Source organism: Bacillus sp. TH25, assembly GCF_016650935.1.
Taxonomy (GTDB): Bacteria; Bacillota; Bacilli; order Bacillales; family Bacillaceae_G; genus Bacillus_A; species Bacillus_A mycoides.
Genome location: NZ_JAEKEU010000002.1, coordinates 115,343 through 173,013 on the forward strand (window position 1 = coordinate 115,343; position 57,671 = coordinate 173,013).

60 protein-coding genes and 3 pseudogenes (2 of these 63 running past the window's edge) are annotated in these 57,671 nt (G+C 34.9%); 21 read left to right on the plus strand and 42 right to left on the minus strand.

Going from position 1 to position 57,671, the window contains the following annotated elements:
* A protein-coding gene (locus JFT89_RS00640) for an ABC-F family ATP-binding cassette domain-containing protein (RefSeq protein ID WP_201039348.1) crosses the window boundary here: on the minus strand, positions 1 to 88 show its 5' end (the start). It extends 1,808 nt beyond the left edge of the window; the window shows 88 of its 1,896 coding nt (coding positions 1-88); it begins with the start codon at positions 86 to 88; its stop codon lies beyond the left edge, outside the window.
* Positions 85 to 732: an HD domain-containing protein gene (locus JFT89_RS00645; RefSeq protein ID WP_002065130.1), complete on the minus strand. Its 648-nt coding sequence runs from the start codon at positions 730 to 732 to the stop codon at positions 85 to 87. Before JFT89_RS00645 ends, JFT89_RS00640 begins: the two co-directional genes overlap by 4 nt.
* A gap of 109 nt (positions 733 to 841) precedes the next feature.
* Here JFT89_RS00645 and JFT89_RS00650 point away from each other — a divergent pair, with 109 nt between their 5' ends.
* Positions 842 to 1,519 (plus strand): hypothetical protein, encoded by a 678-nt coding sequence (locus JFT89_RS00650; protein WP_002065129.1) that lies wholly within the window; start codon positions 842 to 844, stop codon positions 1,517 to 1,519.
* A 232-nt stretch (positions 1,520 to 1,751) separates the two neighbouring features.
* Here the strand turns inward: JFT89_RS00650 and JFT89_RS00655 are convergent, their stop codons facing one another.
* Positions 1,752 to 2,027 carry a stage V sporulation protein S gene (locus JFT89_RS00655; RefSeq protein ID WP_002035358.1) on the minus strand — a complete coding sequence of 92 codons (276 nt, stop codon included), beginning with the start codon at positions 2,025 to 2,027 and terminating at the stop codon, positions 1,752 to 1,754.
* A 531-nt stretch (positions 2,028 to 2,558) separates the two neighbouring features.
* Between JFT89_RS00655 and JFT89_RS00660 the strand changes: the two genes are divergently transcribed.
* Positions 2,559 to 3,143 carry a hypothetical protein gene (locus JFT89_RS00660; RefSeq protein WP_016094155.1) on the plus strand — a complete coding sequence of 195 codons (585 nt, stop codon included), beginning with the start codon at positions 2,559 to 2,561 and terminating at the stop codon, positions 3,141 to 3,143.
* 194 nt (positions 3,144 to 3,337) lie between these two features.
* On the opposite strand, the gene JFT89_RS00665 is transcribed toward JFT89_RS00660, so the two are convergent.
* The 3 genes from JFT89_RS00665 to exsG form a co-directional block, all read right to left on the minus strand.
* Positions 3,338 to 4,948: a lipase family alpha/beta hydrolase gene (locus JFT89_RS00665; protein ID WP_002065125.1), complete on the minus strand. Its 1,611-nt coding sequence runs from the start codon at positions 4,946 to 4,948 to the stop codon at positions 3,338 to 3,340.
* A 262-nt stretch (positions 4,949 to 5,210) separates the two neighbouring features.
* Positions 5,211 to 5,420 (minus strand): hypothetical protein, encoded by a 210-nt coding sequence (locus JFT89_RS00670; RefSeq protein ID WP_002085943.1) that lies wholly within the window; start codon positions 5,418 to 5,420, stop codon positions 5,211 to 5,213.
* 249 nt (positions 5,421 to 5,669) lie between these two features.
* Complete coding sequence (gene exsG, locus JFT89_RS00675; protein ID WP_000395676.1) at positions 5,670 to 5,822, minus strand: exosporium protein ExsG; 153 nt, start codon at positions 5,820 to 5,822, stop codon at positions 5,670 to 5,672.
* Between the two features lie 210 nt (positions 5,823 to 6,032).
* On the opposite strand from exsG, the gene JFT89_RS00680 reads away from it, so the two are divergent.
* From JFT89_RS00680 to JFT89_RS00710, 7 genes are all read left to right on the plus strand, one after another.
* Positions 6,033 to 6,947: an excalibur calcium-binding domain-containing protein gene (locus JFT89_RS00680; protein ID WP_201039349.1), complete on the plus strand. Its 915-nt coding sequence runs from the start codon at positions 6,033 to 6,035 to the stop codon at positions 6,945 to 6,947.
* A 202-nt stretch (positions 6,948 to 7,149) separates the two neighbouring features.
* Entirely contained in the window at positions 7,150 to 7,857 is a 708-nt protein-coding gene (gene ric / locus JFT89_RS00685) for an iron-sulfur cluster repair di-iron protein (RefSeq protein ID WP_002065122.1), read from the plus strand.
* Between the two features lie 244 nt (positions 7,858 to 8,101).
* Positions 8,102 to 10,507 carry an NADPH-nitrite reductase large subunit gene (gene nirB, locus JFT89_RS00690; RefSeq protein WP_201039350.1) on the plus strand — a complete coding sequence of 802 codons (2,406 nt, stop codon included), beginning with the start codon at positions 8,102 to 8,104 and terminating at the stop codon, positions 10,505 to 10,507.
* Positions 10,508 to 10,522: 15 nt separating this feature from the next.
* Positions 10,523 to 10,840 carry a nitrite reductase small subunit NirD gene (nirD, locus tag JFT89_RS00695; RefSeq protein WP_002065119.1) on the plus strand — a complete coding sequence of 106 codons (318 nt, stop codon included), beginning with the start codon at positions 10,523 to 10,525 and terminating at the stop codon, positions 10,838 to 10,840.
* Between the two features lie 58 nt (positions 10,841 to 10,898).
* A complete protein-coding gene (locus JFT89_RS00700; protein WP_201039351.1) occupies positions 10,899 to 12,323 on the plus strand; it encodes a uroporphyrin-III C-methyltransferase in 1,425 nt (474 codons plus the stop codon).
* The gene (locus tag JFT89_RS00705) at positions 12,320 to 13,042 is read left to right on the plus strand and encodes a sirohydrochlorin chelatase (RefSeq protein ID WP_201039352.1); all 723 of its coding nucleotides are present in this window, start codon (positions 12,320 to 12,322) and stop codon (positions 13,040 to 13,042) included. Before JFT89_RS00700 ends, JFT89_RS00705 begins: the two co-directional genes overlap by 4 nt.
* Positions 13,023 to 13,487: a precorrin-2 dehydrogenase gene (locus JFT89_RS00710; RefSeq protein ID WP_201039353.1), complete on the plus strand. Its 465-nt coding sequence runs from the start codon at positions 13,023 to 13,025 to the stop codon at positions 13,485 to 13,487. The genes JFT89_RS00705 and JFT89_RS00710 overlap by 20 nt, the downstream gene beginning before the upstream one ends.
* A 222-nt stretch (positions 13,488 to 13,709) precedes the next feature.
* Here the strand turns inward: JFT89_RS00710 and JFT89_RS00715 are convergent, their stop codons facing one another.
* The 7 genes from JFT89_RS00715 to moaA form a co-directional block, all read right to left on the minus strand.
* Positions 13,710 to 14,213, minus strand: coding sequence for a SpoIIAA family protein (locus JFT89_RS00715; RefSeq protein WP_374191824.1), 504 nt, complete (start codon positions 14,211 to 14,213; stop codon positions 13,710 to 13,712).
* Positions 14,214 to 14,268: 55 nt separating this feature from the next.
* Complete coding sequence (gene narK / locus JFT89_RS00720) at positions 14,269 to 15,438, minus strand: nitrate transporter NarK (protein WP_201039355.1); 1,170 nt, start codon at positions 15,436 to 15,438, stop codon at positions 14,269 to 14,271.
* Between the two features lie 80 nt (positions 15,439 to 15,518).
* Positions 15,519 to 15,752, minus strand: coding sequence for a molybdopterin converting factor subunit 1 (moaD, locus tag JFT89_RS00725; RefSeq protein WP_033706712.1), 234 nt, complete (start codon positions 15,750 to 15,752; stop codon positions 15,519 to 15,521).
* Complete coding sequence (locus JFT89_RS00730) at positions 15,749 to 16,219, minus strand: molybdenum cofactor biosynthesis protein MoaE (RefSeq protein WP_201039356.1); 471 nt, start codon at positions 16,217 to 16,219, stop codon at positions 15,749 to 15,751. Before JFT89_RS00730 ends, moaD begins: the two co-directional genes overlap by 4 nt.
* A 44-nt stretch (positions 16,220 to 16,263) precedes the next feature.
* The gene (locus JFT89_RS00735; RefSeq protein ID WP_201039357.1) at positions 16,264 to 17,553 is read right to left on the minus strand and encodes a molybdopterin molybdotransferase MoeA; all 1,290 of its coding nucleotides are present in this window, start codon (positions 17,551 to 17,553) and stop codon (positions 16,264 to 16,266) included.
* Positions 17,554 to 17,594: 41 nt separating this feature from the next.
* The gene (locus JFT89_RS00740) at positions 17,595 to 18,608 is read right to left on the minus strand and encodes a molybdopterin-synthase adenylyltransferase MoeB (RefSeq protein WP_002065106.1); all 1,014 of its coding nucleotides are present in this window, start codon (positions 18,606 to 18,608) and stop codon (positions 17,595 to 17,597) included.
* A gap of 17 nt (positions 18,609 to 18,625) precedes the next feature.
* Positions 18,626 to 19,639, minus strand: a complete 1,014-nt coding sequence (moaA, locus tag JFT89_RS00745; protein WP_016094168.1) for a GTP 3',8-cyclase MoaA — start codon at positions 19,637 to 19,639, stop codon at positions 18,626 to 18,628.
* Positions 19,640 to 19,917: 278 nt separating this feature from the next.
* On the opposite strand from moaA, the gene JFT89_RS00750 reads away from it, so the two are divergent.
* Entirely contained in the window at positions 19,918 to 20,610 is a 693-nt protein-coding gene (locus JFT89_RS00750) for a Crp/Fnr family transcriptional regulator (RefSeq protein ID WP_002065104.1), read from the plus strand.
* Between the two features lie 150 nt (positions 20,611 to 20,760).
* Here JFT89_RS00750 and narI read toward each other — a convergent pair whose 3' ends face one another.
* The 4 genes from narI to JFT89_RS00770 are packed head-to-tail and all read right to left on the minus strand — an operon-like array spanning position 20,761 to position 27,166.
* Positions 20,761 to 21,450 carry a respiratory nitrate reductase subunit gamma gene (narI, locus tag JFT89_RS00755; protein ID WP_002065103.1) on the minus strand — a complete coding sequence of 230 codons (690 nt, stop codon included), beginning with the start codon at positions 21,448 to 21,450 and terminating at the stop codon, positions 20,761 to 20,763.
* A 17-nt stretch (positions 21,451 to 21,467) separates the two neighbouring features.
* Complete coding sequence (gene narJ, locus JFT89_RS00760; RefSeq protein ID WP_002065102.1) at positions 21,468 to 21,998, minus strand: nitrate reductase molybdenum cofactor assembly chaperone; 531 nt, start codon at positions 21,996 to 21,998, stop codon at positions 21,468 to 21,470.
* Between the two features lie 19 nt (positions 21,999 to 22,017).
* Positions 22,018 to 23,493, minus strand: coding sequence for a nitrate reductase subunit beta (gene narH / locus JFT89_RS00765; RefSeq protein ID WP_016094169.1), 1,476 nt, complete (start codon positions 23,491 to 23,493; stop codon positions 22,018 to 22,020).
* On the minus strand, positions 23,483 to 27,166 hold the full coding sequence (locus JFT89_RS00770; protein ID WP_016094170.1) for a nitrate reductase subunit alpha: 3,684 nt from the start codon (positions 27,164 to 27,166) through the stop codon (positions 23,483 to 23,485). Before JFT89_RS00770 ends, narH begins: the two co-directional genes overlap by 11 nt.
* 711 nt (positions 27,167 to 27,877) lie before the next feature.
* Between JFT89_RS00770 and JFT89_RS00775 the strand changes: the two genes are divergently transcribed.
* The 3 genes and pseudogenes from JFT89_RS00775 (at position 27,878) to JFT89_RS00785 (ending at position 32,277) form a co-directional block, all read left to right on the plus strand.
* Positions 27,878 to 28,840: an AAA family ATPase gene (locus JFT89_RS00775; protein WP_016094172.1), complete on the plus strand. Its 963-nt coding sequence runs from the start codon at positions 27,878 to 27,880 to the stop codon at positions 28,838 to 28,840.
* On the plus strand, positions 28,840 to 30,054 hold the full coding sequence (locus JFT89_RS00780) for a DUF58 domain-containing protein (protein ID WP_201039358.1): 1,215 nt from the start codon (positions 28,840 to 28,842) through the stop codon (positions 30,052 to 30,054). The genes JFT89_RS00775 and JFT89_RS00780 overlap by 1 nt, the downstream gene beginning before the upstream one ends.
* Positions 30,051 to 32,277 (plus strand): annotated as a pseudogene (locus tag JFT89_RS00785) (transglutaminase TgpA family protein). Before JFT89_RS00780 ends, JFT89_RS00785 begins: the two are co-directional and overlap by 4 nt.
* Positions 32,278 to 32,373: 96 nt before the next feature.
* Here the strand turns inward: JFT89_RS00785 and bsaA are convergent.
* On the minus strand, positions 32,374 to 32,856 hold the full coding sequence (bsaA, locus tag JFT89_RS00790) for a glutathione peroxidase (RefSeq protein ID WP_002065095.1): 483 nt from the start codon (positions 32,854 to 32,856) through the stop codon (positions 32,374 to 32,376).
* A gap of 230 nt (positions 32,857 to 33,086) precedes the next feature.
* On the opposite strand from bsaA, the gene JFT89_RS00795 reads away from it, so the two are divergent.
* The 4 genes from JFT89_RS00795 (at position 33,087) to JFT89_RS00815 (ending at position 35,436) form a co-directional block, all read left to right on the plus strand.
* The gene (locus tag JFT89_RS00795; protein WP_002127081.1) at positions 33,087 to 33,296 is read left to right on the plus strand and encodes a DUF3925 family protein; all 210 of its coding nucleotides are present in this window, start codon (positions 33,087 to 33,089) and stop codon (positions 33,294 to 33,296) included.
* A gap of 95 nt (positions 33,297 to 33,391) precedes the next feature.
* On the plus strand, positions 33,392 to 34,363 hold the full coding sequence (locus tag JFT89_RS00800) for an MBL fold metallo-hydrolase (RefSeq protein WP_016094174.1): 972 nt from the start codon (positions 33,392 to 33,394) through the stop codon (positions 34,361 to 34,363).
* Between the two features lie 85 nt (positions 34,364 to 34,448).
* The gene (locus tag JFT89_RS00805; RefSeq protein ID WP_078181557.1) at positions 34,449 to 34,883 is read left to right on the plus strand and encodes a hypothetical protein; all 435 of its coding nucleotides are present in this window, start codon (positions 34,449 to 34,451) and stop codon (positions 34,881 to 34,883) included.
* 310 nt (positions 34,884 to 35,193) lie between these two features.
* A complete protein-coding gene (locus JFT89_RS00815; protein ID WP_002065089.1) occupies positions 35,194 to 35,436 on the plus strand; it encodes a hypothetical protein in 243 nt (80 codons plus the stop codon).
* Between the two features lie 54 nt (positions 35,437 to 35,490).
* Here JFT89_RS00815 and JFT89_RS00820 read toward each other — a convergent pair whose 3' ends face one another.
* A complete protein-coding gene (locus JFT89_RS00820; RefSeq protein WP_016094176.1) occupies positions 35,491 to 36,171 on the minus strand; it encodes a DUF3600 domain-containing protein in 681 nt (226 codons plus the stop codon).
* Positions 36,168 to 36,746: a sigma-70 family RNA polymerase sigma factor gene (locus tag JFT89_RS00825; protein WP_002065087.1), complete on the minus strand. Its 579-nt coding sequence runs from the start codon at positions 36,744 to 36,746 to the stop codon at positions 36,168 to 36,170. Before JFT89_RS00825 ends, JFT89_RS00820 begins: the two co-directional genes overlap by 4 nt.
* A gap of 207 nt (positions 36,747 to 36,953) precedes the next feature.
* Here JFT89_RS00825 and JFT89_RS00830 point away from each other — a divergent pair, with 207 nt between their 5' ends.
* Positions 36,954 to 37,940, plus strand: coding sequence for a quinone oxidoreductase family protein (locus tag JFT89_RS00830; RefSeq protein ID WP_201039359.1), 987 nt, complete (start codon positions 36,954 to 36,956; stop codon positions 37,938 to 37,940).
* A gap of 29 nt (positions 37,941 to 37,969) precedes the next feature.
* The gene (locus tag JFT89_RS00835) at positions 37,970 to 38,608 is read left to right on the plus strand and encodes a zinc dependent phospholipase C family protein (protein WP_016094178.1); all 639 of its coding nucleotides are present in this window, start codon (positions 37,970 to 37,972) and stop codon (positions 38,606 to 38,608) included.
* A 44-nt stretch (positions 38,609 to 38,652) separates the two neighbouring features.
* Here the strand turns inward: JFT89_RS00835 and JFT89_RS00840 are convergent, their stop codons facing one another.
* From JFT89_RS00840 to JFT89_RS00865, 6 genes are all read right to left on the minus strand, one after another.
* The gene (locus JFT89_RS00840; protein ID WP_002065084.1) at positions 38,653 to 39,036 is read right to left on the minus strand and encodes a VOC family protein; all 384 of its coding nucleotides are present in this window, start codon (positions 39,034 to 39,036) and stop codon (positions 38,653 to 38,655) included.
* A 70-nt stretch (positions 39,037 to 39,106) separates the two neighbouring features.
* The gene (locus JFT89_RS00845; protein ID WP_002065082.1) at positions 39,107 to 39,901 is read right to left on the minus strand and encodes a sugar phosphate isomerase/epimerase family protein; all 795 of its coding nucleotides are present in this window, start codon (positions 39,899 to 39,901) and stop codon (positions 39,107 to 39,109) included.
* Between the two features lie 195 nt (positions 39,902 to 40,096).
* On the minus strand, positions 40,097 to 41,266 hold the full coding sequence (locus tag JFT89_RS00850; RefSeq protein WP_002012513.1) for a DEAD/DEAH box helicase: 1,170 nt from the start codon (positions 41,264 to 41,266) through the stop codon (positions 40,097 to 40,099).
* Positions 41,267 to 41,285: 19 nt separating this feature from the next.
* Positions 41,286 to 41,813, minus strand: coding sequence for a hypothetical protein (locus tag JFT89_RS00855; RefSeq protein ID WP_002065080.1), 528 nt, complete (start codon positions 41,811 to 41,813; stop codon positions 41,286 to 41,288).
* Positions 41,814 to 41,903: 90 nt separating this feature from the next.
* Positions 41,904 to 43,592, minus strand: coding sequence for a formate--tetrahydrofolate ligase (locus JFT89_RS00860; protein WP_002031556.1), 1,689 nt, complete (start codon positions 43,590 to 43,592; stop codon positions 41,904 to 41,906).
* A gap of 93 nt (positions 43,593 to 43,685) precedes the next feature.
* Positions 43,686 to 44,366 (minus strand): class I SAM-dependent methyltransferase, encoded by a 681-nt coding sequence (locus JFT89_RS00865; protein WP_016094180.1) that lies wholly within the window; start codon positions 44,364 to 44,366, stop codon positions 43,686 to 43,688.
* Between the two features lie 359 nt (positions 44,367 to 44,725).
* On the opposite strand from JFT89_RS00865, the gene JFT89_RS00870 reads away from it, so the two are divergent.
* Positions 44,726 to 45,064 (plus strand): hypothetical protein, encoded by a 339-nt coding sequence (locus tag JFT89_RS00870; RefSeq protein WP_001253195.1) that lies wholly within the window; start codon positions 44,726 to 44,728, stop codon positions 45,062 to 45,064.
* 30 nt (positions 45,065 to 45,094) lie between these two features.
* On the opposite strand, the gene JFT89_RS00875 is transcribed toward JFT89_RS00870, so the two are convergent.
* From JFT89_RS00875 to ytfJ, 4 genes are all read right to left on the minus strand, one after another.
* The gene (locus tag JFT89_RS00875) at positions 45,095 to 45,307 is read right to left on the minus strand and encodes a hypothetical protein (RefSeq protein WP_002012518.1); all 213 of its coding nucleotides are present in this window, start codon (positions 45,305 to 45,307) and stop codon (positions 45,095 to 45,097) included.
* A gap of 69 nt (positions 45,308 to 45,376) precedes the next feature.
* Positions 45,377 to 45,697: a hypothetical protein gene (locus tag JFT89_RS00880; protein WP_033706707.1), complete on the minus strand. Its 321-nt coding sequence runs from the start codon at positions 45,695 to 45,697 to the stop codon at positions 45,377 to 45,379.
* A gap of 51 nt (positions 45,698 to 45,748) precedes the next feature.
* Positions 45,749 to 46,525: a hypothetical protein gene (locus JFT89_RS00885; RefSeq protein WP_002085994.1), complete on the minus strand. Its 777-nt coding sequence runs from the start codon at positions 46,523 to 46,525 to the stop codon at positions 45,749 to 45,751.
* Between the two features lie 160 nt (positions 46,526 to 46,685).
* A complete protein-coding gene (ytfJ, locus tag JFT89_RS00890; RefSeq protein WP_002012522.1) occupies positions 46,686 to 47,111 on the minus strand; it encodes a GerW family sporulation protein in 426 nt (141 codons plus the stop codon).
* 131 nt (positions 47,112 to 47,242) lie between these two features.
* Here ytfJ and JFT89_RS00895 point away from each other — a divergent pair, with 131 nt between their 5' ends.
* Positions 47,243 to 48,028 carry a GNAT family N-acetyltransferase gene (locus JFT89_RS00895; protein ID WP_201039360.1) on the plus strand — a complete coding sequence of 262 codons (786 nt, stop codon included), beginning with the start codon at positions 47,243 to 47,245 and terminating at the stop codon, positions 48,026 to 48,028.
* Between the two features lie 396 nt (positions 48,029 to 48,424).
* Here JFT89_RS00895 and JFT89_RS00900 read toward each other — a convergent pair whose 3' ends face one another.
* The 12 genes and pseudogenes from JFT89_RS00900 to JFT89_RS00955 form a co-directional block, all read right to left on the minus strand.
* On the minus strand, positions 48,425 to 49,201 hold the full coding sequence (locus JFT89_RS00900; protein WP_201039361.1) for a hypothetical protein: 777 nt from the start codon (positions 49,199 to 49,201) through the stop codon (positions 48,425 to 48,427).
* 180 nt (positions 49,202 to 49,381) lie between these two features.
* Positions 49,382 to 50,158, minus strand: a complete 777-nt coding sequence (locus tag JFT89_RS00905; protein WP_002202226.1) for a hypothetical protein — start codon at positions 50,156 to 50,158, stop codon at positions 49,382 to 49,384.
* A 62-nt stretch (positions 50,159 to 50,220) separates the two neighbouring features.
* Entirely contained in the window at positions 50,221 to 50,991 is a 771-nt protein-coding gene (locus JFT89_RS00910; protein ID WP_016104661.1) for a hypothetical protein, read from the minus strand.
* A gap of 62 nt (positions 50,992 to 51,053) precedes the next feature.
* Positions 51,054 to 51,824 carry a hypothetical protein gene (locus tag JFT89_RS00915; protein ID WP_000263485.1) on the minus strand — a complete coding sequence of 257 codons (771 nt, stop codon included), beginning with the start codon at positions 51,822 to 51,824 and terminating at the stop codon, positions 51,054 to 51,056.
* 62 nt (positions 51,825 to 51,886) lie between these two features.
* Positions 51,887 to 52,648, minus strand: a complete 762-nt coding sequence (locus tag JFT89_RS00920) for a hypothetical protein (RefSeq protein ID WP_016104660.1) — start codon at positions 52,646 to 52,648, stop codon at positions 51,887 to 51,889.
* A gap of 218 nt (positions 52,649 to 52,866) precedes the next feature.
* Positions 52,867 to 52,938 carry a DUF3952 domain-containing protein gene (locus JFT89_RS30560; RefSeq protein WP_117616460.1) on the minus strand — a complete coding sequence of 24 codons (72 nt, stop codon included), beginning with the start codon at positions 52,936 to 52,938 and terminating at the stop codon, positions 52,867 to 52,869.
* Between the two features lie 123 nt (positions 52,939 to 53,061).
* Positions 53,062 to 53,876: pseudogene (locus JFT89_RS00930) on the minus strand (DUF3952 domain-containing protein).
* A gap of 33 nt (positions 53,877 to 53,909) precedes the next feature.
* Positions 53,910 to 54,712: pseudogene (locus JFT89_RS00935) on the minus strand (DUF3952 domain-containing protein).
* A gap of 199 nt (positions 54,713 to 54,911) precedes the next feature.
* A complete protein-coding gene (locus JFT89_RS00940; RefSeq protein ID WP_201039362.1) occupies positions 54,912 to 55,706 on the minus strand; it encodes a hypothetical protein in 795 nt (264 codons plus the stop codon).
* 84 nt (positions 55,707 to 55,790) lie between these two features.
* Positions 55,791 to 56,069, minus strand: a complete 279-nt coding sequence (locus JFT89_RS00945; protein WP_201039363.1) for a hypothetical protein — start codon at positions 56,067 to 56,069, stop codon at positions 55,791 to 55,793.
* A gap of 94 nt (positions 56,070 to 56,163) precedes the next feature.
* Complete coding sequence (locus tag JFT89_RS00950) at positions 56,164 to 56,961, minus strand: hypothetical protein (RefSeq protein WP_070128269.1); 798 nt, start codon at positions 56,959 to 56,961, stop codon at positions 56,164 to 56,166.
* A gap of 62 nt (positions 56,962 to 57,023) precedes the next feature.
* Positions 57,024 to 57,671, minus strand: partial view of a polysaccharide biosynthesis protein gene (locus JFT89_RS00955; RefSeq protein ID WP_059037776.1) — the 3' portion only. 135 nt of this gene lie beyond the right edge of the window; 648 of the gene's 783 nt are visible here — the last part of the coding sequence; its start codon lies beyond the right edge, outside the window; the stop codon is at positions 57,024 to 57,026.

Sequence of the window (57,671 nt, forward strand, 5' to 3'; positions counted from 1 at the left end):
GTCCTTCTGTAATACTACATGATAATCCATCAAATAACGGTTTTTCTCCGTATGATTTCGATAAGTTCTCCACAGTTAACATTTTCATATTTGTGCATTCCACTCTTTCATAAATTGTTCAATAAACTGTTCCATATAACGATGACGAACTTCAGCCTCTTGTTTTGCTGCGTTCGTGTTCATTAAATCTTTTAGTTTTAAAAGCTTTTCATAAAAATGATTTAAAGATGGATCATTATTTTTTCTATATTCATCTTTCGTCATCACTTCTCGAGGAGGGATAGTTGGATCATACATTAATCTCCCTTTCGCTCCTCCGTATGCAAACGTTCGAGCTATTCCAATTGCACCAAGAGCATCTAAACGATCCGCATCTTGAACAATTCTCCCTTCAAGTGACTCAACTGTGCCACCATGACCGCCCTTATAAGACATATTGGCGATGATATGAAGAACATGCTTACTTTCCTCTTCTTCAACACGTAACTCTTCTAACCAATCAGAAACTTTTTTCATTCCTGCTTCTTCACTCTCATTTAACTTCTCATCTGCTACATCGTGAAGTAATGCTGCCATTTCAATTATAAAACGATTTCCCCCTTCTTGCTCGGATAAAGAAATCGCCAATTTATGTACGCGTTCAATATGATACCAATCATGCCCACTCGCATCTTTTTCTAAAATATGCTTTACGAAAGTTATTGTTTTTTGTATTTTTTCTTGTTTTATCATTTTATCTTCACCCAGTTACTTATTGTAACACGCCCGCATTTTTTCATCACATATTTTATTGTCCGCCCATACACTAGGTGGTAGGCATCATTATGAAGGAGGAATAAAAATGTTCTATAATAACCAACCGCCTTACCCACAACAACCTCTTTATCCTCAACATCAGGAACAAAGATATGCTGAACAATATGAGGAGCAAGAGACACAACATCAAGAGCCACAATACGAACAAAATCCATACGCAACACCGCAAAATCAAGAAACTGAATATCCTCAAAACCCTTATGACACACGTCCAAATTATGAATATCCTCAGAATCCATACGTAGCACAACCTAGCCAAGAACCTCAATTTCAAGGTACTCCATACGAGACGCAACCACAATATCAACAAAATCCATACCAACAACAAATGTATCAACCAAACTATGACGCACGTGTCTCACCACCTAAACCACCAACAATTGATCCGACGCAACCACAAATATTACCACCTGGGCCGACTTTAGATATTACACAACCACAAATTTTACCACCTGGACCTATTACAGAACCAACGCAACAACAAATCCAACAAGTTGTCGGTACACAGTTTTTACCTTTAAAGAAACCTGTACTTGATTTCGTAAAACCTTGGGTAGATTACGGATTGAATGAAGCGAAACATACATCACACAAACATGCTTTAACAGAAGTTGCTGCGATTATGTTCTTAGTTGGTAAAGGATTCAACCCAACGATTGCTCATTATATTGTAGAATCTTGGGAGAAGAATGAGCAGTTTTAGAATTGTTGATTTTAAAAAACATAAAAACCTCAAAAATGCCAAATCCCTTATGTCACAAAGGATTTGGCATTTTTAAGTTTCTAGAAAAAACCGCTAAATATAAAGAGGAATTAAAAGTCATAAATCCGGTACAATACTGTATCCACGCCCAAGGAACTGTCAAATGAAATAACGTGTCTAACTTTTTGGAGTCTATTGACCTTTTCAAATCCCCTTATATTAATGCTCACTATTAAGACCTTCTCCTTCTAGGACCTACAATTAATTTGATCGCTGTTCTTTCTTGATTATCGATAGTAACCTCTTGAAACGCTGGAACAAGAACCAAGTCAATGCCACTTGGAGCTACAAAACCTCTTGCAATCGCAATTGCTTTAATCGCTTGATTTAAAGAACCAGCTCCAATCACTTGGATTTCTACTTTGCCACTTGCTCTTAGTACGCCCGCTATTGCACCTGCCACTGAATTCGGACTTGATTTTGAGGATACCTTTAATATATTTTCCATGTAAGTTGCTCCCTCTATTATTTAATCTCTCTTTTCTTACTGTTTGAAATATAACTAACGTATCTTTAACTACTATTCGAAATAAATACAAACAATTCTGTATAATTACATTCATTCGATATTTTTTGCCTTCTTCCTGCACAACTACATAAATAAAAAGCGACGACTAAGTTAAAAACTTAATCATCGCTTTATCCATTTCTCTGTTTCACTAAAATGCTGTCCTTTAAATACTTCTCTTCTTTACTTTGGCGATATACTATCTTAAAGTTTAAATACTTCAACATTTTAAAACCTTGGATAGAGTTATCTGCTAAATATTCATCCTTTTTCTTCTCCAAAATTCATTACATAGAATATTCTAACTCCATTTTTTTGAAAACTATATCTCCTCATTAAAGCACTTTATATTATGCCAGCTTTTTATCCCAAATCTATTACCTTATATATGGACAAGTATACACGCCAATTGCTTTTCGATTGCATAAACTACTATGTGTTATACATTTATTAATAATAGGAGGTAATATATTGGGTTCATACTATCATTCTTCAAGTTCATATAAAAGATCTTCATGCCACTCTTCTTCTAGTTCATATAAAAAATGTTCGTGCCATCAATCTTCCAGTTCGTATAAAAAATGTTCATGCGACCATTCACATAAATCATCTAAGCCTGCTTACGGCACTTTTTGGCAAACTGAGTTTATAACTGTTCCTTTTGGCAGTTCTTTTCCGTTTAATCACGTTGGCCCTTTGGCAGGAGGAGTTTCCTTATTAAATCCGACTACTATACAATTTAGTAAAGCTGGTGATTATAGAATTTCTTTCATTTCAAGTATTAACACTACGTTAAATCCTGTATTTCCCCATATTCCAGTCATAACTATATTTTTAAATAATAATCCACTTGCTAATAGTCAAGGTGATTTCGCTTTTCAAATGAATACTTCATCAAATAACGAATGCCTTCAACTAGTCGGCGAAACTATTGTTACGGTGCCTGCTAATTCAACTCTTCAACTTAGAAATAATAGTGGTTTCAATCATCAAAGTATTGTAACTTGTGATAATGGTATAAATTCAGTTGAATTAACAGTTACAAAACTAAGTTAATACTATTCCCTCACATTCAGATACTAATTTAGTATCTTTTTTTATTGCATAACGTTTTTTTGATTCCTATCGTCCTCTTATACAACATAAACTCCCATTTCACTTTTCTATTCATCTAATAAACATGAAAAAGTGCCGAAATCCTTCTGCCACAAGAATTCGGCACTTTTTTTATTAAAACCGATCATTCTTTCCTACTTCTCCACATAAACCGATTTAACTATCGTACGATTATAAGGTTGTCCTTCCTTATTCATTCCTTTCATATCAATTGTAACGTTATATACACCTGGCTGTTCTATATTTTTCAAAGCACCTGTAAATGTAGTTGTATTAATGTTTTTCGATTCATTTGATTCAGAAACTAATTTTCCATCTTTATTAATTACTCGTACTGTTACTGAAAGATCGCCTTTCATTTCTGGAGCTACAGGTGATTTTTTGAGTTTATACTCTGCTTTATTTACTTTAACCTTTGCCGGCATTTGAAGGACGAACGGAGCATCTTTTTTGTAATCGGTCACGATTAAATATGCATCTTTCGGCTGCTTCGCCATCATTTTAACTTGCCATTCTCCTGCTTCCATTTTATCAAATTTAAATGTTCTTATAGTGGCTCCTTTAAAGAGAGATTCACCTTCACCAGTAGATACAGCACTATCTTTATTTGTATAAACTTTTCCTTTTGGAGATATTAGTTGTATTTCTACATCCGAAGAAGCTGTTAAAACAGAAACTACCCCTTCTGCCTTTTTATCAACTGCGACAGTTTGTCCTACCCACTCATTTTGTGACAACTCTCCTCCTAAAATAGCTTGATTAGAGGTTGTGTTTAATTGTTCTACCTTTTCCTCTGAACTATTACTTGGGGCTAATAAAACCGGTACTGGTACATTCGCTGTCCGTAAATATGGTTCAATTCGTGCGAAAACAGCTGAACCTTTTCGGATATTATCATGATCAAACCGTGAATCTGTAAATAAATGTGTTCCATATGGTAACTTAGCACTCCATTCGTTCACCAATCCATCATTAGAACCGTATGATGACAAATACAACCCGCCCATAGATAGTGCTGAAAAAACAGGTCCCCAGCTTGTCCCAGTAGCCGTATAGTAACGGTTTAATTTAGCTGCAGGATTATTATCTATTGTAGAACGAAACTTTGCCATTTCACCTATTTGCAATGAATATGTCCCATCATCTTTTTGACCTAATATAGAGGCAAGCCATCCTGCCCACCAACTATATGATAAATCCGCTAAATTGGATCCGTAATGCGGAGTGGCAAGCGTAATAACACTTCCAACAAATCGATTCGCTCCATATCCAACTAACGCAGCTTGTGTATCAATACCACCTTTACTGTGAGCTACAATATTTACTTTTTTGCCAAAATGATTATAAATCTCTTCAAGCTTTTGTGCTAACAATTTTCCATTGTCCCATTGGCTAGCTGATCCTTTCCCCGCGGCATCATATAATTGAATAAATACAGTTTGATAGCCTGCTTTCAAAGCATAATCGTACATATCATTCATCTCATGATATACTGTCTTTCCATACCAACTATCCGCATTACCATTTCTTCCTTGTACAAAGAGAATTGGTGGTTTATTCTCATCATAATTAGCAGGTTTCTGACCTAAAAACCATTCTCCAGGAGTAAATACTTCTTGATCTGGAAAGCCAGTCTTAAGCTCTGTTACAACCTCCGCGTGTACATTTGCACTAAAAACCATCGGACTCATAAAACAAAGTACAATAAATAATGCGATACTCCTTTTCATAATTCCCATTAACATCCCCCTTTTTCTCCTGAAAGAAAACGCTACCATTCCGCTGAACACCAATTGTTTTAAATTCCATTTAATCAATTACTTTTACGTTACAATATAATAAGAAATTAATAGCCGCATTCCTTTCTTATCAAACGTTATTCTCTCAACATTTCTTCATTCCTTTTTACAATAAGCGTTTTGAATATTTCTCAATAAAGCTTTCTCTTTACAAAAAAACTGCGTATAAAAGGTCTCTTTAATAACCTTTTATACGCAGCTTCTTTGTTTAAAACTCGATGATGTACTCATCATCATATTTATCGTATTGCAAACCCGCTCCTATTTTGAATTCTGTAACTTGATCTCTTAGAAATGGTGCATCTTCTATTTTACTAGTTGCAATTTCAATCCCATATTTTTTTGTTAAATGCGCTAATTCTATTAAAAACCATTCTCTTCGTAATACGACTGGAATATCATACGTTCGTCTTTTCATATATACTAGCACCTCTTCTATTTTCATTATTGAAAAGAATATCACTTCTACTTTCGATACACTTTTTAAAACTATCGTTCGTCATCAAAGGCCAATGAAACATTATAGTATATGCATGTCCGTTTTAAACGTGCTATGGCAAAAATAATATTAAAAAACTTAAAAAGCCTTATTTAGTTTACATAAAAAAATTATGTAATAGTAAAAGGGGAAGGCTTGTCCCTCATCCTTTTACTATCAAAAGCTAAATTAAGAACATCTTGGTACACCTAAAGCTAAGAATAAACCTGCTACTCCTGCTGTAATTGGCACTTTCAACGTAATAACATCATCTACTTTTGTTACTAAAAAGTAAGCATTCCCTTCTTGTAACACGCAATTCACTAATAATTGAAATTCCATTCAAATCTCCTCCTTTCAATCGATATACTATAATTTATGAAATCTCTTTCAAAATGTAATAGTAAATATATCTATTTTTCCTTATATACGAAATAAATGTTTATATATATCTATTAAAAATATTAATTTTCTAAATTAATATAAAACGTGTAATATCCAATAAATACCTATATAATCAATAGAGAAAATCTTACAAATGGAGGTATGAAAATGGCAGTTTTGAGTAATATTGGTGTAGTTTTATTTTTTATAGCTTTTATTCTTTTAATCTTATGTATCATTTCATTCTTTAAGAAAAATGGAAAAGCAAAACAATATGGTCGTCCTACTGTTATTCTTTTTATGATTTCAATTATATTAATAATGACCGGCTCAACAAAATCTGAACACCCAGTCGTAGAATTTTTTTCTACTTTAAGTTTCATTCTATTTATATTTTTCCTTGTTCTAGCAATCTTATCTGTAATTAAGAAAACCGGTGTAGCAAAAAAGCAATTTATAATTACAGCTGTTTTATTTGTCATTTTTGTTGCGCTATCAGGTATTTCAAGTCCTTCTTCTGAAAAAACGACAGCAACGAATAAACAAGTCGCTTCTAATAGTGAAGAGAAAAAAGATGACAAAAAGAAAAAGGAAGTAGAAAAGAAAGAAGCGGACGAAAAAACTCGTAAACAACAAGATGATGAAAAACGCCAAGCCGAAGAGCAAGCTCTTAAGCAAGAAGATGAAAAGCGTATAGCTGATGAACAAGCTCGTAAACAACAAGAAGAGCAAAAACGTCTAGCTGATGAACAGGCTCGTAAACAACAAGAAGAGCAAAAACGCCAGGCTGATGAACAGGCTCGTAAACAACAAGAAGAGCAAAAACGCCAGGCTGATGAACAGGCTCGCAAACAACAAGAAGAGCAAAAACGCCAGGCTGATGAACAAGCTCGCAAACAACAAGAGGATCAGCAAAAAGCACAGCAAGCTCAAACACAACCAGCTGCAAGTAACAATAGTAATGTAACTTACAAAAATTGTACTGAAGTTAAAAATGCTGGAAAAGCTCCATTATATAGAGATCAACCAGGTTATAGCTCTAAACTTGATCGTGATGGCGATGGAGTTGCATGTGAAAAATAGTAGTAAAAAAGAAGCTTCTAGTAAGCTTCTTTTTTATTATCAGAAACTATTGCGACGAATTACCCTCCCTCTCCCTTTTATAAAACTCATTTTATTATTCTCAAAAATGACACATAATAAGTGATTTAAATCACCACATTGATTTTAATTTATCGCTATTCTTGATTTAGATATTACATTTAAATTTTATGGAGGCATTCATATGAAACATACATTTACTGAAACTTCAATTATCGGTGAGATTGTAACACAATTCCCGAAAGCTAGTGATCTTTTTAAATCATATAGAATAGACTTTTGTTGTGGTGGTAGTAGACCACTTATTGATGCAATTAATGAAAGAAATTTATCAGTAACAGAGGTAATCACAGAGTTAAATACGCTTTATAATAATACGAAACTATTAAACGAATCTGAAATTGATTGGAAAAATGCTTCTTATCAAGAATTGATTGATTATGTTGTAAATAAGCATCATCGCTATTTAAATGAAGAATTGCCACAGTTAAGTCCATATGTGACGAAAGTATTACGCGTTCATGGGGCAAGTCAGCCTCATTTAGCTCAAATTCATAAACTATTTCATGAACTTAAGATTGAATTAGAACAACATTTAATTAAAGAAGAAACGGAAGATTTCCCATTAATTTTAGCATTTGAACAAAATCCGACTGATGAAAATTATGCAAAATTACGTATAGTAGTAGACAAATTAGAAAGTGAGCATGACCACGCTGGCAATATAATTAAAGAACTTCGTAAGGTTACAAATGACTTTACTCCACCAGAAGGAGCTTGCGGCACTTATCGCCTTGTTTACCAGCGCCTTGAAGCCATTGAATCTGATTTATTTGAGCATATTCATTTAGAAAATAATATTTTATTTCCGCGTGCAATTTCAAGAGCATAAATAAAGTGCAGGACATGAGTATAAATGCTCCTGTCCTGCTTTTTCATTGTGTAAAAAATATTTACACTTCCCCTCTACCCATATAACCATATTCCCTTTCGCTTCTCCCTTCACATAAATCCGAATTTTAACAATTTGTGAATCATTATAAAAATGTGATAAATATCACATCTCCCTCTTTTTAATTTTCTATAATGGAAATATAATTCTTTGTTCAACTTTTCACATAGAAAGGGAAATGAATATGAAAAAACGTTTAGTTATGATCGGGAATGGTATGGCTGGCATACGCTGTATGGAAGAAATATTAAAACACGATAGTGATTCATATGAGATTACTATTTTTGGAGATGAACCACATCCAAACTACAATCGCATTATGCTCTCTCATGTTCTACAAGGCAAAACAAATATGCAAGATATCATTATGAACGAATATAGTTGGTACGAAGAAAACGAAATAACTTTATATACAAACGAGAGAGTTCAAAGTATTAACCGCGAGGAAAAGGTCATTGTCACAGAAAAAAATCGTACTCTTACATACGACAAACTCATTATCGCAACAGGTTCTAGTGCTTTTATTTTACCAGTTGAAGGTTCCACCCTTCCTGGTGTAACAGGATTTCGAACAATTGAAGATACACAATTTATGATGGATACCGCTAAAGAAAAGAAAAAGGCTGTTGTCATTGGTGGTGGATTACTCGGTTTAGAAGCCGCAAGAGGTCTTATTGACTTAGGAATGGACGTACATGTTGTTCATTTAATGCCTAGCTTAATGGAGCAACAACTAGATACGAAAGCAGCTTCCCTATTGCGTGAAGATTTAGAAGCGCAAGGCATGAAGTTTCTAATGGAAAAGAAAACTGTAAAGATTCTTGGTACAGACCATGTTGAGGGCATTCAATTTGAAGATGGCGAAGTTGTAGATTGTAATTTAATCGTAATGGCTGTCGGAATACGTCCGAATACTCAAATAGCAAAAGATGCTAGTTTAATTCTAAATCGCGGCATTGTAGTTAACGACTATATGCAAACAAATGATGCATCCATTTATGCCGTTGGAGAATGTGCGGAACATGACGGTATCGCCTATGGCCTTGTTGCTCCTCTATATGAACAAGGTGCAATATTAGCAAAACATATAACGAATTTACAAACTGATGGATATACAGGCAGTATCGTCGGTACGCAATTAAAAGTTGCAGGTTGTGATTTATTCTCTGCTGGCCAAATTTATGAAGATGATCAAACGAAAGCAATTTCAATCTTTGATGAATGTAAACGTTCCTATAAAAAAGTATTAATTCGTGACAATAAAGTCGTCGGTATCGTTTTATATGGTGATACTGCTGATGGTACACGCCTCTTTAGCATGTTAAAGAAAGAAGAAGATATACAAGAATATACAGCCGCTTCCCTTCTTCACAAAGCTGGTGAAGAAAGTGAACTTGACGTTGCTACAATGAGTGCGGATGACACGATTTGTGGATGTAACGGTGTTACGAAAGGTACAATTGTTCATGCCATTTTAGAGCAAGAGTTAACTACTTTTGAAGAAGTTAAAGGATGCACAAAAGCCGCAGGGTCTTGTGGTAAATGTCGTCCGCTTGTGGAACAAGTTCTAGCTCATACACTCGGAGATGCTTTTGATGCTTCTGCTCAGTCTGCTGGTATGTGCGGATGTACAACTTTATCACGTGATGAAGTCGTAGCGGCAATTCATGAGAAAGGTTTAAAATCGTCAAAAGAAGTACGAAATGTACTCGGCTTTGCACATGAAGACGGATGTTCGAAATGTCGTCCTGCTTTAAATTACTATTTACGTATGGCGATTCCAGAAGAATATGCAGATGATAAATCATCCCGTTACGTTAATGAAAGAATGAATGGTAACATCCAGCATGATGGTACATTTTCTGTTATTCCACGTATGTACGGAGGCGTTACAACCGCAGATGATTTAATGAAAATTGCTGAAGTTGCGAAAAAGTATGATGTTCCTCTTGTGAAAATTACAGGCGCAAGTCGAATCGGTTTATATGGTGTTAAGAAACAAGATTTACCTAACGTATGGGCTGACTTAAATATGACTTCTGGATATGCGTATTCAAAATCACTTCGTAATGTAAAATCGTGCGTTGGTTCTCGTTTCTGTCGTTTCGGTACGAAAGATTCATTAGGGCTTGGTATGCTACTTGAACAATCATTAGAAATGGTAGATACACCTCATAAAATGAAAATGGGTGTAACCGGTTGTCCACGTAACTGTGCGGAAGTACTTACGAAAGATTTCGGTGTTGTGTGTGTTGAAAATGGATTCCAACTTTATATCGGCGGAAATGGTGGTACGGAAGTACGTGAAGCTGATTTTGTAATGATTGTCCCTACTGAAGGCGATGTTCTTCGCATCGCTACAGCTTACATGCAATATTATCGTGAAACTGGTATTTACGGAGAGCGCACTGCCTACTGGACAGAACGATTAGGCTTCGATCACATAAAAGAAATACTACAAGATACAAGTATGGTCACTATGTTAAATGAGCGTTTCCAAACCGCTCGGAGCACATATACAGAAGCATGGGGACAAGCTCTAGAATCGAAATCATTAAAAGCGATGTATGAAGTAGAAACTGTGAAATAAGGAGCTGTGATCTATATGATACAAACGAAAGAAAAAATAAAAGTTATGCGTGCAGAAGACCTTCCTATTCAAATCGGTAAAGAGGTGCAAATGAAAGGTATGTCTATCGCCCTATTCCGCCTTTCAAATGGCGATATTCGAGCTGTAGAAAATCGTTGTCCTCATAAAAACGGACCGTTAGCAGAAGGAATTGTATCTGGAGAATTCATCTTTTGTCCACTGCATGATTGGAAAATTTCATTAATAACGGGTGAAGTTCAAAAACCTGATGACGGTTGTATTCAAACGTACGAAGTAGAAGTTATTGACGGAGATATTTATATATACATGTAATTTATAAAAGGAAGCCTCCCCTGGCTTCCTTTTAAATAAAAATAGATGAGGTGCGAATATGAACGGATATGTATATTTAGTTGGTGCAGGACCAGGTGATGAAGGGCTTATTACAAAAAAAGCGATAGATTGCTTAAAGCGTGCCGATATTGTCTTATACGACCGCTTATTAAACCCTTCCTTTCTTAGCTATACAAAAGAAACTTGTGAACTTATTTATTGCGGAAAAATGCCAAAGAATCATATTATGCGACAAGAAATGATTAACGTCCACCTCCTTCAATTTGCGAAAGAAGGAAAAATCATTGTCCGATTAAAGGGCGGAGATCCATCTATTTTTGGCCGTGTTGGTGAAGAAGCAGAAACTTTAGCGGCAGCGCACATTCCATATGAAATTGTACCAGGTATTACATCTAGCATCGCCGCTAGTTGCTATGCAGGTATCCCCCTCACCCACCGTAACTACAGTAATAGTGTAACTTTACTAACTGGACATTCGAAAGGTCCTTTAACCGATCATGGAAAATATAATTCATCCCACAATAGCGACACAATTGCCTACTACATGGGTATAAAAAACTTACCTACAATTTGTGAAAACTTACTACAAGCAGGAAAACAAGAAGATACACCCGTAGCAGTCATTGAGTGGGGTACAACTGGAAGGCAACGCGTTGTCACAGGCACACTTTCAACCATTGTTCCTATCATCAAAAACGAAAATATTTCTAACCCTTCTATGACAATTGTTGGTGATGTCGTTTCCTTACGGGATCAAATCGCTTGGAAAGAACGTAAACCACTGCATGGTAAAAAAGTTTTATTTGCATCCGCAACAAATAAAACCAGTTTCATGAAGCAAAAGTTACAAGAATGCGGTGCAGAAACATATCAAATTCCAACTTTCAAAAAGGAAGAATACACATTAACATCTGAACAAATCAATGAAATTTTTAACGTTGATCGCCTTGTATTTTGTTCAGCTGAAAGTATAGAAATCTTAATGCGATCATGCAGTAAGCATCATAAAGATATTCGTTCCTTACAGGCGAAACTGCAGTATATGAACGTTGCCACTCAAGAAAAACTTATGCAATATGGGCTACTAAGTAAACAAGCAGAGTTCGCTTCCGATACTACTGTTTATTTAGGCAGAAATATTAATCGGATTGGTTTTATTCAAGAAAAAATTGGTGCTGGGTCTTATATGATGACTCATGAGTATACAATTGATCATCGCTTCGATGAAATTCATTCTCGTATGCTTTCTGAATTCTCATGGGATAGCATTGTATTCGAAGGACGTGCTTCTATTGATACGTTTCTAGCAGAAATAAAACGCCTTAACTTTATCAATATTCTTACTCTACCATTCTCGTATACCGATATTCCAACTTTACACTATGCAAATAAAGTCGGATTTCATAATGTAGATGAGCAATTACAAGACATTATTATGAAGAAAGATTTGGTGTTACGATGAAAGGACTTGTATATGTTGGACACGGTAGTCGCCTGCAAGAAGGTAACGAACAATTCATTCACTTTATTCAATCTGTTATGAAAGAACGTAACGAACGGATTCAAAAAATAGCTTTTCTAGAGCTAACAACACCTACCATTTCTAATGCAGTTACAGAAACGATACTAGAGGGCGCAACTGAAATATTGATTGTACCTGTTTTATTATTTGCAGCAGCTCACTATAAACGTGATATTCCTTTTGAAATAGAGCAACTACAAAAGAAATATCCACATATAACATTTTCAGTTGTACCACCTTTTAGTACGCACCCACATATGGTGGAACTTGTAGTAAAAAGAATACGTGAAGCTATGCCAATGCAAGGTAGTAGCGTTTTACTCGTAGGACGAGGTAGTAGTGATCCACAGCCTATTTATGAGTTACAACAAATCGGAGCAGCTGCCGGACGAAAACTCGGTATGCCAGTATCTTGTTCCTTTTTAACGAAAGGAACTCCCTCTTTTACTGCTGAGCTCAAAAATATAACATCGGCTGCTTCCAGTGTATATGTTATGCCGTACCTTCTCTTTACCGGATTGTTGCTTCAGAAAATTAAATTACATACAAAAAAATATGATCACGTTACGACTTGTAATTGTCTTCAGTTTGATACATATATGAAGTTAGCATTATTAGAGCGAATGGAGGAATGTGTGTATGTATCCTCTTATGTTTAATCTAGATAAAAAAGTTGTTGTTATAGTTGGTGGTGGTAAAATTGCATATCGAAAAGCGTCTGGATTAAAAGATACAGGCGCTTTTGTCACCGTTATCAGCCCAGAAATTTGCGAGGAAATGAAGGAACTTCCTTATATTACTTGGAAGCAAAAAACTTTTAGTAATGATGATATTAAAGATGCTCACCTTATTTATGCAGCTACAAATCAACATGATGTCAATATGATGGTCAAACAAGCCGCACATGATTTCCAATGGGTTAACGTTGTAAGTGATGGTACAGAATCATCGTTTCACACACCTGGTGTCATCCGAAATGATGAATATGTTGTCACCATTTCAACTTCAGGTAAAGATCCATCGTTTACAAAGCGTATGAAGCAGGAACTAACATCTATACTTCCTAAACTTATAAAAAAGCTTTCTCGTACACATAAGTCTTAATCTATCTCTTAGCTAACATATGAATTTACTTTGGGCAAACGTTTTCAGAGACGTTTGTTCTTTTTGTTTTGGTTTCATTTTTCAGAATCACCCAGGCAATTGGACAAGAATCTGCGAAGAAAAATAATAGTATTGAATACTTGTAAGCAAGTGAATTTCATGACACCTGCAACATTACGAGCAAAAAACAGTCGCTTGAGATCACCGGGTTCAATAAAGGTTTTATATTGGATATTCATTCAACCATATTAGTGCTTGCTCATAATCATCAAAAAATTTTACAGATTCTTTTGTATTGGATTGTTGTAAATAATTCATTATCTCCCCTTCTTCAAGGAGAAACGCAATTGCCTTACTGTGATTCAAAATGGTTTCATTGAAGAACTTATCTTTCCATGCTTTTTGAACAGAAAAATGATTTGGCATGTATCCTTTTCTATTCACCAACAATTTGTATTTCCGGCCCTCGGAAATGAATTGATGACAAACTTGCTCAAAGCCATTAAACCATTCATAAACATCATCTGTTTTTATCTTGCCAATTAGATGGGTAACAATTAAATCTCCTGAAACTGTTGTGCTGATATTCTGTTTACTCAACTTGGAATCATCTCCCTTAGTTACAATTATGCTTAAAATTCTCATAAAATCAATAAGGATAAAATTCTTAAGTAATAAAACAACATTATTTACGAAAAGAGCCTTGTTATTCATAAGACAATTCATTCTTTTTTGTTTAAGTAGAAAAAGGATGCCTCTACTAGACACCCTTTTTACCCTATTAATGATTCTTTAACATCACTAACAGCTTTTCTTGGCTATACATCCACACTGTAATGATTAAACAAGCAAGTGCTACTTCTGATAATGCCATAAACCCAATTGCATAATGACCTGTTAGTTGGAATAGTAACGTTAAAATTAATGGTGGGAAGAACCCTCCTAGTCCACCTAAAGCTGACACAACCCCATTTACAATCCCTGCTTGTTCAGAGAAGTACATTGGAACAAGTTTAAAGATTGTACCATTTCCAATACCTGCACAGAATGCGACTAGCAAGCAACCAAATGTATACACATTCATACTAGGCATAAATGATAAAACAATACCAGATAGTGTTAAGCCGATAAATACGAAGATTAATATTTTAAATGGATTAAACTTATCCCCGAGCCAGCCACCAATTGGGCGCATCATTGTTGCTAATACGATAAACCCCGCTGTCCTCATACCTGCATCTACTTTCTCTAATCCGAAGTGAGATACTAAAAAGTTTGGTAAATATACTGTGAATGCTACAAATGATCCGAATGTTAAAAAGTAAAAGATACATAAAAACCAAAGCTTTTCATTTTTATATACACCTTTTATTTGTTCTATTAATGGTGTATTCACCTTTTTTTCTTTACGATCACCTAATAAAAAGTTCATAAGTGCAAATGCTGCAAGTAAAATTAAATAACACTGTACTGTTGTTCTCCAGCCAAATGAAGTTGCAATAACAGGTGCTAAGAACGAAGTAATGGCTGTTCCTGCGTTACCTACACCGTAAATACCATTTACAAAACCGTGACTCTCTTTCGGAAAGTATTTCGGTAAAGAAGTTACGCCTACAGAGAATACAGCACCACCGATCCCTACGAATAAGCCACCAATAATTAAATCCATCATAGAATTGGCAACGCTAATATAAAAGACAGGAAATAATAGAAGAATAAAACTCACAAAAAACAATTTTCTTGCTCCGTAACGATTTGTCCAATAACCAATTGGAATGCGAAGAATAGAACCTAAAATAACCGGTACTGCTGTTACCATAGAAATTTGTCCCGCAGTTAATGGAATATCCGCTTTAATATAAGGCATTAATGATGATAAAATGACCCATACCATAAAACCGATAACTAGATTAGAAGTTTGTAAACTTAATTGAAAATTAGGACTTTTCATCCTGTTCCCTCCTATGTATGCATAGTTATATTTATTCTCTCCAGCCTAATCACGTCCTAACATGATTAGGCTGAAAAGAATCAACCACCACTTACTGGCGGAATCATTGCTACGACATCGCCAGTTTGAATGATGTCATCCTCATGTGCATACTCTTCATTTATAGCGACCATAACCTCGTTTGAAATTGCTACGTTATGTTCCTTAACCAGAACTTCCTTTAGTTCAGCAACCGTAATATTTTCACGATCTATGTGCAAGGCCGATTTGCTTACTTCTTCTTGCAAATGTGCAAATAATAGTACTTCAATCATGTTCTCATCTCCCTTTCAGGCTCACCATTTGCATATGCTATTTTCTCTAACTGATCACCTATCCATGACTCACCATCTTCCCAAAACTCTTTCTTCCAAATCGGAACAATTTGTTTAATTCGTTCCATAATATATTCATTCGCCTCATAGGCTGCTTTCCGGTGCGGTGTAGCAACAGCGACAACAACAGCAAGGTCAGAAATTTGCAATGTACCAATGCGATGTGTAATTGCCACATATGTCCCCGGCCATTTCTCTTCTACTTCGGTACCAATTTTCGCAAGCTGCTTTTCCGCCATTTCCTTATAAGCTACATACTCTAAATATAACGTACGACGTCCTTTCGTAAATTCTCTGACAGTACCAATAAAAGTAGTAACAGCACCACACTCACACCGAATTACTTTGTTTGTAACTTCTTCAATTAAAATAGGTGTATCAATTACTTCATAATACGTATGTGTCATTTTGCACCTCTTATCTTTGTATAAGTTAGCAATCTATTTTTCTATTACTTGTATGATCGAAGTGGTTCTTTCCACGGCCACTCACTTCCTATGTTCGATTCCAATAATAATACCGAAACAATTATTCCTGCTTCAAATCCTCTTGTTCCGCCCGGCAGGACGATAAATGCATTCGCCTCTGCAAGTGAAGAAATTGCACTAGATTTATCTAAACCAATTGGTGTTGCTTGCAATGTTCCATCTACAATTTCTACTCTCCCTCTTACAAAACGAGTAAATGGGTTTGCTTTCGGAAAATCTTTCTGTAAAATCGCTTCTGCACGATATACATGCGGATCTTTTCTTTGCAAATATGTTCGAATAACTGGTCTAACATATAATTCACAACCGACATAACAAGCAGAAGGATTACCAGATAGACCGAATAATAGTTTTCCTTCTAGCTCAGCTACAGTAGTCACACTTCCTGGTCGCATTGCTATTTTATTGAAAAGTACATTAGCTTGTAATCTCTCATAAATAGCAGGTAAATAGTCATAGTCTCCTACTGAAACGCCACCAGTTGTAATTAAAATATCGACTTCTTTTATCGCTTTTTTCACAGTGTTATAACACGTCTCAAAATCGTCAGCGAATTGTCCATAATACTGTACAACTCCGCCCACTCGTTCAACTTGAGCAGCAATCATATAAGAGTTACTATTTCGAATCTTCCCTGGCTTTAATTGTTCATGTACTTCAAGCAGTTCACTTCCTGTCGTCACAATTCCAATAACCGGCTTTTTTACAACTTGTACTCCACTATAACCAAACGTAGCAAGAAGCGCTGCTACTCCAGGGTTAATAGAAGTCCCTTTTTTCACAAGTATGGCATTTTGTTTTACATCTTCTCCTTTAAAAGAAATGTTATCACCAGAGGCGAAAGGACGTTTTAATTTCATATAAGTCTTTTCGTTTTCTTCAAACGCTTCCGTTAGCTCTAACATAACGACAGCATTACATCCCGCGGGAATTGCGGCTCCTGTCATAATACGTACAGCTTGAAATGCTTTTACTTCCTCTTTAAAAACAAAACCTGCTCCGATTTCACCAATCACTTCAAACTGAATTGGGTTACTGCTACTTGCTTCTTTTGTATCTTCCGCTCGAATCGCAAATCCGTCATACGGAGAGCGATCGAAATGCGGGACATCATGATCTGCAATAACATCTTCTCCAAGCGTTCTACCGTAGCTTTCTATAAGAGAAACCTTTTCTATTTCACCCTGGCAAGCATATTCCATTACACGTGCAACTGCTTCTGCCACTGGAATTGGTATACGTTTTTCTAACATTCTTTTCACCTCGTTTTAATAAGGAGAAACTCTCTTTCTGTTCATCCTATATATTTTGCGTATAATCGTTTTGCCATTTTCATATCATTAGTCCCATGAATAAACGCTCTGCCGTCTGTAAATAAAACAAAACGATATTCATCTACTAGAAACGATAGTAAATATGGAGTTTTTTTGACATTCACACTTTTTTGTAAGCGCTTTTGAATTTCTTCTAAATTAAGAATTCTCTTTATTCCTGGACGGATTTGAACTGTATTCCGCCCGCATAGCACTTCCGTTTTCATCTGTGCTTCAAATGTTAAACTTGGGTACGTGCGTACATTCCCACAAGAAGGACATGTACTTTTTTTCTGCCTATTTACTTTTAATGAGAGATATTGATTGTTCCAAATATCAAATGATAACATTGTTCCTCTTAACGCCTCAAAATCATCCACCAATATTTTCATCGCTTCTGTTACTTGGTGAGCAACAACCATTTGTACCACTGGCTGAATGATTCCGGCTGTATCGCATGTTACACCGCCCATAGGATGATCCATTAAGCAGCGAAAACATGGTGTTTCTCCAGGAAGAATCGTATACGTTACACCGTAACTTCCAATGCATCCACCGTATATCCAAGGTATATTTTCTTTTTGTGAAATGTCATTTATAAGTAGGCGCGTATCGAAATTATCAGTCGCATCTAATATGAGATCCACTTCTTTTGTTAACTCTTCCATTTCTTGCATTGTAACATCCGTTACAACAGGTACAATTTCTACTTCAGAATTAATTTTCCTTAAATGCTCTGCCGCTGCAATTCCTTTCGGTTTACACTGCTGTGCATCTTCTTCTGTATATAACTGTTGTCTTTGTAAATTACTCCATTCAACGTAGTCACGGTCAGCAATTGTCAATTTCCCAATTCCCATCCTAACGAGTGCTTCTGCATTCGCAGCTCCTAGTGCACCCGCACCGATTAGGAGCACATGCTTTTCTCTTATTTTTCTTTGTCCCATTTCACCAATTCCAGAAAACAATACTTGCCTTGAATAACGCTCTTGCATAGGGAACACTCCTTTCGTTATCCACCAATGTAAGACATTTCTACTTTTGGATGTTTATTTGCACTTTCAGCTGTTCGTTCATCTGAATACCGATCTTTTCTAAACTCCCATGTATGTTGTAAAATTTTTAATAGTGATGCATCAGAAATATTCTCCCGAAGAAGCGTTCGCAAATCCGTTCCTTTCGTTCCAAATAAGCATGTAAAAAACTTTCCGTCTGCCGAAATACGAGCTCTCGTACAAGAAGAACAAAATGACTCAGAAACAGAAGTAATAAAGCCAACTTCTGCATCGCTCCCTACATATCGATACACTTTAGCTACTTCTCCAAAGTAACGAGGCTGAGCGGGCTCAATCGGATATACACGATTAATTTTCTCTATTAATTGTTCCTTCGTAATGACTTGTTCAAAGTTCCAGCCATTCGTACTGCCCACATCCATAAACTCGATAAAACGGAGCTGAATTCCTTGTTCTTTAAAATAACGGGCCATAAGTAGAATTTGACTATCATTCATCCCTTTTTTTACGACCATATTTACTTTTACTTCTAATCCAGCTGCCTTTGCTACTTCAATTCCTTTCAATACAGGTTTTGTACTTACATTTCGTCCATTAATTTTTTGGAAGACGTGATCCTCTATCGCATCTAAACTAATATTTACACGTTTTAATCCCGCTTCTTTTAACGCCTTTGCTTGTTTTGCTAAATGAATACCGTTTGTTGTGAGTCCAATATCCGTTAAACCTTCTAGCTTTGCAAGCCTTGCAATTAACTTCGGTAAGTCTTTACGCAATAAAGGTTCTCCGCCAGTAAGTCTAATTTTATTGACTCCCATACTTATAAATAATCTAGCTAATCTTTCTATTTCATCGAATGTTAATAAAAACTCTTCCTGTAAAAAAGCATAATCAGGTCCGAACACTTCAGCTGGCATACAGTATGTGCACCTAAAATTACAACGATCAATAACTGAAATACGTAAATCTTGAAGTGGCCGCTCTAACGAATCCCTCATTTTCTCGTGCATCTATATCCCTTCTTTTCTACTGCAATCCTTAGTAGGTTTCATATTTTTTATTTGCCTTTATTATAAAAAAGAAGCTACACATTCAATGTGACTTTTCTCACATTACTTTCCCCATTCAAAAATTCTTCACAAATCCGTTCGAATTTTGTTCACATCTCCAGCCCCTCTCCATTCGGTCATTGAAATTTCACTTTATTTCCAAAAATATCTCTTGCATTTTCATCATACTTACATTCAAAATAAGAAATATATTGTTTATGAGAAGAAAGGTGATCACTGTGGCAAACAGTATGACATTATCTCAAGATTTAAAAGAATTACTTGCATCTGTTGAATATAAAATGCAAATTAAAAAAGGTAGTTTTATTTTTCAAGAAGGTATGGAAGCAACAGAACTCTATATCATCCACTCAGGAAAAGTACAAATTAGTAAACTAAGTGCTGACGGGCAAGAATTAACACTCCGTATTTGTTCGGCATACGACATTATTGGAGAATTAACATTATTCACGGACAATGCGAAGTATTTATTAAATTCAAAATGCCTTGAAGATGTTGAAGTAGGAGTAATAAAGCGTGAAACCTTAGAAAAAGCATTACTCCAAAAACCTGCACTTGTATTTGAATTTATGAAATGGATTAGCGAACATTTAAGAAGAATGCAAACAAAATTCCGAGATTTAGTATTACACGGCAAAAAAGGGGCTTTATATTCTACACTCATTCGAATGACAAATAGTTATGGTCTGTTAAAAGAAAATGGGATTCTTATCGATTTACCATTAACGAATCAAGAACTTGCGAACTTCTGTGCAACTTCGCGTGAAAGTGTAAATCGAATGTTAAATGATTTGAAAAAAAAAGGTACGATTTCTATTAATAAAGGAAAGATTACAATTCATGATTTACAATTTTTAAAATGTGAAATCGCTTGTGAAGATTGTTCTGCCTCTGTTTGTAGTATTGAGTAGCATCTTATTAAGATGCTACTCTTTTTTTCATATTAAGCTACTTATTAATTTTCATGTACACGGTTAACCTCCTATATAAACAAAGACGAGGCCTTCCATATTAGACCTCGTTTCATGTTAGCCGCTAACTCCTATTCGTTTACTTCAGCATTATTTTTTCAATTCATTAGGAATACGTCTTCTGTAAATAACATAACTACGGCTTAAGTATTTAATTGGGGCACTAAATACATGTACAAGTCTAGTAAATGGCCATACTGCGAATAGCCCCAGCCCTGCAATAATATGAATTTTAAACCATACTGGTACTTCCATCATATATTCAACTTTCGGTTGGAAAATAAAGAGACTTCGGAACCACGGACCGATTGTTGTACGATAATCAAACCCTTTTGAGTCGATATTTAAAAATGTTGAAGAAAGTCCTGCTAACATTACGATAAGTAATAAAATAAGCGCAATATAATCTCCCTTTGTACTCGTTGCAATGATTCGTTTTACTGTTACACGGCGGTACGTTAATATAATTAAACCGATGATAGAAGCGACACCTGCCGGTAGCCCAAAACTAATTGCTATTATGTGATACATATGCTCCGAAATACCTATTGAACGATATACAGCCTCTGGAATTAATATCCCCATAACATGACCACCAATGACGAACATGATCCCAAAGTGGAATAATAGACTTCCGACCCGGAGCATTTTCTTCTCTAATAGTTCACTAGATTTTGATGTCCATCCAAATTGATCATAGTTGTATCTGAAAATATGTCCACCGATAAAGATTGCAAAAATGATATAGGGAAACAACACCCATAGAAATTGATCCATCATTTTGACAACTCTCCTTTCTAATTTGTCTGTACACCCCATGTATCGATAGCAAAGAGAACGGCTGCAAGAATTGGTTCGTACATACAGTTTGCTTCTTTTAATTGCCCGTGCAACGCTTGTATATTTTCCGTGTATTTACTCATAATTGGTTCGCTATCTTTTTCATTTGCGTTTGCAAGAAACTCAAGTAGAAGTGGTAAATAATCAGGTAGTTCTTTATCCGTTACGTTAAAACCAGATTTTTGATAATGCTGTTTTAACTCTAATAATTCAATTCCACGCTCTCTTTGTTCACCTGTTTTCATGTAGGTAAGATACATATTTGTCTTCTTTCCAAAGTCGAATGTATAGACGTAAGAATCAATAAGTTGATTGTCTGTTTTATCTAGCGCCCGTTTTATAAATGTTGTAAGTGATGCTCTGATTTCTTCCTGTTCAATTCCTTGAATCTCTTCCTGTAATTCTAGTAAAGCTTCTCTCCAACCTATTTCAGGATAGGAGAGAAGAAAAGAAGAATAAGAAAAAGCAGTTTGTAAACTTTGTTTCATATTTGTCTGCCCCCTTTATTTAAGAAATTGTCATGCAAGAGCCTGGGCCACCTGTGAAGGATAAACCACAGCTTCCTTGTTCACTATATAAATCTGCAACCTGTTCACGGTGAGAGGCCGGGATGACGAAACGATCTTTATATTTCGCGATGGCAAGAAGACGATACATATCTTCTACATCCTGTTTCGTTAAACCAATTTCTTTTAATACTGCTTCATTTGGTTCTTTATTAATTTGCAATGCTCTCATATGCGTTCGCATGACAGCCATTTTTTTCAATGTAAGACGAATGTAAGATTCATCTCCTGCAGTGAGTAAATTCGCTAAATATTGAATTGGGATACGCATATTATCGATAGCAGGGAAAATCTCTTCTGCTTGCCAGTTACTTCCTTTCCCTTCCACCATATTCATAATCGGGCTAAGCGGCGGGATATACCAAACCATTGGCATTGTACGGTACTCTGGATGAAGAGGCAGAGCAATTTTCCAATCAATAATCATTTTATAAATAGGTGACTCTTGAGCCGCTTTCATCCATTCATCAGGAATCCCTTGTTTTTTTGCTTCCGCTATTACTTCTGGATCATTTGGGTCTAGGAAAACAGTTAGCTGAGATTCATATAAATCTTTTTCATCTTCAACAGAAGCTGCTTCTTTCACTTTGTCAGCGTCATATAGCATTACCCCAATATATCGAATACGTCCTACACATGTTTCCGAACAAATCGTTGGCATACCTGCTTCAATACGAGGGAAACACATGGTACATTTTTCTGCTTTATTTGTTTGCCAGTTAAAATACACTTTTTTATACGGACAAGAAGATACACAAAATCTCCATGCACGACATGCATTTTGATCTACAAGAACAATCCCATCTTCTTCACGTTTATACATCGCACCAGATGGACAAGATGATACGCAAGATGGATTCATACAGTGTTCGCATATGCGCGGTAAATACATCATAAAGACATTTTCAAAATCCGTTTTAATTTCTTCTTCCATTTTCTTTACGTTCGGGTCTTGTAACCCTGTTATATGTCCACCTGCTAAATCATCTTCCCAGTTTGGACCCCATTCAATTTTTTCGATAAATTCGCCTGTAATCGCTGATTTCGGACGAGCAACTGGTTGATGCTTACGCTGCGGGCTGTTTGTTAATGTTTCATAATCATAGTTCCAAGGTTCAAAGTAATCATCGATTGTTGGTTGATCTGGATTGTGGAAAATATTCATAAGGCGTTTCATTTTCGAACCGGATTTCAGCTGAATTTCACCATTTTTCAATTCCCAGCCGCCTTTGTATTTCTCCTGATCTTCCCATTGCTTCGGATAACCAATTCCCGGTTTCGTTTCTACATTATTGAAATACATATATTCAGCACCTGGACGATTTGTCCAGGTGTTTTTGCACGTTACACTACAAGTATGGCAGCCGATGCATTTATCTAGGTTCATTACCATTCCGACTTGTGCTTTAATCTTCAAGCCAATCTACCTCCTTCAGTTTACGGATTACAACATTTAAGTCACGCTGGTTCCCAGTCGGACCATAGTAGTTAAATCCATAGCTTAATTGGCCATATCCACCAATCATATGTGTTGGTTTAACATGAATACGGGTTGGACTATTATGCGTTCCCCCGCGGGTGCTTGTTAATTTCGTACCAGGCACGTTAATGTGGCGATCTTGCGCATGGTGCATAAATGCCATTCCTCTCGGTATACGGTGCGTTACGACAGCACGTGCTACAACAACACCGTTACGGTTAAAGCACTCGATCCAATCATTATCTGCAACACCTGCTTCATTCGCATCATCTTTATTCATCCAAACAGTTGGACCACCTCTAAACAGCGTTAACATCGGCAATGAATCGAAGTACATACTATGAATCGACCACTTATTATGCGGTGTTAAATAGTTTAGTGTAATTTCTTTCCCTTCTACTTCAGGTCGTGATTTACGAAACGGTTTATGTTGCAGAATTGGTTTAAATGTTGCCATCGTTTCACCAAACTCTTTCATCATGTCGTGATCTAAGTAGAAAGATTGTCGACCCGTTATCGTTCTCCAAGGAATAAGACGTTCCACATTTGTTGTAAATGGAGAGTAACGGCGTCCACCTTTTTCAGAACCTGTAAAGGCTGGAGAAGTAATTACTGTTTTCGGTTGTGCTGTAATTTGTTCGAATGTGAAGCATTCTTCTTCACGTTCTTCTGCTAAATCACGTAGTTTTAAATCCGTTTGTTTTTCAAGTGCTTCCCATGCTTTTACAGCCATATGACCGTTTGTTGTAGAAGAAAGTGTTAATACCGCCTCAGCAGCATTAATTGCTTCTTTTATATCAGGGCACCCTTTCGCAATAGAATCCGTTCGAACAACTCCTAATCGGCTCTTTAATTGCTCATACTCTTTTTCTGCTGACCAAGAAATGCCTTTCGTACCAATCGGTTGTTTCCCAGCATTTGGCCCAAGCGCTGTCATTTTGTCATAAATCGTTTTATAATCTCGTTCGACAACATGAATTTGCGGCATTGTTTTACCTGGGATAGGTTCACACTCACCTTTACTCCAATCTTTAACCTTACCTAGTGGTTGTGCTAATTCTTGCGGTGTATCGTGAAGAAGTGGTGTTGCAACGACTTCCTTCATTGGTTCAAGATCGATTTTCTTCGCTAAATCTGACACAGCTTTAGAAAGAGCGGTGAAAATATCCCAATCAGAGCGTGCTTCCCACGGTGAACCGATTGCTGGATTAAATGGATGTACAAATGGATGCATATCCGTACTGCTTAAATCGTGTTTTTCATACCAAGTTGAAGCAGGTAAGACGATGTCAGAATAGAGCGCTGTTCCAGCCATACGGAAATCTAAATTAATGAGTAGGTCAAGCTTCCCTTCTGGCGCTTCTTCATGCCACTTAATTTCTTCTGGTCGTATTGAATCACTATCGTCATTCATTAATCCATTTGTTGTGCCTAATAAATGCTTTAAGAAATATTCGTGGCCTTTACCAGAACTTGAAATTAAGTTGGCACGCCATACGAATAAGTTGCGCGGGAAGTTGTTTTTATTATCTGGATCTTCAATCGCAAATTTTAGTTCTTTTTCTTTTAGTTTTTGTGCAACGTATTTTCCGATTTCTTCTTGCGTTGTTGCACCAGCAGCAACAGCTTCTTTATATAATTCAATTCCATTTTTCTCGAATGTTGGATAGGAAGGTAACCAGCCAAGTCGTGCCGCTAATACATTGTAATCACCGTGATGTTGATAACGAGAGTTACCCTCAATTGGTGATGCTAAATGTCCAACCGGTGTATCTTCATAACGCCATTGATCTGTTACGAAATAGAAGAAAGATGTACCATTTTGTAATTTCGGTGGCCCTTGCCAATCTTTTGCCATCGCGATCGTTTGCCATCCTTCTGCTGGTCGTAATTTTTCTTGACCAACATAATGCGCCCAACCACCGCCGTTTACACCTTGTGCCCCAACGAGAAGAACAAGATTTAAAACAGCGCGGTAAATCGTATCAGAATTAAACCAATGGTTAATACCAGCTCCCATAATAATCATCGAGCGGCCATTCGTATCAACAGCATTTTGTGCGAACTCACGAGCAATTTGAATAATAAGCTCTCGTTTCACTCCTGTCATTTTCTCTTGCCATGCAGGTGTAAACGGTACGTCATCATTGAAATCTTTCGGCTCTTGTCCGCCAAGCCCTCGGTTCACGCCGTAATTTGCCAATGTTAAGTCATATACAGTTGTAACGAACACTTCGCCTTCTTCTGTCATAACCTTTTTCACTGGAATTGTACGTTCTAATATTGTATTTCCATCATCAGAGAAGTACGGAATTTGCACCGTTCCAACATTATCTTCCATTCCAAGTAAAGAAAGACGTGGATCAATCTTTTCACCTGTTTCTTCATCTTCTAAACGTAAGTTCCATTTCTTTTCGTTATCCCAACGTGACCCCATTGTGCCGTGAGGTGTTGCAAAATCATTCGTATTTTCGTTCCAAAGAACAGGTTTCCATTCTCCTAACTTCGTTTCGCGTCCAATATCAGAAGCATTTAAGAAACGATCAGCGACGAATTGATCTCCTTTTTGTTTCAATGTGACGAAGAAAGGAAAATCAGTATATTGCTTCGCATACTTTGTGAAGTATTCCACTTGATTATCTACGTAAAATTCTTGTAAGATTACATGCCCCATTGCCATCGCAAGTGCACCGTCTGTACCTTGTTTCACACTAATCCAATCATCCGCAAACTTAGTAGACTCGGCGAAGTCAGGACTTACAGAAACAACTTTCGTTCCTTTATATCGAACTTCGGCTAAAAAGTGTGCATCTGGTGTTCTCGTCATCGGTACATTTGAACCCCATGTCATAATGTAACCAGAGTTATACCAATCACTACTTTCTGGTACATCCGTTTGATCGCCCCAAATTTGCGGAGAAGCTGGTGGTAAATCTGCGTACCAATCATAAAAACTAAGCATTGGTCCACCCATAAGTTGCATAAAGCGGCTACCAGCTGCATGACTTAACATCGACATTGCTGGAATTGGTGAAAAACCAACATTTCGGTCTGGACCGTATTTAATTACTGTGTATAGTAATGAAGCAGAAACGAGTTGTAATACTTCATCCCAATTCGCACGAATGAATCCCCCTTTACCACGCGCCTGCTTATACGCACGTGCTTTTTCAGGGTTTTCCACAATGCTTTTCCAAGCGTCTAGTGGTGACTCGTTATTTTGTAGTTCCTCTTGCCACATACTCCATAGAACACCACGTACATACGGATATTTCACACGAAGCGGACTGTAAATGTACCAAGAAAAACTCGCTCCACGCGGACATCCTCGTGGTTCAAAATCAGGCATATCAGGACCTGTTGTTGGATAGTTAAGCTCTTGACCCTCCCATGTTACAATTCCATCTTTCACATAAATGTTCCAGCTACAAGAACCAGTACAGTTCACACCGTGTGTAGAACGGATTACTTTATCATGCTGCCAACGCTTTCTGTACACATTCTCCCATTCGCGATCTTCATATGTTTCTTGTGTATGATTATCGTTATAACGATCTATTGGCGAAAAATATTTTAAACGTCTCATTAGTGCTGAAGGTTTCTTCTTCATACTGTTCACTCCTTTAATACGTCTCTCTTACATACCCTTACTATAAGAGAGGTTGTAAAATACAGATGTGACATTTCGCACAGTTCAAGAGATTGTCATAAATTCATTTGGAAATCGGTTTAAGGGGAAACATTTATAAGTAAAGATTACTTTGTTTTGTTGTGAAGATTTCGGTCAGCGGTGGGCTTATTAGGAAAATAGTATTTGGAGGATTCACCTTTTTTTGCATAAGAAAAAACGCAGGAGAAATTCCTACGTTTTTATATAAATATATTAAAAAGAGTTTTGATACTACTTCAATAATGCTATAAGGAATTTACTTTTCTGCAACGATACTATTATCAAGACATATTTTATATAAAGTGAAACTTTAATCAGCCCGCAAATAGAGGGATAAAACTACAAATCATTATTTACTGTATTGCCCTTAATTACGGAAACAATTATACTAGATGTTATCTGCATGTATAATCTGAATATTCATAAAATTATGAGTAGGATTTCCTTTGGCGACATAGAAATTATAAAGTATATCACCATGATTTTTTAACATTTAAGTTTTTTCCTATTTATATAAGTTCTCAATATGAACTTATATAAACCATTCCTACTTACCTCTTAGATTACTATTATACTGCATTAAAATGAAGGAACTCCTTTTCTTTAACATAAAAATGAATTAGAAAAGATAATAAAATTAGGAGGATTACAATGCCCCAGCTTGATTCATTACATCCCATAGTAGAAAAAATAATCACCAATATTGAAAAATTAATGGTCGGGAAACGAAAAGAAACGATCTTAGCCTTAACAGCTCTCTTAGCTGAAGGTCATGTACTATTAGAAGATGTTCCCGGTGTCGGGAAAACTATGCTAGTACGTGCTCTTTCTAAATCAATTGATGCTGATTACAAGCGAATTCAATTCACACCTGATTTACTGCCGTCAGATGTAACAGGTATTTCTATTTATAATCCAAAAGAACTCCAATTTGAGTTCAAGCCTGGACCAATTATGGGGAATTTTGTACTTGCTGATGAAATTAATCGTACATCTCCAAAGACACAATCTGCCTTACTTGAAAGTATGGAAGAAGGCAATATCACAATAGATGGCATTACAAGACCGTTACCAAAACCGTTCTTTGTAATGGCTACACAAAATCCGGTCGAATATGAGGGAACATACCCTTTACCAGAAGCTCAGCTCGATCGTTTCTTGTTGAAGCTAAAAATGGGCTATCCTACACCAGAAGAAGAATTTGAAATTTTAAACCGGATGGAAAAAACAAATCCACTCTCTCAATTACAAGCTATTACTACAATAAAAGAATTACTTTATTTACAACAAAGCGTACGGGAAGTAAGCATGGACAAAGCAATCAAGCATTACATTGTAAAGCTTGTTAGTCAGACTCGTTCTTATAGTTCTATACAGCTAGGTGCAAGTCCACGCGGCTCAATCGCTTTAATGAAAGCTTCACAAGCTTATGCATTCATCCATGGCAGAAATTATGTTATTCCAGACGATGTTAAATTTTTAGCTCCTTACGTTTTAGCTCACAGACTCATTCTAAAAATGGAAGCAAGATTTGAAGGAATAATAGGAGAACAAGTTATCACCAAAATCGTTGCACGAACTACTGTGCCGACTCAAAGGACGAAGAACCTTTGATGAAACGACTACTACGGGCGCTATATCACGTTACGAAGTTATTGCTAATCCCTTTATGCCTAGTCTTAACATTTGTGTACGCTATGCTTCAAGGAGGATTTGTAAGTTGGTTTTTGTTTTACAGTACGATTCCTATTGGTCTTTATTCACTACTACTTCCCTTCTACGCTTTACGAGACGCTGAAGTAAAACGAATAACAAACCAAAATGAATATGCAGCAGGAGAACAATTTTTAAGCACTATTACAATAAAAAGAAAATTTCCTTTTCCCTTACTTTATTTAGTTATAGAAGATGAACTACCACCACAATTTACAAGTTGTATACAAACGAAGGTGAATAAGGTAATACTCTTTCCAGGATTCAAACGGAATATTTCGTTTCAATATGTTATTGACACAATCCCTAGAGGAGAGCACACTTTTTCAAGCGTACGTGTCAAAACTGGTGATCTATTCGGTATGATGGAGAAAGAAGTAACTTTTTCAGTTCCAGATGCATTTTTAGTCTATCCCCAGTATGTAGATATAACGTATCGACAATTGGAAAATCATTTCGAACAAGGGGCACTTTCAGCAAATATAAATTTAGCAAAAGACTCTACAGTCTCTGTCGGTGTCAGAGAATATAAACCTGGTGACCGCTTTTCATGGATTGATTGGAAAGTAACTGCACGAACAAACAATATTATGACGAAAGAGTTTGAACAACAGCGCAGCCATAATATTATGATATTTATGGACAGAACTGAGTCCCCTCTATTCGAATCAGTCGTAACGTTTACCGCCTCTATTGTGAGGGCTGTCTTGAAGCAAAATTCACCAGCATCATTCGTGTCTGTCGGAAAAGAACAAACTATTTTCCCTTTAAACAATGGAGATACTCAGTTGCATCAAATCTTTTGTCATTTAGCGAAAGTACAAGCGGACAGTGTATTCCCGCTCTCCCGGAGTGTAGAAATGGAATTAAGAAAAATTTATGAGCCCGTAACGATTATACTCGTAACAAGCGATCTTTCTCCCGATATTCAAAAGGCGGCTGACTTTGCTGCTATAAAAAACAGAAAATTAATGGTGTTTGTCGTGAAAGAAAAAGCAAATCAACTCTCACATCGAGAACTAAGTATTCTAGAAACTCTACAAAAACGAAAAATATTTGTAAATGTGGTTTATGGGAACCGGTATACAAACGTGTTTTTTGAGGTGAGCAAATGATAACATTACGAACAAAATACAAATGGGATATGAGCAGATTCTTCATGCATGTATGTGCACTTCTACTTTTACTAGAATGGCTAAGACCCCTTATAGGTATTACAAACGTAGGTAGATTAGATATTTTTGTAATATTTACAGGAATTTGCTTCACTCTCTCTTTTTTCAAACAAGGTGGCAGATTCCAATAAAGATCGTCACGATCTTATTCATCATTCATTTCCTGTATTATAAAAATGCTTTTATAAATCCATCTTGGCTAACGAAATTTTTTCTGATATTTCTCGAAATTCCTCCCTGTTATTTCAAGGGAATTTGCTAGATATTTCTCCAGTTTTTCCAACATTATTATTTTTTCTATCATTTTGGTTTTTGAGTGCTTTCATCTCTTTTTGGATGATTCATAAAAAACGTGGGTTGTTATTTCTTGCATTGACTATTATTTATATCACAACTTTTCATAACTTACATTTATACAATGCAAACTACGCTATTATTCGTACTGTTGTCATCGGCTTTTTTATACTTAGTCTTCTTCAAATAGAACGAATAAAAGAGATGGAACACTTACAAAATTATGCTAGAGAAATCTCAAAATTACTTAGACCTCTTACAATATTTATTGTATTGTCAGCAACCATCGCATACTTTGCTCCAAAATTTGGCCCTCAATGGCCAAACCCAATGAATTTTTTAAAATTCAACACATCCGAAGCAAGTAAAGAACAAGAAGTTTCTAAAATTGGGTATGGTTTATATGACTCGCAATTAGGTGGTCCTTTTAAGGCCGATAATACAATTGTTTTTACAGCACAAACGCAAAACAAACAATATTGGAGAGTAGAAACAAAAGATTTTTATACAGGAAAAGGCTGGGAGGTTTCTGAAAACCCGAAAAAGGTTTCTTTTAAAAATAAAAACGACGTCGTGAGTTGGTACGAACAAAATACAAAAACGGAAACAACCGAAGCAACAATCACCATGCAAAAAAGTTATCCTCACCTTACCTATCCAGCAGGATTAGTATCTGTTGATGCTTCTTCTGATGTATCATACAGCGTTGACCCATTTTCAGAAAAAATCTATACGATGCACGGAGACTCTTCTACTACTTTAAACTCGTATAAAGTAACATATGAGATTCCGGAGTTTTCCATAGAAAATTTGAAATCTGTAAAAACGAATGAAGGTCATGAAACAAGTCCTTATTTCATGACAAAGTACACACAACTTCCCGAATCATTACCGCAGCGAGTAAAAGACTTGGCTGTCAATCTTACAAATGATAAAGACAACCGATATGATAAAGTATTAGCTATTGAAAATTACTTTACAGACAATTCTTTTGTATACGAAACAATGAATGTCTTATACCCTGCCAAAAACCAAGACTATGTAGATCAATTCCTTTTCGATACAAAAAGCGGTTACTGCAATAATTTTTCGACATCTATGATCGTGTTACTTCGTTCTGCCGGGATTCCTGCTCGCTGGGTAAAAGGATTTACAGAAGGAACTCTGGAGAATACACTTGCTAGTACAGAAGGTGAGAATGTTTATACAATCGCGAACAATAACGCACACTCTTGGGTCGAAGTATATTTCCCAGGATACGGATGGATTCCATTCGAACCAACAAAAGGATTTACCAATCCCTATAATTTTACAAATAATACTCCTGCTTCTACTTCACAAAATAACGAAGTAAATAATTCTAATAACGAGCCAATACACCAACGGAACAATGAAGCAAAGCTCAAAAGTTTAATAGAAAATACAGAAGAAGCCTCTACTAAAAAGATCACAAATTCCAAAAATGATTTTTCTTGGTGGTACGTATTCCTCTCTACGATACCGATTAGTATCATCGGATACATTCTCTTCACCACTAGAATGAAATGGATTACATTTTTTATTATTCTTTTCTATAAATACCGAAAAGATGATGCTGTTTATCAAAAAGCTTACGGTGCACTTTTAAAACAATTTGCGAGAATCGGCATACCACGGGGTGAAAGTCAAACATTCCGAGAATACGCTCTCCACATCGATACACTTTACAATTCGGCCGATATGCAACAACTTACTTTCAGTTATGAGAACGCTATGTATCAAAAGGAACAGGCCGCAGCCGCATGGAAGACATCCGTACACTTATGGGAAGTACTTATGAAAAAAGCAGCTTCTCTGCCTAAATCAAACGACTACGATAGAGTGATTTAATCTTGATAATGTGAGTTTAAAGAAAACATCTCAAAGAGCTACTTTGTTCTTTGAGGTGTTTTTTAGTAAACATAATAAAAGATAGCTAACTCCTAATTATTCCCCAAGCACCTTCTCAATCTCAACCTCTAAATCCACCGGCTTCGTCTGCGGCGCAAAACGCCCTACTATTTTCCCGTCTTTTCCAATTAGAAACTTAGTAAAGTTCCATTTCACTGCTTTCATACCGAGTAAACCTGGTGCTTGTTCTGTCATGTATGTATAGAGAGGATGAGCCTTATCACCTTTCACATCAATCTTCGCAAACATTGGGAAGTTTACACCGTAGTTCAATTCACAAAAACTAGTAATATCAGCTTCTGTGCCTGGTTCTTGTCCCCCAAATTGATTACAAGGGAAACCGAGTATTTCTAGTCCTTGGTCTTTATATTTATCATATACTTCCTGTAACCCTTTATATTGTGGTGTAAATCCACATTTACTAGCTACATTTACAATAAGAAGTGCTTTTCCTTCGTAATCTTTTAACGATTTTTCTTCTCCTGTTATTGTTTTAGCTGAAAAATCATAAACTGTCATTGTTCATACCCCTCTCTTCACTCTCATTCTATGTTTATACTATACTATACTACATTCGTGAATATACAGCTCTTATTACGTACTCACATACCGGAATGATAGCGCTTTATTTTCGTTCGAAAATTCGACACAATATACTAGACTTTTATGATGGAAAGTTTTACAATTAATTTGTGAACAAAATGTGACAGTTTATATTTCCATTATAATAGAAAAGGATGGTGTTCATTATGAAAACTGCACAACATGAAACGATTTCAAATCGCGAGTTTTATTTCGTACTATATATGATGTTATTGTATGTTATTGGCTGGGTAATCGATGTAAATGGTTTATTTTTAAGCTCCTACTTTAATTTAGCAGGAGAAATTATGCTCCCGATCGTTGGCGGCATTGTTGGACTGTTCGTTATGTCTATCAATAAAGAACAAACGAAATAACAACACTTTAAAAAGGCAGAAGACGAGCTTTCGTTTTCTGCCTTTTTCTATTTTAGCGTATAATAGAAACATACAGTAACTAAGGAGTGGTAACGATGAAAAAAGTAGAGCAGTTATCTTCACACCTATATCTTATTGATGATTTTGATTTACAACATAATGAACGAACTGGTACGTACGTTTTATTAGGTGACGATATTACTTTAATTGAAACTTGTGCGGCCCCTTCTCTTCCGTATATTTTAGACGGCTTACAACAATTACATATTAATTTAAATGATGTAAAAAACATTATCGTTACACATGTTCATTTAGATCACGCCGGGGCTGCTGGTTTAATGATGGAAAAGTGTCCAAACGCTACTTTATATGTGCATTCTCGCGGTGCTCGTCATATGATTGATCCAACAAAACTCATTTTAGGCGCAAAAGCTGTATACAAAGAAGATTTCGATAAACTGTTTGATCCAATTCTTCCTATTGAAGAAGAACGTGTTCGTATTGTACAACATGGTGATACGTTAAAAATTGCCGAAGACCGTACACTTACATTTTACGATACACCGGGGCATGCTAAACACCATATTAGTATTCACGATTCATTAACAAACGGCATTTTTACTGGCGATACAATTGGAATTTATTATAGAGAACTCGCAGACCTTGGTGTAGAACTATATTTACCATCAACGTCCCCTTCACAATTCCAACCAGATGCGATGATTGCTTCTAAAAATCACATTCAAAGTATGAATGTAGATACTATTTATTTCGGTCATTACGGTGCATCATCCAATGTTACAGAAGTATATAACCAACTGGAACATTGGCTACCTATTTTCGTTCATACTGGTAAAGAGGTCTTTGAACAGTATAATGATTTCGATGAAGCGACTAAAGCTTTACAAACTGTATTAATGGATAAGATCTCTTCTCACCTCACAAAGTTAAACGTTCCATCAGATCATTCCGTTTATAACATTTTACATCTAGATATAGAAATTAGCGCGATGGGCATTATAGATTATTTCACGAAGCAAGAAAAAGCAAACTCCACTATTAAATAACCGTAAAAGAAGAGATATACAACAGTAGTTATTGTATATCTCTTCTTTTTTTGAATATATTTTGAGTAAAGGATGGTGGAATGTAATGCAAAAAGTGATGCTATATCTCTGCTTCACCTTATTTATCGTCTTATTATTATTTGTCGGAGTGAAAATTCAATTTTATTTAGATACAGACGCGCAGGTGAACTTTAACGTTTATCCAAGATTATTCTACTTTACACTCTTCCCTCTTATAGTTGGCATTTTATTACGATTCCTTCAATCCATTAATCGCGAAACGAGTAAACAAAACTGGCGCTTTCAACCGGATAAATTTATCGCGATTACGTTGCCGACGCTATTCATTTCCTTTTCTCCAGCTCTACTCTTTTCACCAGTTGGTGCATACCTACCTTATTTAGCTAATATTATTCTTATAAATACAACTTTTGTTACGATAATAAGTTTAATAGCTGGCTATTCTCTTTTAGATTGTTTTATACAAAAAGACAAAGAGAATAGTAAGGAATATAACTAAGTGATTTCCCACTTTCACTTTATTAAGCAAATCAAGATAATTCTGCCCTGACATGTATGCAAAAGAACCTAATGTTCAATTTTTAAGTGCCGTTGGTTATGGTGGGTTATTTATAAGTGCAATACTCCTTGTAAGAGTTGCTATACATGCGGTAAGGAAATTTAATTAATAACAAAACGAGTATGAAATCGCATAGATTTTATACTCGTTTTTTATTGTTCATATTTTTAATCGGCAATAGGAAATTTATGTTAAACTTAAGAAAGTCGTGCACTAAGTCAAAATACATTTCAAACAAGGGAGACTTATTATGAAATTAGGGACTTTCTCGTTTCTAACGTTTCTCGCAAGTATATGTTCTTTCTTTATTTTAAGAGGACCTCATGCAAATTTAACTTTAATTATTACGATTTTAGGCATACTTTCATTACTCGGAATTATTTTTGCGATCGCATCAAAAAATTGGTTATTCGGAATAGTTGGTACAGCATTAAATGCAGTAATACTAGTATTTGTATATTTCTTATTGCTAGCAAAAGGAATAGGTGGTTAATATATTTACGTTTCAATAAGAAAAGCTCACGGCTTAAGCTATGAGCTTTTTTACTTATCTCACCTTTTCATCTACATACTCCATAAACTGTTCTGCTTTAATAAATCTTTCTTTATACGCTTCAGGTACTTCTTCTACTGTTATCCCACCACTCGATTTCGCTTTTACTAATACAGTTTGATATGACATTAACGCTTCCATATATTGTTCATACTCTTCTGAAGTTAATACTTCTTTACTAGATTTATGCCCATTTAATTTATCAAAATACGGCTGAAGTTCCATTTCTACCTTTTTCATTTCCTCTTTTTTAGCTGATGATAATTGATCATAATCAATATTACCGTTCGAATCCCCGTACTCAAGCTTTGCATTTGTTAATTTCTTTAGTTCTTTTGTAAACTCTTCATATTCTTTTACACCCATTTCATCTTTCGCTTGTGATAACTTTGCATTAAAACGCATATACGCTTCTAATGTCATCGCTCCGGCATGTTTTTTTAAATTCTCAAAAGATCCGTATATACCATCTGCCATAATAGATTGATAAGCAAAACCCGTTGTCGGAATTAAAAATGCTGCTGCAAGTACTCCTGCAATAAGGCGCTTCTTCCTTTTGTTCCCCCCTCGCTTCATTTTAATCTGAACAATTACTTTTTCTTTTAACTCCGGCGGGGCAATAATCCCCTTCGCTTCTTCTTGTATAGATTCTCTAACTCTACAATCTAAGCTCATTTCACATTCCCTACCTCTCCTAAAAAGATTTCTTCTACTTGTTCTTTTTGGCGTAGTTTCTTTAATGCCGCATGAATTCTAGACTTCACTGTACCGATTGGAATATGTAATATTTGTGCTACTTCTTCTTGTGAGTAATCATGTAAGTATCTTAAGATAATAACTTGTTTCAATTTATATGGTAATTTATGAATGAGTTCAATTAATTTTTGGTTTGATATTTTACTTACAACATCGCTAGAAAAATCAATTTGTACTGGTTTTCTTTGCTCTTCTGCTTTTTTTACAATTCGCAGTCGCATCCACCTCTTTCTTCTATAAGAATGAATTTGTTTAATCGCAAGTCCAATTAACCATGGACGAAATGGCTTCTCACTATCATATTTACGAAGCGATTCATATAGCTGTATGTATATTTCCTGAACGACATCATCTATATCTGCTTTATCCTCTATTAAAAAATGTGCTGTCTTATATACTTCTTGAATCGTTTTATCATACAACTCACTATACGCTTCTTTATTGCCTGATAAAGTTAATTGGATTAGTTCTGTGTATACTGTTTCATCCTTCATATACCATCCCTCCTTTGTCCTACACTATATATTGGCAAGCAAACGATATTTCGTTCGATTTCTTTCAAATATTTTTCAAATAAATTAATATAAGGATCCAATGACTTCATAAGCTTCACTTATAACCTTGCATAACAATTATATAATTTTCCAATTCTTAATGAAGATTTAAAATGATTTATATAGTCAAATTTAGGAGGATATTATATGAAAGCTATCATTGTAACTTCGTTCGGTGGTCCTGAAGTGATGAAATATACAGACGTGGAGATGCCGGCTATTTCAGACAATCAAGTTTTAATTCGTGTTGTCGCTACTAGTGTTAATTTCGCCGATATTAAATCACGTTATGGCAAAAAAGGAAACAAATCCTTACCTTTTATTCCAGGGATAGATGCAGCTGGTATTGTAGAACACGTAGGTTCTCATGTGAAAAATATTTATCCTGGCCAGCGTGTCATTACTTTTCCTCAAAATGGCTCTTACGCTGAATATGTTGTCGCGAACGAAAATCTTACTTTTGTATTACCTGATGAAGTTGATTTCCAAACTGCAGCTGCCTGCCCTATCGTATCTTTTACAAGCTACAATTTACTTACAAATATTGCAAGACTTCAGCAAGGTGAATCTGTTCTAATTCATGCCGCTGCTGGAGGAATTGGTACTACTGCGATTCAACTCGCAAAATTATTAGGGGCTAAAAAAGTAATCGGGACTGTCGGAAGTGAAGCAAAAAGAAAAATTGCTTTAGATGCTGGCGCTGATTATGTTATTTGTCATCAAGATGAAGATTTTGTAGAGAGGGTAGATCAGCTTACAAACGGAGAAGGCGTTAATATTGTTTTAGATTCTATTTCTGGTACTGTGTCCGAAAGAAGTTTAGACTGCCTTGCTTATTGCGGTCGTCTCGTCCATTTCGGCAATGCTAGCGGAGAAGTTGGTAGTTTTCAAACGAAAGATTTACACGCAAGTTGCCGTTCTATACTCGGCTTCAGCTTTGGCACTACACGAAAAAAACGTCCTGAATTGCTTCAAGAAACTGCGAATCAAGTTTTCCGTTATTTACGCGATGGAAGTTTACAAATTAAAGCTACGAAATCTTTTCCTCTTCAAGATGCAGGGAAAGCACATGAATGGGTCGAAAGTAGACAAAGTACAGGGAAAGTAATACTACACGTTCAGACAGCTCCCTAAAATGAATACATGAAATAGAGGTGTTATTCATGGGATCACGAATTATGCATATCATTATCGCGAGCGGTATTGCAGAGAAACTATCTATTCAAGATAAAACTTCTTTCTTACTTGGTGGTGTAGCTCCTGATGCTGTTCATTCAAAAGAAGAAAAAGGAACTTCACATTTTTACGCTGGTACAACGAAGAACTATACGAGAAGAATAGATTATGATTCATTTATTCATAAATACGAAGATCATATGGATTCCCCTTATATTTTAGGTTATTATACCCACCTCATTGCTGATGATAATTGGCTAAGCGGCTTTTTTCTACCTTGGCTTAAAAACAGAATAGAAAACGACGAAACTATCGCACCTATGTACTATAACGATTTTAAATTATTGAACGCACAATTGTTGCATCATTACGATAAAGAACAACAGCTCTTCGCCCTACTTAATCAAGAGGCTAACATTGTGAATATCGAGGAGGTTTCTAGAGAGAATGTTTTAGCTTTTCGGCAATATATTTTTGAAGATATGCTATATCCTGAGCAACACTTGCACGAAAACTTACAAGTGTTTTCATTTGATCAAATCGTTGGTTATATTGAGACTGCAATTGAAAAAGGAACATTTTTTATAGAACAACTCGTTAATAAAAAATTGACTTCAAATATTTAATCCCCCTCATTATTTACGAGGGGGATTTTCACATAACAATATCATTATTTGTTCTTTTCCATAACCGCAAAATAATTCCCTTCACTATCAGCAAAGTTAAACACTTTACCCGAAGGCATTGTTACCATTTCACCCACTGTAACATTTTTATTTGTTAAATCTGTATATAATTGGTCAAGATTTTCTGAGAAGAACATTAAAGACGGTGTACCAAGATTCAATTCTGGGCTCATTTTCGAAATCACTTCTTTATTATGTAGTATGATACTCGTTTCTGCATCTTTAGTTGGAGCGATTTCAATCCATCTCATTCCTTGCTTGTTATCTTCCTCTGCTACTACATGAAATCCTACCTTTTCCGTCCAAAAATTTACTGCCTTATCTTGATTATTTACATATAACATAATTTGTCCGATTTTATGAATCATTTGTATTCCTCCAATTGTTTTTTACATTCTATGTAGCTTTCTACAGGTGCTATTGTTATTCCTTTTGAGTTTATATGTACTTCTTCACAAAATTTATCGACCTACTCATCCCATTCAGTTCGTCAAAATAATCATTTCTTTCAATCATGTTATATCCGTCGAATCCAATTTCATCTAATACCTTGAAGAATATATCGAAATCTACTTCACCATTTCCTACTGCTACTTCTATATACTTACTTGAACTATCACTTTTCACTCCTTTACAATCTTTAATATGAGTTTGTATTATATAATCTTTTAATAGTAATAAACCTTCTACCGGATTTTCATTTGCATCACTTATTAAATTTGCTGGGTCAAAGTTAACAGCTAGTCCTTTTGAGTTTATAGTTTCTAAAAATCGTTTTAACACTAATGCTTTTTCAGACCCCGTCTCAATAGCGAAGACTCCTCCAAATTTGAATGCTAAATCCCCTATCTCGTAACAAACTCGTTCCATTTTATCATAGGACTCACTTTTTTCATTATCTGGAACTTTCCCGATATGAGCTGTTATTATCTTTGCTCCCAGATCCAAACCTCTGTCAGTAATGTATTTAAACTGCTCTATTGCACTGTCAACTTCCGTTCCTATAATTCCATTTTCTCCAAAGTTAATTGCTAATGATGGAACCTTTATTCCATTAAAAGATAACCTTTTCTTTAAAGTAGTCCATTTTGCCTTTGAAATATTAGCTAAATTGAAGTTCTTATTCATAGCATATAATTGAATATATTCTAAATCCCATTCCCTTGCTTTTTCTATTCCTTCGTTTACTTCAATATGTTTCGTATTCAAAAACATTCCTAATTTCCTATCCATATATGTACCTTCTTTTTATTATTTCGCATCAGTTTAATATTCGACTCTCTTTACATTACTTCCTTGTACAAACTAAATGAGAAATGATTCACCTTTATCGATATTTCTTATAAGATAGGTACATTTAAATTTCCTTTGTTATTCAATTACAAACAAAAAAGACGTAACTACAAATAGTTACGCCTTTCTCTTTATTTATCTAGGTTTTTTCTTACCAGTAAAAGCTGGTTTCTTTTTCTTTGGTGCTGGTGGTTTCGATTCTACAAATGTTCCTTTGAACATTTCTTGTTTCGTAAACACGATACCTAATTTTTTCGCAAATTGAAGTAATTTACGCTCTTCTTGTTCTGTTACAAGAGAAACAACTGTTCCTTCTTTGCCCATACGTCCAGTACGTCCTGAGCGGTGAATATATTGGTCTACTGTGTCTGGTAACTCTAAGTGGATTACGTGTGTTAAATCATCGATATCTAATCCACGTGCTGCAATATCAGTAGCAAGTAATATTTCTAATTTCCCGCTACGGAACGCGCGCATCGTTACTTCACGCTCTTGTTTGCTTGCCTCTGCATGAAGTGCTGCTGCTTTCATTTTACGGAACTTCAGTTTTTGAGTAATTTCATCTAAACGGAATGGATCATTTAAGAAGGCAACTGCTTTTACATTTCCCATATGCATAACTCTTCTAATATAATCATTTTTTTCACGACGCTCACAAACGATATACGTATGTTCAACTAGGCTCTGTGCCTCTGAACGTGTTACACGTACTAATTGTGGTTCAACTGTCAAATCACGTGCCGCATCTTCTGCAGCTTTTGTTATTGTCGCCGAGCAGAATACTAATTGACGATCGCGCATCGTTGATTTAATTACATCAAGTACAGCACCCATCATCTTTTGTTTTACAATTTGATCAAACTCATCAAATACAATCGTTTTCACTTCATGCATCTTTAATTTTTTCATGCGAATCAACTCTAAAATACGTCCTGGTGAACCGACAATAACTCTCGGATGTTTCTTTAATTTTTCAACTTGGCGCTTAATATCCGCACCACCAATTAAAGACGCACCTGAAATATCCGTTCCTGCTGTAAACTTTTGAACCTCTTCATGAATTTGCATAACAAGTTCACGAGTTGGCGCTAAAATTACAACTTGAGGTTGTTTAACTTCAGGATTAATTTTATGTAAAAGTGGTAATAAGTACGCTAATGTTTTTCCTGTTCCAGTTGGAGATTCAGCAATAACGTCTTGTCCTTCTAAAATAGTTGGAATCGCTTGTTTTTGAATTTCAGTAAACTCTTTAAAACCAGCCTTTTCCCAAGCTTGTTGTAAAAATGGTTGCATATCTTTTATCATTTGTTTTTCTCCTTTATCTCTATTTTTGAAGAAAATGTTGTATTGTTCGCACCGTTTCTATCATGTGTGAAATAACAGCTATTAAATCATCAACATGGTCTTCTGTAATCGATTTTTGAAATAGAACCTCTACCTTATTATGATATGAAATCGCTTGCTTATTATATTCGTATGAAATTTTTTGCGTAATCATTCGCTCTTTTCCCCATATAGAATGCAATAAAGTTTCAATTTCTTCGCACCCTATCTCTGGTTGCTCCATTTCGAACGAGAATTCCAGCTTCATTTCACAACCTGGTATAAACTGAGGTACTTCTAATATTTCACCTGATAAATTCTTTGCATCAACAGATAGTGAAAATGTCGCCTCTACCATCGTTTTAAATGTTTCTGTTAGTTGAAATGAAATACTATACATACGACTTAATGAAGCAAGGTCCATCACATCTTTTCGATCCGTTACGAGAATATCACCGTGTAAATCGAAATCATAGACAGCTCCTTCCACAATTACCTTTAAATTTTCAAAAGCAGTTGGATCAAACATAATTTCCTCCAAAAAACAGGCGCCTTTCGATGGAAAGGCGCCACTTGATGTATATATAGTTTACAGATAAACGAGATGAATTACAACCTTTTAGAATAAACCTACTGCTTTTCCATCTTCATTTACGTCCATTTGCAGCGCAGCTGGCTGTTTTGGAAGGCCTGGCATTGTTAACATTGTTCCTGTTAACGCAACGATAAACCCTGCACCGATAGATGGTTTTAACTCACGAATTGTAACGATAAAGTCAGATGGGCGACCTAATTTTGTTGCATCATCTGAAAGAGAGTATTGTGTTTTCGCCATACAAATCGGTAGGTTACTCCAACCTTCTCCCTCATATTGAGCTAATTGCTTACGTGCTTTCGGAGCAAATTCAATATCTTTTGCGCCGTACACTTTTTGAGCAATTGTACGAATTTTTTCTTCTAATGGTAATTCTAATTCATAAAGTGGTGCGTAGTTGTTTTCACCTTTTTCAATTTCTTTTAACACTTTCTCAGCAAGGTCAACTCCGCCTTGGCCACCTTTCTCCCAAACTTCTGTTAAGGATACTGCATAGCCACGCTCATTGCACCATTCTTGTAAGTATGCAACTTCTGCATCTGTATCAGTAATGAATTTGTTAATGGCAATTACGAAAGGAACACCGAAGCTTTGAATTGTTTCAACATGCTTCTGTAAGTTCTCCATACCTTTTGCTAACGCATCTACATTTTCTTCTTTTAATTGATCTCTCGCCACACCACCGTGCATTTTAAGCGCACGAATAGTCGCAACAATAACTACCGCTTCTGGTTTAATACCAGCTGCACGTGCTTTAATATCTAAAAACTTCTCGGCACCTAAATCTGCACCGAATCCAGCTTCTGTAATAACATAATCACCTAATTTTGCTGCCATTGTCGTAGCGATAACACTGTTACAACCGTGAGCGATATTCGCAAATGGTCCGCCATGAATGATAGCTGGTGTATTTTCTAATGTTTGTACTAAGTTCGGTTTTAATGCATCTTTTAATAGAAGTGTTAACGCTCCTTCTACTCCTAAATCTTTAACTGTTACAGGTTGATTTGAAAAATTATAAGCGACAACAATGCGAGATAGACGTGATTTTAAATCTTGAATATCTGTTGCAAGGCAGAATACGGCCATAATTTCAGATGCTACTGTAATATCAAAACCGTCTTCACGTGGTACACCTTGAACCGGTCCACCAAGGCCAATTACTACGTTACGAAGGGCACGATCATTTAAGTCAACACAGCGTTTCCAAACGATTTTACGCGTATCAATTCCAAGTGTGTTTCCTTGTTGGATATGATTATCAATAAACGCCGCTAATGCGTTATTGGCAGTTGTAATCGCATGAATATCTCCAGTAAAGTGAAGGTTAATGTCTTCCATTGGTACTACTTGAGAATAACCGCCACCTGCTGCTCCGCCTTTTAATCCCATTGTTGGTCCAAGAGATGGTTCGCGAAGTGCAATTACTGTTTTCTTACCAATTTTATTAAAAGCTTGGCCTAAACCAACTGTTACTGTTGATTTACCTTCTCCTGCTGGAGTTGGGTTAATCGCTGTTACTAAAACAACTTTACCGTCTTTCTCATCTTGTAAACGCTTAAAAATATCAAGAGATAACTTGCCTTTATAATGTCCGTATGGCTCTAGTTCTTCTTCTAAAATATTTAAATTAGCTGCAATTTCTTGAATCTTCTTCATACTTGCTTCTTGTGCGATTTCAATATCAGATTTAACTGTTGTAGTAGTTGTCATGTACCCTAGTCCCCCTTTAATTGATTCTGATGATATTGTATCAGTTTTTTGTATTTTCTGCACTTATTTACCTCCTAAAACCCTTCAATTTTGTCATACGTTTTTTAACATAAATACCCATAAAAATGTTAACGCTTGTTGTAACTCTGTAGGTAGCTGACCTAACATCTTCTCATTTACTCCGCGCTTATATACGCCGGTATCATCTACAACTTCAAATCCTTGTTCTTTTGCTAACTGTTCAAATTCCCAAGGCATCATCGTATTGCAAACAACGTCTTTGCCATATAGGCGCGGATAACTGTTCTCTCTCGGTTTTGCTGTCGGTCCTAAAATTGCAATACATGCGTATCCATCTTTCTTTAAAACACGCTTTATTTCATTTAATGCTCGCAACGGCTCCTCGGTCCATTCTAAAGAATTAATTGCCATAATTGCTTCAAATTTCTCATTTTCAAATGGTAATGAAGAAAGATCACCTTTTATAAAAGATAAGTTTGGGCCTTCTCCGCGCTCCTTACCCTTTTGAATCATAACTTCCGATAAGTCCACCCCAACCGCTTTGTACCCAGTAAGACTTAATTTATATGTACCATACCCATCACCACAGCCAACATCTAACACTTGTACTTCCTTTTCCACGTACTGCTCAAAAAATGGAATGATTGTACTCCTGCTCCCGCTATCCCACATTTCTTGACTATTTTGATTCCAAAACTCTGCATTGTTATCCCATTTTTTCTCTGCCGATTCATGCCAATTAAACTTCGCCATACATTCCCCTACCTTCACGTATTATCATTCATTTCATTCTACATCATGTTCCAAAATCCCTGTTTATCTTCATAAGGAGATAAAGTGAAACTTTAATCAGTGGGGGTGTTTGTTCGTCCGCCACTGATTATTATTTGAACCAATCGGGCTTTTACTGGCAGCCCGACTCCCATCTAACTTCTTTGCTCTAGCCGAATTTTGAGGTGGGGGTCTTACTGCACGGCAAATAGCGGGATAAACAGGATAACAACGAAATCTATTTTCTCCAATTTTTGCTTTACTTGGGTTTAACTCATACTCATGTTCTGTTCCTTATGAAAGATACTATAGATACACCCAATTGAAAGAGAGGGATGTACATGCGAAGAAAGAGAAATCATCATTTTAAAAGTGGTGAAAAAAACGAAGAGTATGCAGCTGAAATATCTCCAGCTGGTATTCCGATTAGACATGAGCGCAAAGAAATTGCAAATGAAATAGAAGGTACAAATACCGGTGCAATGATCGGCTATGTCGCATTATTTCTTTCGTTATTCTCCATTGCTTTTTATCCTGTTACACTCGGCTCCCTTGCTATTTTAGTTGGCTTATTAGCTGTCAATTTTGGAGCGAGAACACTTGGATATACCGCAATTGGTTTTGGTAGTTTTTCTGTTTTATTTACTTTACTCTATCCGCTTGCTTTGTCAGCGTTTTAAAAAAAACACACCAAGTTATACTTGGTGTGTTCATTCATGATACAACATGATATGACCGCATCCACAACAATGCTTCGCTGTAATTTCTTGAAAAACTGGATAATTTTCTTCATCTCTATGCTCAATAAACACCTTTTCAAATCGGTACATGTTTGGCGCATATGCCCAATCTTGTTTCGTACGTGCATATAATGTTGAAGAAAAAAACTCCTCACCACCACAAACGATACATCCCTTCTTCATCAATACCCCTCCTATGCTTGTCTTACTTCATCTATATGAACATAAACATAAAAAAAAGACCTTCTATTACTAGAAAGTCTTCTCTGAAACAAAAAGAAATGTACCGAATATACCTACTCCGCTATATTCTTTCATAACACCAGCTTCTGTTTTATACGTTTGCTTTACAGTCATAAAGAAAACACCATTTCGTGCATCAATACTTTCAAACTGTAATTTCTCTTTTTTTTCATCTACATTTTGCGTGCATTCAAAGCTACTCTCGTCACATTTCAATGCATACTTATCCTCTAAATACAATTTAAAATCTGATTCTTTCGGACAAGTTATAAGTAATATTACCACGAGAATAATACTTACAATACCCACAATTGTATAATATTTCTTCATTTGTTCTCCTTTCAAAAGACAAGAAAACTTGACTTCATGCGCCAAGTTTTCTTAGTCTACAACCCATTGCCACTCTTGTTCTTTCTTATCAAAAATGAGCCAACCCGTTTCTGTTGCTTCCGCTTTCAATTCATCGATATTATCTAGTACCTCATCCGTACTTTCGAATGATCCTACTACATATACCGGAATTTCAAGACCTCTTCTCGACTCAATTTTCCCCGCTAAATCAATGTATAACCCATCTTCCATTAACGGCATAAGCCCAAGGATAACTTCCTTTGAAATTGCTGGGAAAATTTTTGATTTTTGGAAGAAAGTAAAACGTTTCTTTCCAAACGAACCGAGTTTATATGGAATCACTTTACTTAGCATTCCTACAAAATCACCGATTCTACGGTAATACACTTTGTTGTACCAACCGTCATCATGTGAAAAATAAACGAATCTATTCTTCAACAATGGGAAGAACGTTCTTCCAAGTGGTTCTTTTTTGTGAGCCAAATATAATAATTCTGCAATTTCTTTTGGCTCTAACTCATCTAAATCGCTTGCATCATCGAAATCTACCCAACAAAATTCATCAAATTCATCAATCTCTGCTTGAATGAGTTTATGTATGTTTTCTTCCTCAACATATTCAAATAAAGTATGATAATGAAAATCTGTCCACTCAAAATTATGCTTTAAAAGCAATACTTGATGAAGCGGTGAAGGGATGTTACTTGCAAACTCTTTAAACGTAATTCCAGATGTAATAAAACAATGACCCCGACGATTACCATTAATATATATCATATTGTTTACTTGGTCAGATCCTCCAGACAAAGCACCTAGCCACCTTCGTTTTATATGTTTCAATTCTATAGCATATTTTAACATGAAAAATTTTAGAAACATAGAAAAAACTTCAAAAACTATTTACAATTTCATGTGTTTTATTACATACTGATTACAAGAAAAAACGCCTGCTTATGAGCAGGCGTTTTTAAAGGATTTCATCTGGGTTTTGGGGGTGATGATTTCCCTCTTTCTTTTCATCTGTTTGGAACATCGATTGAATTTTATCAATTGTTTGTGGAGCTAATTCAATTATTTTTTCTGCTAAATGTGTCGCATTTTGTAGATGCAGAATATTTACTCCATCTTTATTCACTACAAGAAATGCTACTGGTGTAATAGAAACACCACCCGCGCTACCGCCACCAAATGCAGGGGTACCGTTCGCTCTTTGTCCATCATTCGTTTGGAAATCAGAACCTCCTGCTCCAAAACCGAACGCTACTTTAGAAACTGTTAACACTACACCACCGTCAGCCGTTTGAACAGGCTCCCCAACAATCGTATTTACATCGACCATTTCCTTCAAATTTTCCATTGCTGCTTTCATTAATCCTTGAATTGGATGATCCACCGTTCATAACCTCCTTTGTCATATCTTTCCTAGTTTTTCCGAAAGTTGGTGAACTAAACATAAAATTTTATATTGATTTCAAAAAACTTAAGTTGTAATATTTAGAAAAATAAAAAAGAGGTCGATTTTTTATGATGAGAAAATTAACAAAGAAAGATCATGAACAAGTATTCGCTTACCTAAAAGAAGAAGCAGCCCTTAACTTGTTTATTATTGGGGATTTAGAAGCTTTCGGTTATGAAACAGACTTTCAAGAATTATGGGGCGTATATAAAGAGAATGGAACATTAAAATCGATTTCACTTCGCTTTCACGATACATTTATACCGTATAGTAAAGAAGGGTTTGTGGTTACTGACTATGAGGCACTTCTTTCCGCATATAAGCCGCTTAAACTCTCTGGCAAGTCAACTATTGTAGAAAGATTTGAAACTGCTCCAAGTATACAACTGGGGGCCAAAAATGAAATGTATTTTTGTGAATGTCTAGATGACAGCAACTTACCTAGCACACCAATTCATGAAACAATTAAACTTGCCTCACTCGATGATATAGAACGAATTATGAAATTACGAAGTGACATCGCTGAATTCCCGACTGCTAATGAATCAGAAAAAATGTTAAGGCAAGCTATCGAAACAAATACAGGACGTACATATTATATTGAAAAAGACGGCACAATCATCGCATCCTCCTCAACTTCCGCTGAAAATTCATTATCTGCTATGGTTGTTGGCGTATGTACGCATCCGAACTACCGCGGAAATGGATATGCTTCACTCATATTGCAAAAAATGATTCAGGACTTTACGAAAGAAGGCCGAACACTTTGTTTGTTTTATAACAATCCAGCAGCTGGACTTATTTATAAACGACTAGGGTTTAAAGACATTGGGATGTGGACGATGTATCGATAATAAGGGGGACTCTATAAGCGGAAATAGTTGTAACCTAGCAATAAAAGCAGATTATACAAAAACTTCACACCGTTATTATGAAGATAAAGAAACTACTTGAGGAGCGATGACTCTAACTAAAAAATGTTATGCATTCAAACTAAATTTAGACAGATAAACGCCCCAATTGTTGCATCTATTCCAGAAATTGGGGCTACATTTTTATTCTCAAATTCTTTCCACTACAAATAGAAATATTTATGAAACATTCATCACACTACACTCTCTATATTTTCGATCAGATAATCTCCTAATCACTTTAATCACCTTACATAAGTAAATTTTCTTTTCGTAGTTCAAATACTCTCCTATAAATTATTACTTTTTCATCATCAAAACTTACAATACACACTTTCTTTATGCCTTACGTTTCGATTTACCTTTTTTATTTTTCTTTTGATATCTCGGAGTCTCTCTTCTATGTTGCTCCCATGTTTTATTAAATGACGGAAATTTAAACCTGCAATATGTTAATAGCTGAAATTCAGCTGCTCCGATGGCTATCGTATACATTAAAAAGGTCCCTACTACATACATAAATAAATCATCAAACCCATAATCATTATGAAAATATATCAAAATAAGAATAATTACTGCGTATAGTGTAGCCCACTTCATCATCTTTCCTTTTGTTTCACTAAAGAAAGAGGCAGACCTTTCATCCATACTAAACGCACCTTCACTCGCTTGCTTAAACGTATCAAAGGTTGCCACAATATGAACAACAACTGCTCCCAAAAGCAATACACCTGCATACATTAGTGTAATCCAGTCAATTGAATTATTAGCCATTTTAGTAACAGTCAAAGCAGTAGGCGCTATTGTTGCCATTTGGAATGCATATAATACTACAACAATTGTTTGTAACTTTTGAAATTTAAATTGAGCTTTCGGGAATGAATAAATAATTAATAGAATTATTTGTAGGCTATATAATAACACTTCTAACTTAACAGTTCCTATATTAAAGAGAAGCATACAGTAATCCCACCCAGCTGATAAAACAATAGAAAAAATGATTATTGAACTAAATAGTATTCCCCCAAACATAAAACCCGTAGCACCTTCAGGACTTAAACGCCCTTTACATGTCATCCTAAACTTATCTAAATCTTCTTCTTTTATATCCCACATCCTGACTCTTCACCCTCTATACAGTTTAAATAATTTTCATTCACTTCAATTCTATTTCACTCTTATTTACTTTTCGATTGGGATTTTGTATTTCGCTTTCGAAATCTCCCACGCATTCTCTCATTCTCTTCCCACGTTATATTAAATGGCGGACATTTAAATTTATTCTGCCAATTCCCTTTACACCTTACGTTTTGATTTACCTTTTTTATTTTTCTTTTGATATCTCGGAGTCTCTCTTCTATGTTGCTCCCATGTTTTATTAAATGACGGAAATTTAAACCTGCAATATGTTAATAGCTGAAATTCAGCTGCTCCGATAGCTATCGTATACATTAAAAAGGTCCCTACTACATACATACCTAAAGTATCAAATCCATAATCGTTATGAAAATATAGAAAAATAAGAATAGTTACTGCGTATAATGTAGCCCACTTCATCATCTTTCCTTTTGCTTTACTAAAAAAGGAAGCGGATCTTTCATCCATACTAAATGCACCTTCACTTGCCTGTTTAAACGTATCAATTGTTGTCAAAATATGAAAAATTACTGCTCCTAAAAATAATAATCCTGCATACAGTAATGTAATCTGATCAATTGAATTATTAGCCATTTTAGTACCAATCAAAACTACGAGTAATATTGTTGCCATTTGAAATGCATTTAATAATACAACAATTGTTTGTAGCTTTTGAAATTTAAATTGAGCTTTTGGAAATAAATATAGAATGAAAAAAATTACTTGCAGAGCATATAACAACACTTCCAGCTTAACAATTCCTATATTAAGGAGAACCATACAGTAATCCCAATCACCTGATACAATAATAGAAAAAACGGCTATTGAACTATAAAGTATTCCTCCAAACATAAATCCTGTAGCACCCTCAGGACTTAAACGATCATTACATGTCATCCTAAACTTATCTAAATCTTCCTCTTCTATATTCCACATCTTGGCTCTTCACCTTCTATACGTTTCAATTATTTTTCGAACACTAAAATTCTATTAATATATTATTTATTTTTCGTTTTGAATTTCTTATTTTGTTTTCGAATTCTTCCACACTTTCTCTCATTCTCTTCCCACGTCATATTAAATGACTTGAATTTAAATCTACAGTACACCAATAGTTGAAATTCTGCCGCTCCTATTGCTACTGCATACATAACAACATTACACATAACATAACCAAACATTGTGTTTAATGAGTAATTATTATTTATATAAATCAAAACAAGAAGAATTAACACATAAATTACAGCACCTTGTATAACATGTCCCTTTGTTTTACTAAAAAACGAATCTGATTTGTCCCCACTACTAAATGCACCTTCGCTTACTTGTTTAAATGTATCAACTGTTGTCACAATATGAACAATAATTCCACCTAATACTAATAGACCTACATAAACACGTGTATTGAGATCAATTGAATGCTCAATCATCCCAGAAAGAACAAATAACGTGCATCCGATAGTTCCAAGTTGAAATGCATATAATAATATAACGAGCGTTTGTAATTTTTGAAATTTATAACGAGCTTTAGGGAATAAATATAGAATTAAAAACATTACTTGCAAACCATATAACACTAATTCAATCCTAACAATTACCTTATCAAACAAGGTAGTATAATAATCTATTCCTCCTATAAAAATAATAACCATAAATAATGAAGTATAAAATATCGTTCCGAGCATAAATCCCGTCGCACCTTCAGGACTTAAACGCCCTTGACATGTCATTCGAAACTTATCTAAATCTTCTTCTTTTATATTCCACACCTTGACATTTCACCTTCTATACAGTTTAAATAATTTCCATTCACTTCAATTCTATTTCACTCTTATTTACTTTTCGATTTGGATTTTGTATTTCGCTTTCGAATTCTCCCACGCATTCTCTCATTCTCTTCCCATGACATATTAAATGACTTGAATTTAAATCTACAGTACACCAATAGTTGAAATTCTGCCGCTCCAATGGCTACTGTATACAGTAAAACAATACCTACCGCATAGAGAACTAAAACATCAATTCCATAACCATTATGAAAATATATCAAAATAAACAGGATTAGCGCATATATTGTAGCCCACTTCATCACATCTCCTTTTCTTTTACTAAAAAATGAGATGGATCTTTCATCCTTACTAAACGCACCTTCACTCGCTTGTTTAAATGTATCAATTGTTGTCACAATATGAACGATAACTGCTCCTATAAATAATAACCCTACACAAATTAAAGTCATTCGATCAATTGAATAATCAGATATTCCAGGAAGAACTAACGCTGTAAATGTTATTGTACCTAATTGAAATGCATATAATAATACAACGAGCGTTTGTAACTTTTGAAATTTATAACGTGCTTTTGGAAATGAATATAGAATTAAAAAGATGAATTGTAAGCTATATAAAACAATTTCAGTTTTAACAATTGTTTTATCAAAATAAGTATGATAATAATCCAATCCCCCCATAAAAATAAAAAACATAAATACTGAAGTATAAACTATCCCTCCAATAAAGAAAACCATAGCACCCTCAGGACTTAAACGATCATTACATGTCATCCTAAACTTATATAAATCTTCTTCTTTTATATCCCACATCCTGACTCTTCACCTTCTATACAGTTTAAATAATTTTCATTCACTTCAATTCTATTTCCCTCTTATTTACTTTTCGATTTGGATTTTGTATTTCGCTTTCGAATTCTCCCACGCATTCTCTCATTCTCTTCCCATGACATATTAAATGACTTGAATTTAAATCTACAGTACGCCAATAATTGGAATTCTGCCGCTCCGATTGCAACCGCATACATTAAAACAGTTCCTACTCCATACATAACAAAAAAATCAATTGAATAATCATTTTGAAAATACATCAGAAGAAGTAGTATTAATATATATATTATAGCCCCCTTTATCACAGCTCCTTTTGTCTTACTAAAAAACGAGGTGGATCTTTCATCACTACTAAATGCACCTTCACTTGCTTGTTTAAATGTATCTAGCGTTGCTGCAATATGGATAATAACTGCTCCTACAACTAGTAGCCCGGTATACATCCTACCAATTGAATTATCAGCCATTTCAGAATCAATCGAAACTACAAATAATATCGTTCCAAGTTGAAACGCATATAGTAATACGATTAGCGTTTGTAACTTTTGAAATTTAAAACATGCTTTCGGAAATAGATATATAATTAAAAATATAATTTGAATACTAAATAACACAATTTCAGTTTTAACAATTGTTCTATCAAAAAAATTGTTGTAGTAATTCAAATCACCTACAAAAATAATAAACATAAATATTGAAATATAAAATATTGTTCCAAGCATAAAACCCGTCGCACCTTCAGGACTTAAACGTCCTTGACATGTTATTCGAAATTTATCTAAATCTTCTTCTTTTATATTCCACACCCTGACATTTCCCCTTCTATACAGTTTAAATAATTTTCGTGCACTAAAATTCTATTACATTCTTAATATTTTTAAGTACATAGATCTTTGTACAACTAAATTCAGATAATCTTTTAGGTATATCATTACCATATTAATTACCATAATCATCTAACCAGAATGCCTTTTGATGGTTCAAGTAGTATTCTTTTTCCTCAAAAGTTCCAAATATTCTTCTTTCAATTAAGTATAACCGTCTTCTTGTCACCTTCATCCAATGCCTTTATTAGACTCTCATACTCTATTTTGATTTACCAAAACTATACGCGCTCAGTAAAACATAACTGTTATCACAATAACTATTTTTTACTACCCCTTTACTCATATCTTCACAACATTTATCGTTCTCAAAATTCAATCAAAATATATTATTTTTAATTTATATACTCTTTTTCATAATTTACATATTCTTTTTGGCACTTTGATTATTATCTTCTCTGGTATGATAATATGTTGAAATTTCTTGATTGCGTTTTATAAGCTTATCTTCTTTTCTTTCTTCATAATTTACCGATATTGTTATTTGTATTATTCTCATTGGATTTTCTTTTGTATCATTAGGCGTATTAAATTCAATCATCAATATTGCAGAATCAAATTTATCATATTTTAAATTTAACTTGTCATTTATTATGCTTTTAAACTGTAATTCAGTTAAATCATAGCTTATTATGCTCGGTTCACTGAATCTTTTTTTATCTTCACTCGGTTTCAATTTACTAAGTTCATTTAATCCTCTAAACATTATTTTTACATATGAAACATCTATGCCTTGATTCTGGGCTATTGAACGAGATTTTTCATTTTTAAAATTTGTACTATAGACAGTTTCTTTTTTGTAATTTTGATTACTACCAACGTTTTTATCATTTTTTATATCAGTAGCAATCTTTTGAGTTGTTTCCCCATATAAGTCGTTTTCTTTCACATTATATATTCCATGGGTTGTTTGATATATTATCCTGCTATGTTCACCATCTTCTTTTTCTTCATAAGTACTTTCGCTAGTCTCTTCTTTCACATATGCATATCCATCATCACTCGCAGACATAACCGTTTTCATATCCCCTTCATCCAATGCCTTTACTAATCTCTCATACTCTATTTTTGTTTCCCCGAAACTGCACGCGCTTAGTAAAAACGTTACTATCATTACAATAACTATTTTTTTAACTAACCTTTTACTCATGCCATAACTACACCTTTCCCCTTATTTTATACATTACTTGTTATTCAAATATTGTTTTTGATACTTCTCATATCTGGTTTTAGAAGCTTTATCGTTATCTTCTTTAGTATTTAAATAGATTGCTATTTTTTGATCATGCCTTATTAATCGGCCTTCTTTATTCTTTTTTTCATATCCCATTGTGATGCTTATCGTAGTAAATTTCATCGGGTTTTCTTTTGAATCTTTCGCCGAACTAAATTCCATTAATAATATTGCTTCATCAAATTTATCGTAGTCCACCTTTAACTTATTATTAATTATTTTTTGAAATTCCGATTCAGTTAAGTAATATGTTACCTTAGATGACTCACTAAATCTTTTTTATCTTTTTTGGGTCTTAAACTATCTATTCCCTTTAATCTATTAAATATAAATTGAACATTTGAAACATCCAAATTTTGATCTGGACTTTTTGATTGATTATCTTCATATTTAATACTAGTTCTATATACAATCTCTTCTTTTTTTTGCTCACTATTTAATGAACTAGCAATTTCTTGCAAAGTTGTTCCATAGAACTTTTTTTCTTTAATATTGTATACTCCTCCTGTTGTTTGATATACAACGCTAATGCGATTATCATTTTCCGCCCAAAACATGCTATCCCTAACCTCTTCTTTCACATAAGCATACCCATCATCACTTGCAGACATAACCGTCTTCATATCCCCTTCATCCAACGCCTTTACTAATCTCTCATACTCTATCTTCGTCTCCCCAAAACCACATCCACTTAATAAACATGATACTATTGACAGAACTATCATCATCTTAGATTTCTTCTTTAACTTCATACTGACACCCCGTTGATTTCTCTAGGCATTTTTAAGTTCATTATGTTCCCTTTTGGAAAGTAATACACTTCACCTGTACTTATTGGTATTTATTTACTCATACAGATTATATTGAAGATACTTTAATTTTTATTAGCATCGATTTTTATACAATTCTTAATTGCTTATATAATCTGTTCGAATTTTCAGAAACCAAAACTTATTTTATTTCTTTCGCTTTCTTTTCCTCTCTCTCTTTATAACGCTTTAAGAATTCCTGGCGTTCTCTTTCATGTTCTTCCCATGAAATATAAAATGATGGAAATTTAAATCTACAATAGGCTAATAATTGGAACTCAGCTGCGCCTATGGCTACTGCGTACATGATTAGAGTTCCTCCCGCATACACTCCTAAAATATTTAGTGTATAATCATTATGCACATAAATTAAAATGAGAAGAGTTAACACATAAATTACAGCACACTTTATTGCAGTCCTCTTTGTTTTACTAAAAAATGAAGAGGATTCTTCTCCCTTATTAAATGCCCCTTTACTTGCCTGTCTAAAAGTATCAATAGTCGCTAAAATATGGAAAATGACTGCACCTAAAAATAATAACCCAACATACATTAATGTAATTTGATCAATTGAATAATTTGACATTCCTGGAATTATCAACATTGTAAATGTTATAGTGCCTAGCTGAAATGCATATAATAGTACCACAAGTGTTTGTAGTTTCTGTAATTTAAATGGCATCTTAGGAAACAGATAAATAATTAAAAAAATTACTTGAAGACTATAAAACACTAACTCAAGGCTAACAATTATTTTATCAAAGAGAGTCGGGTAATAACTCCAACCAAACCTTATTAACCCTCCAATAAGAAAAAACATTATTAAAGAAATAAAAAACATCGTTCCAAACATAAATCCTGTAGCCCAATCGGGACTTAAGCGATTCTTGCAAGTACTTTTAAATTCATCTAAATCTTTTTCTTTTATATTCCACATATAATTACACCATCTTTTCTAACATCATGTAATAACTCTATTTTTGTAGACAAACTGAAAGTAAATAAATATTTTGATATTAAACTAACCTTTTTTACTTTTTTTAACAAACACAAAATACATCGATAGCATTATAATTAAGCCTATCCCACCAACCAATACACCTCCATATTCTTTCTGGTATATAAAAATAAACATAGTAACAATAAAGCTCGGTATTGACAAGATAATGAGCCATTTCCCCAGAAACTCTGCTACTTTATATAGAATTAAAAAGATAAATATAATCCCAACGATAATAGGTGCTATTACACTTTCAAATAAACCTTTTACTTTTTTTACAGCTTTAGAATCTTTATTCAAGATATTACATTCCTCCCTTTACTAGTTAATTTATGAATAATGTATTCATTCTATCTTCAATATAAGTTTACGAGTATCATTTACAACTTTCATTTCAGTTTTTGTTTCGCTTTTGTTCTTTTTCTATTATTCTTTTTCTATTTGCTATGAATTCTTGGCGTTTCTTTTCATGTTGTTCCCACGTAATATTAAATGATGGGAATTTGAAGCGACAATACACTAATAGGACGAATTCTGCTGATACTACAGCGAATATATATAATATTATTGTTTGTACAACATAAATTGCCATTTGGCTAAATGTATAATTAAGATTTAGAAAAATTAATATAAGTAGAACCATTACACCAATTGTCATTCCAATCGATAAATATAATTTTGCGTTAGTAAAAAATGAGACAGTTGGTCCTTCCGATTTATATCCTCCATGCTTTGCCTTTTTAAAAACATCAATTGTAGTTACAATGTGAGTACAAAGCGCCCCTAACATTATTAAACCAATATAAACTAACGTTTTATTATTACTAGGAAAATCAAACATTCCTTCAACCATCATAACGATAAATGGTAATGTTGCTAACTGAAAAGAATAAAATAAAGTCACGATGGCTTGGAGTTTCTGTAATTTAAAAGCAACCTTTGAAGACATGTAAATTATTAAAAAAATCAACTCCAAAATGTATAACTTTACCTCAGATCGTACCAAAAATGTTTCAAATGGTGTTAAAGAAATCTTATCACCGTTCAGCAAAATACCTAAAAACATGATGAGCATTGGTATAGAAGTATATGCAAAAACTCCCCCATAAAAGATTCTTATATAATCCGGACTTAATCGATTTCTATTTTCAATTTCAAAAAGACCCATATCTTCTTCTCTTATATTCCACATTCAGCTTTTTCACCTTCTATATAGTTTAAATAATTCTCATACACTTAAATTCTATTTCACCATTATTTACTTTTCGTTTTGAATTTTTCATTTTGTTTTCGAGTTCTCCCACGCATTCTCTCATTTTCTTCCCAAGTCATATTAAATGATTTAAATTTGAATCTACAGTACACCAATAGCTGGAATTCTGCTGCACCAACGGCTACAGTGTACAGTAAAACAGTACCTATTACATATCCAATCAAAGTATCAATCGCATAATCATTATGAAAATAAATCAAAATAAGTAGGATTAATGCGTATATTGAAGCCACTTTCATCATAGTTTCTTTTGTTTTACTAAAAAAGGAAGCAGATCTTTCATTCATACTAAATGCACCTTCACTTGCCTGTTTAAACGTATCAATCGTTGTCACAATATGAACAATCACTGCTCCTATAAATAAGAAACCTACATATACCAATGTAATTCCGTCGATTGTATAATCAGACATTCCAGGAAGAATTAAAGCCGTGAATAATATCGTACCTAATTGAAATGCATATAATAACACACCAATCGTTTGAAACTTTTGAAATTTAAATCGAGCTTTTGGAAATGAATATAGAATTAAAAAAATTATTTGCAAGCTATATAGCACAAGTTCAATTTTAACAATTGTTTTCTCAAATAAACTAGTATAGTAGTCCCAACCAAAGGTTACTAAAGT

Coding starts and splice junctions, on each gene's coding strand:
- JFT89_RS00645 (WP_002065130.1), bottom strand. CDS start 732: ATGATAAAACAAGAAAAAATACAAAAAACAATAACTTTCGTAAAGCAT.
- JFT89_RS00650 (WP_002065129.1), top strand. CDS start 842: ATGTTCTATAATAACCAACCGCCTTACCCACAACAACCTCTTTATCCT.
- JFT89_RS00655 (WP_002035358.1), bottom strand. CDS start 2,027: ATGGAAAATATATTAAAGGTATCCTCAAAATCAAGTCCGAATTCAGTG.
- JFT89_RS00665 (WP_002065125.1), bottom strand. CDS start 4,948: ATGTTAATGGGAATTATGAAAAGGAGTATCGCATTATTTATTGTACTT.
- JFT89_RS00670 (WP_002085943.1), bottom strand. CDS start 5,420: ATGAAAAGACGAACGTATGATATTCCAGTCGTATTACGAAGAGAATGG.
- exsG (WP_000395676.1), bottom strand. CDS start 5,822: ATGGAATTTCAATTATTAGTGAATTGCGTGTTACAAGAAGGGAATGCT.
- JFT89_RS00680 (WP_201039349.1), top strand. CDS start 6,033: ATGGCAGTTTTGAGTAATATTGGTGTAGTTTTATTTTTTATAGCTTTT.
- ric (WP_002065122.1), top strand. CDS start 7,150: ATGAAACATACATTTACTGAAACTTCAATTATCGGTGAGATTGTAACA.
- nirB (WP_201039350.1), top strand. CDS start 8,102: ATGAAAAAACGTTTAGTTATGATCGGGAATGGTATGGCTGGCATACGC.
- nirD (WP_002065119.1), top strand. CDS start 10,523: ATGATACAAACGAAAGAAAAAATAAAAGTTATGCGTGCAGAAGACCTT.
- JFT89_RS00700 (WP_201039351.1), top strand. CDS start 10,899: ATGAACGGATATGTATATTTAGTTGGTGCAGGACCAGGTGATGAAGGG.
- JFT89_RS00705 (WP_201039352.1), top strand. CDS start 12,320: ATGAAAGGACTTGTATATGTTGGACACGGTAGTCGCCTGCAAGAAGGT.
- JFT89_RS00710 (WP_201039353.1), top strand. CDS start 13,023: ATGTATCCTCTTATGTTTAATCTAGATAAAAAAGTTGTTGTTATAGTT.
- JFT89_RS00715 (WP_374191824.1), bottom strand. CDS start 14,213: ATGAATTGTCTTATGAATAACAAGGCTCTTTTCGTAAATAATGTTGTT.
- narK (WP_201039355.1), bottom strand. CDS start 15,438: ATGAAAAGTCCTAATTTTCAATTAAGTTTACAAACTTCTAATCTAGTT.
- moaD (WP_033706712.1), bottom strand. CDS start 15,752: ATGATTGAAGTACTATTATTTGCACATTTGCAAGAAGAAGTAAGCAAA.
- JFT89_RS00730 (WP_201039356.1), bottom strand. CDS start 16,219: ATGACACATACGTATTATGAAGTAATTGATACACCTATTTTAATTGAA.
- JFT89_RS00735 (WP_201039357.1), bottom strand. CDS start 17,553: ATGTTAGAAAAACGTATACCAATTCCAGTGGCAGAAGCAGTTGCACGT.
- JFT89_RS00740 (WP_002065106.1), bottom strand. CDS start 18,608: ATGCAAGAGCGTTATTCAAGGCAAGTATTGTTTTCTGGAATTGGTGAA.
- moaA (WP_016094168.1), bottom strand. CDS start 19,639: ATGCACGAGAAAATGAGGGATTCGTTAGAGCGGCCACTTCAAGATTTA.
- narI (WP_002065103.1), bottom strand. CDS start 21,450: ATGATGGATCAATTTCTATGGGTGTTGTTTCCCTATATCATTTTTGCA.
- narJ (WP_002065102.1), bottom strand. CDS start 21,998: ATGAAACAAAGTTTACAAACTGCTTTTTCTTATTCTTCTTTTCTTCTC.
- JFT89_RS00770 (WP_016094170.1), bottom strand. CDS start 27,166: ATGAAGAAGAAACCTTCAGCACTAATGAGACGTTTAAAATATTTTTCG.
- JFT89_RS00775 (WP_016094172.1), top strand. CDS start 27,878: ATGCCCCAGCTTGATTCATTACATCCCATAGTAGAAAAAATAATCACC.
- JFT89_RS00780 (WP_201039358.1), top strand. CDS start 28,840: ATGAAACGACTACTACGGGCGCTATATCACGTTACGAAGTTATTGCTA.
- bsaA (WP_002065095.1), bottom strand. CDS start 32,856: ATGACAGTTTATGATTTTTCAGCTAAAACAATAACAGGAGAAGAAAAA.
- JFT89_RS00795 (WP_002127081.1), top strand. CDS start 33,087: ATGAAAACTGCACAACATGAAACGATTTCAAATCGCGAGTTTTATTTC.
- JFT89_RS00800 (WP_016094174.1), top strand. CDS start 33,392: ATGAAAAAAGTAGAGCAGTTATCTTCACACCTATATCTTATTGATGAT.
- JFT89_RS00805 (WP_078181557.1), top strand. CDS start 34,449: ATGCAAAAAGTGATGCTATATCTCTGCTTCACCTTATTTATCGTCTTA.
- JFT89_RS00815 (WP_002065089.1), top strand. CDS start 35,194: ATGAAATTAGGGACTTTCTCGTTTCTAACGTTTCTCGCAAGTATATGT.
- JFT89_RS00820 (WP_016094176.1), bottom strand. CDS start 36,171: ATGAGCTTAGATTGTAGAGTTAGAGAATCTATACAAGAAGAAGCGAAG.
- JFT89_RS00825 (WP_002065087.1), bottom strand. CDS start 36,746: ATGAAGGATGAAACAGTATACACAGAACTAATCCAATTAACTTTATCA.
- JFT89_RS00830 (WP_201039359.1), top strand. CDS start 36,954: ATGAAAGCTATCATTGTAACTTCGTTCGGTGGTCCTGAAGTGATGAAA.
- JFT89_RS00835 (WP_016094178.1), top strand. CDS start 37,970: ATGGGATCACGAATTATGCATATCATTATCGCGAGCGGTATTGCAGAG.
- JFT89_RS00840 (WP_002065084.1), bottom strand. CDS start 39,036: ATGATTCATAAAATCGGACAAATTATGTTATATGTAAATAATCAAGAT.
- JFT89_RS00845 (WP_002065082.1), bottom strand. CDS start 39,901: ATGGATAGGAAATTAGGAATGTTTTTGAATACGAAACATATTGAAGTA.
- JFT89_RS00850 (WP_002012513.1), bottom strand. CDS start 41,266: ATGATAAAAGATATGCAACCATTTTTACAACAAGCTTGGGAAAAGGCT.
- JFT89_RS00855 (WP_002065080.1), bottom strand. CDS start 41,813: ATGTTTGATCCAACTGCTTTTGAAAATTTAAAGGTAATTGTGGAAGGA.
- JFT89_RS00860 (WP_002031556.1), bottom strand. CDS start 43,592: ATGACAACTACTACAACAGTTAAATCTGATATTGAAATCGCACAAGAA.
- JFT89_RS00865 (WP_016094180.1), bottom strand. CDS start 44,366: ATGGCGAAGTTTAATTGGCATGAATCGGCAGAGAAAAAATGGGATAAC.
- JFT89_RS00870 (WP_001253195.1), top strand. CDS start 44,726: ATGCGAAGAAAGAGAAATCATCATTTTAAAAGTGGTGAAAAAAACGAA.
- JFT89_RS00875 (WP_002012518.1), bottom strand. CDS start 45,307: ATGAAGAAGGGATGTATCGTTTGTGGTGGTGAGGAGTTTTTTTCTTCA.
- JFT89_RS00880 (WP_033706707.1), bottom strand. CDS start 45,697: ATGAAGAAATATTATACAATTGTGGGTATTGTAAGTATTATTCTCGTG.
- JFT89_RS00895 (WP_201039360.1), top strand. CDS start 47,243: ATGATGAGAAAATTAACAAAGAAAGATCATGAACAAGTATTCGCTTAC.
- JFT89_RS00900 (WP_201039361.1), bottom strand. CDS start 49,201: ATGTGGGATATAAAAGAAGAAGATTTAGATAAGTTTAGGATGACATGT.
- JFT89_RS00905 (WP_002202226.1), bottom strand. CDS start 50,158: ATGTGGAATATAGAAGAGGAAGATTTAGATAAGTTTAGGATGACATGT.
- JFT89_RS00915 (WP_000263485.1), bottom strand. CDS start 51,824: ATGTGGGATATAAAAGAAGAAGATTTATATAAGTTTAGGATGACATGT.
- JFT89_RS00940 (WP_201039362.1), bottom strand. CDS start 55,706: ATGTGGAATATAAAAGAAAAAGATTTAGATGAATTTAAAAGTACTTGC.
- JFT89_RS00950 (WP_070128269.1), bottom strand. CDS start 56,961: ATGTGGAATATAAGAGAAGAAGATATGGGTCTTTTTGAAATTGAAAAT.